Source organism: Aquabacterium olei (genome assembly GCF_003100395.1).
Lineage (GTDB): Bacteria > Pseudomonadota > Gammaproteobacteria > Burkholderiales > Burkholderiaceae_C > Aquabacterium > Aquabacterium olei.
This window is the reverse complement of record NZ_CP029210.1, coordinates 3,344,349-3,397,773: the sequence shown is the minus strand read 5'-3', so window position 1 is coordinate 3,397,773 and position 53,425 is coordinate 3,344,349. Positions and strand designations below refer to the sequence as shown.

59 protein-coding genes and 2 tRNA genes (2 of these 61 only partly in view) are annotated in these 53,425 nt (G+C 67.2%); 40 read left to right on the top strand and 21 right to left on the bottom strand.

Features of this window, described 5'->3' with window-relative positions:
- The 3 genes from DEH84_RS15330 to DEH84_RS15320 form a co-directional block, all read right to left on the bottom strand.
- Positions 1-210: the 5' portion of an energy transducer TonB gene (locus tag DEH84_RS15330; RefSeq protein ID WP_109037632.1), read on the bottom strand. 696 nt of this gene lie to the left of the window's left edge; 210 of the gene's 906 nt are visible here — the first part of the coding sequence; it begins with the start codon at positions 208-210; its stop codon lies beyond the left edge, outside the window.
- A 36-nt stretch (positions 211-246) separates the two neighbouring features.
- The gene (locus tag DEH84_RS15325) at positions 247-2,307 is read right to left on the bottom strand and encodes a ribonuclease catalytic domain-containing protein (protein WP_109037631.1); all 2,061 of its coding nucleotides are present in this window, start codon (positions 2,305-2,307) and stop codon (positions 247-249) included.
- A 72-nt stretch (positions 2,308-2,379) separates the two neighbouring features.
- Positions 2,380-2,994, bottom strand: coding sequence for a YqiA/YcfP family alpha/beta fold hydrolase (locus DEH84_RS15320; protein ID WP_109037630.1), 615 nt, complete (start codon positions 2,992-2,994; stop codon positions 2,380-2,382).
- Positions 2,995-3,060: 66 nt separating this feature from the next.
- Here DEH84_RS15320 and DEH84_RS15315 point away from each other — a divergent pair, with 66 nt between their 5' ends.
- Both DEH84_RS15315 and DEH84_RS15310 read left to right on the top strand, forming a co-directional pair.
- A complete protein-coding gene (locus DEH84_RS15315; protein ID WP_109037629.1) occupies positions 3,061-3,375 on the top strand; it encodes a DUF1840 domain-containing protein in 315 nt (104 codons plus the stop codon).
- Between the two features lie 75 nt (positions 3,376-3,450).
- A complete protein-coding gene (locus DEH84_RS15310; protein WP_109038430.1) occupies positions 3,451-4,119 on the top strand; it encodes a histidine phosphatase family protein in 669 nt (222 codons plus the stop codon).
- Positions 4,120-4,143: 24 nt separating this feature from the next.
- Here DEH84_RS15310 and DEH84_RS19640 read toward each other — a convergent pair whose 3' ends face one another.
- Positions 4,144-4,773 carry a TetR family transcriptional regulator gene (locus tag DEH84_RS19640; RefSeq protein WP_109037628.1) on the bottom strand — a complete coding sequence of 210 codons (630 nt, stop codon included), beginning with the start codon at positions 4,771-4,773 and terminating at the stop codon, positions 4,144-4,146.
- Between the two features lie 128 nt (positions 4,774-4,901).
- Between DEH84_RS19640 and DEH84_RS15300 the strand changes: the two genes are divergently transcribed.
- The 4 genes from DEH84_RS15300 (at position 4,902) to ubiA (ending at position 11,762) form a co-directional block, all read left to right on the top strand.
- Positions 4,902-6,155, top strand: a complete 1,254-nt coding sequence (locus DEH84_RS15300) for an efflux RND transporter periplasmic adaptor subunit (protein WP_109037627.1) — start codon at positions 4,902-4,904, stop codon at positions 6,153-6,155.
- A 13-nt stretch (positions 6,156-6,168) separates the two neighbouring features.
- Complete coding sequence (locus DEH84_RS15295; protein WP_109037626.1) at positions 6,169-9,294, top strand: efflux RND transporter permease subunit; 3,126 nt, start codon at positions 6,169-6,171, stop codon at positions 9,292-9,294.
- A complete protein-coding gene (locus tag DEH84_RS15290; protein ID WP_109037625.1) occupies positions 9,287-10,807 on the top strand; it encodes a TolC family protein in 1,521 nt (506 codons plus the stop codon). The genes DEH84_RS15295 and DEH84_RS15290 overlap by 8 nt, the downstream gene beginning before the upstream one ends.
- 70 nt (positions 10,808-10,877) lie before the next feature.
- A complete protein-coding gene (gene ubiA, locus DEH84_RS15285; RefSeq protein ID WP_245932610.1) occupies positions 10,878-11,762 on the top strand; it encodes a 4-hydroxybenzoate octaprenyltransferase in 885 nt (294 codons plus the stop codon).
- A gap of 4 nt (positions 11,763-11,766) precedes the next feature.
- On the opposite strand, the gene proC is transcribed toward ubiA, so the two are convergent.
- Genes proC through DEH84_RS15265 form a run of 4 tightly spaced genes read right to left on the bottom strand, consistent with a single transcriptional unit; the run spans position 11,767 to position 15,911 of the window.
- Positions 11,767-12,588, bottom strand: coding sequence for a pyrroline-5-carboxylate reductase (gene proC / locus DEH84_RS15280; RefSeq protein WP_109037624.1), 822 nt, complete (start codon positions 12,586-12,588; stop codon positions 11,767-11,769).
- Positions 12,589-12,596: 8 nt separating this feature from the next.
- Positions 12,597-14,471 (bottom strand): ATP-binding response regulator, encoded by a 1,875-nt coding sequence (locus tag DEH84_RS15275; RefSeq protein WP_109037623.1) that lies wholly within the window; start codon positions 14,469-14,471, stop codon positions 12,597-12,599.
- The gene (locus tag DEH84_RS15270) at positions 14,468-15,187 is read right to left on the bottom strand and encodes a LuxR C-terminal-related transcriptional regulator (RefSeq protein WP_109037622.1); all 720 of its coding nucleotides are present in this window, start codon (positions 15,185-15,187) and stop codon (positions 14,468-14,470) included. Before DEH84_RS15270 ends, DEH84_RS15275 begins: the two co-directional genes overlap by 4 nt.
- A gap of 37 nt (positions 15,188-15,224) precedes the next feature.
- The gene (locus DEH84_RS15265; protein ID WP_109037621.1) at positions 15,225-15,911 is read right to left on the bottom strand and encodes a YggS family pyridoxal phosphate-dependent enzyme; all 687 of its coding nucleotides are present in this window, start codon (positions 15,909-15,911) and stop codon (positions 15,225-15,227) included.
- A 37-nt stretch (positions 15,912-15,948) separates the two neighbouring features.
- On the opposite strand from DEH84_RS15265, the gene DEH84_RS15260 reads away from it, so the two are divergent.
- From DEH84_RS15260 to DEH84_RS15245, 4 genes are read left to right on the top strand one after another with little or no spacing between them, the layout of a single operon-like run.
- Positions 15,949-16,992 carry a type IV pilus twitching motility protein PilT gene (locus DEH84_RS15260; protein ID WP_109037620.1) on the top strand — a complete coding sequence of 348 codons (1,044 nt, stop codon included), beginning with the start codon at positions 15,949-15,951 and terminating at the stop codon, positions 16,990-16,992.
- Positions 16,993-17,000: 8 nt separating this feature from the next.
- Positions 17,001-17,678 carry a Crp/Fnr family transcriptional regulator gene (locus DEH84_RS15255; protein ID WP_109037619.1) on the top strand — a complete coding sequence of 226 codons (678 nt, stop codon included), beginning with the start codon at positions 17,001-17,003 and terminating at the stop codon, positions 17,676-17,678.
- A 21-nt stretch (positions 17,679-17,699) separates the two neighbouring features.
- Positions 17,700-18,836, top strand: coding sequence for a PilT/PilU family type 4a pilus ATPase (locus DEH84_RS15250; protein WP_109037618.1), 1,137 nt, complete (start codon positions 17,700-17,702; stop codon positions 18,834-18,836).
- A 13-nt stretch (positions 18,837-18,849) separates the two neighbouring features.
- The gene (locus DEH84_RS15245; protein WP_109037617.1) at positions 18,850-19,752 is read left to right on the top strand and encodes an NAD(P)-dependent oxidoreductase; all 903 of its coding nucleotides are present in this window, start codon (positions 18,850-18,852) and stop codon (positions 19,750-19,752) included.
- Positions 19,753-19,791: 39 nt separating this feature from the next.
- On the opposite strand, the gene DEH84_RS15240 is transcribed toward DEH84_RS15245, so the two are convergent.
- Genes DEH84_RS15240 through DEH84_RS15230 form a run of 3 tightly spaced genes read right to left on the bottom strand, consistent with a single transcriptional unit; the run spans position 19,792 to position 21,463 of the window.
- A complete protein-coding gene (locus tag DEH84_RS15240) occupies positions 19,792-20,460 on the bottom strand; it encodes a BON domain-containing protein (RefSeq protein ID WP_109037616.1) in 669 nt (222 codons plus the stop codon).
- Positions 20,457-21,038 carry an SIS domain-containing protein gene (locus DEH84_RS15235; protein WP_159098989.1) on the bottom strand — a complete coding sequence of 194 codons (582 nt, stop codon included), beginning with the start codon at positions 21,036-21,038 and terminating at the stop codon, positions 20,457-20,459. Before DEH84_RS15235 ends, DEH84_RS15240 begins: the two co-directional genes overlap by 4 nt.
- A 44-nt stretch (positions 21,039-21,082) precedes the next feature.
- Complete coding sequence (locus tag DEH84_RS15230; RefSeq protein WP_109037614.1) at positions 21,083-21,463, bottom strand: YraN family protein; 381 nt, start codon at positions 21,461-21,463, stop codon at positions 21,083-21,085.
- Between DEH84_RS15230 and rsmI the strand changes: the two genes are divergently transcribed.
- From rsmI to DEH84_RS15115, 23 genes are all read left to right on the top strand, one after another.
- On the top strand, positions 21,444-22,367 hold the full coding sequence (gene rsmI / locus DEH84_RS15225; protein WP_425428966.1) for a 16S rRNA (cytidine(1402)-2'-O)-methyltransferase: 924 nt from the start codon (positions 21,444-21,446) through the stop codon (positions 22,365-22,367). The two genes, DEH84_RS15230 and rsmI, sit on opposite strands and share 20 nt — an antisense overlap.
- 172 nt (positions 22,368-22,539) lie before the next feature.
- Positions 22,540-23,490 carry an esterase/lipase family protein gene (locus DEH84_RS15220; protein WP_109038428.1) on the top strand — a complete coding sequence of 317 codons (951 nt, stop codon included), beginning with the start codon at positions 22,540-22,542 and terminating at the stop codon, positions 23,488-23,490.
- 147 nt (positions 23,491-23,637) lie between these two features.
- Positions 23,638-24,585: an esterase/lipase family protein gene (locus DEH84_RS15215; RefSeq protein WP_109037612.1), complete on the top strand. Its 948-nt coding sequence runs from the start codon at positions 23,638-23,640 to the stop codon at positions 24,583-24,585.
- 77 nt (positions 24,586-24,662) lie between these two features.
- On the top strand, positions 24,663-25,595 hold the full coding sequence (locus DEH84_RS15210) for a lipase secretion chaperone (protein WP_109037611.1): 933 nt from the start codon (positions 24,663-24,665) through the stop codon (positions 25,593-25,595).
- Between the two features lie 64 nt (positions 25,596-25,659).
- Positions 25,660-27,120: a metalloprotease TldD gene (gene tldD / locus DEH84_RS15205; RefSeq protein WP_109037610.1), complete on the top strand. Its 1,461-nt coding sequence runs from the start codon at positions 25,660-25,662 to the stop codon at positions 27,118-27,120.
- A gap of 278 nt (positions 27,121-27,398) precedes the next feature.
- Positions 27,399-27,767 (top strand): 50S ribosomal protein L14, encoded by a 369-nt coding sequence (gene rplN, locus DEH84_RS15200; RefSeq protein WP_088286487.1) that lies wholly within the window; start codon positions 27,399-27,401, stop codon positions 27,765-27,767.
- Positions 27,768-27,797: 30 nt separating this feature from the next.
- Complete coding sequence (gene rplX / locus DEH84_RS15195) at positions 27,798-28,115, top strand: 50S ribosomal protein L24 (protein WP_109037609.1); 318 nt, start codon at positions 27,798-27,800, stop codon at positions 28,113-28,115.
- 11 nt (positions 28,116-28,126) lie between these two features.
- On the top strand, positions 28,127-28,678 hold the full coding sequence (gene rplE, locus DEH84_RS15190) for a 50S ribosomal protein L5 (RefSeq protein WP_109037608.1): 552 nt from the start codon (positions 28,127-28,129) through the stop codon (positions 28,676-28,678).
- 8 nt (positions 28,679-28,686) lie between these two features.
- On the top strand, positions 28,687-28,992 hold the full coding sequence (rpsN, locus tag DEH84_RS15185) for a 30S ribosomal protein S14 (protein ID WP_109037607.1): 306 nt from the start codon (positions 28,687-28,689) through the stop codon (positions 28,990-28,992).
- Positions 28,993-29,022: 30 nt separating this feature from the next.
- A complete protein-coding gene (gene rpsH / locus DEH84_RS15180; protein ID WP_109037606.1) occupies positions 29,023-29,418 on the top strand; it encodes a 30S ribosomal protein S8 in 396 nt (131 codons plus the stop codon).
- A 19-nt stretch (positions 29,419-29,437) separates the two neighbouring features.
- Positions 29,438-29,971, top strand: coding sequence for a 50S ribosomal protein L6 (rplF, locus tag DEH84_RS15175; protein WP_109037605.1), 534 nt, complete (start codon positions 29,438-29,440; stop codon positions 29,969-29,971).
- Between the two features lie 14 nt (positions 29,972-29,985).
- The gene (rplR, locus tag DEH84_RS15170; protein WP_109037604.1) at positions 29,986-30,345 is read left to right on the top strand and encodes a 50S ribosomal protein L18; all 360 of its coding nucleotides are present in this window, start codon (positions 29,986-29,988) and stop codon (positions 30,343-30,345) included.
- Positions 30,346-30,374: 29 nt separating this feature from the next.
- Positions 30,375-30,893, top strand: coding sequence for a 30S ribosomal protein S5 (gene rpsE, locus DEH84_RS15165; RefSeq protein ID WP_109037603.1), 519 nt, complete (start codon positions 30,375-30,377; stop codon positions 30,891-30,893).
- Between the two features lie 16 nt (positions 30,894-30,909).
- Positions 30,910-31,092, top strand: a complete 183-nt coding sequence (gene rpmD, locus DEH84_RS15160) for a 50S ribosomal protein L30 (protein ID WP_109037602.1) — start codon at positions 30,910-30,912, stop codon at positions 31,090-31,092.
- A gap of 24 nt (positions 31,093-31,116) precedes the next feature.
- A complete protein-coding gene (gene rplO / locus DEH84_RS15155; protein WP_109037601.1) occupies positions 31,117-31,551 on the top strand; it encodes a 50S ribosomal protein L15 in 435 nt (144 codons plus the stop codon).
- A gap of 58 nt (positions 31,552-31,609) precedes the next feature.
- Complete coding sequence (secY, locus tag DEH84_RS15150) at positions 31,610-32,920, top strand: preprotein translocase subunit SecY (protein ID WP_109037600.1); 1,311 nt, start codon at positions 31,610-31,612, stop codon at positions 32,918-32,920.
- 265 nt (positions 32,921-33,185) lie between these two features.
- Positions 33,186-33,299: a 50S ribosomal protein L36 gene (rpmJ, locus tag DEH84_RS15145; RefSeq protein ID WP_035036301.1), complete on the top strand. Its 114-nt coding sequence runs from the start codon at positions 33,186-33,188 to the stop codon at positions 33,297-33,299.
- A 38-nt stretch (positions 33,300-33,337) separates the two neighbouring features.
- Positions 33,338-33,700 carry a 30S ribosomal protein S13 gene (rpsM, locus tag DEH84_RS15140; RefSeq protein ID WP_109037599.1) on the top strand — a complete coding sequence of 121 codons (363 nt, stop codon included), beginning with the start codon at positions 33,338-33,340 and terminating at the stop codon, positions 33,698-33,700.
- Positions 33,701-33,729: 29 nt separating this feature from the next.
- A complete protein-coding gene (gene rpsK, locus DEH84_RS15135; protein ID WP_035036296.1) occupies positions 33,730-34,134 on the top strand; it encodes a 30S ribosomal protein S11 in 405 nt (134 codons plus the stop codon).
- A 306-nt stretch (positions 34,135-34,440) separates the two neighbouring features.
- The gene (gene rpsD, locus DEH84_RS15130; protein WP_109037598.1) at positions 34,441-35,064 is read left to right on the top strand and encodes a 30S ribosomal protein S4; all 624 of its coding nucleotides are present in this window, start codon (positions 34,441-34,443) and stop codon (positions 35,062-35,064) included.
- 142 nt (positions 35,065-35,206) lie between these two features.
- Positions 35,207-36,196: a DNA-directed RNA polymerase subunit alpha gene (locus DEH84_RS15125; RefSeq protein ID WP_109037597.1), complete on the top strand. Its 990-nt coding sequence runs from the start codon at positions 35,207-35,209 to the stop codon at positions 36,194-36,196.
- A 91-nt stretch (positions 36,197-36,287) separates the two neighbouring features.
- On the top strand, positions 36,288-36,680 hold the full coding sequence (gene rplQ / locus DEH84_RS15120) for a 50S ribosomal protein L17 (RefSeq protein ID WP_109037596.1): 393 nt from the start codon (positions 36,288-36,290) through the stop codon (positions 36,678-36,680).
- A 160-nt stretch (positions 36,681-36,840) separates the two neighbouring features.
- Positions 36,841-36,917: transfer RNA gene (locus DEH84_RS15115), tRNA-Met, on the top strand.
- Positions 36,918-36,995: 78 nt separating this feature from the next.
- Here the strand turns inward: DEH84_RS15115 and DEH84_RS15110 are convergent.
- A complete protein-coding gene (locus tag DEH84_RS15110; RefSeq protein WP_109038427.1) occupies positions 36,996-37,799 on the bottom strand; it encodes an IclR family transcriptional regulator domain-containing protein in 804 nt (267 codons plus the stop codon).
- Positions 37,800-37,994: 195 nt separating this feature from the next.
- On the opposite strand from DEH84_RS15110, the gene DEH84_RS15105 reads away from it, so the two are divergent.
- Positions 37,995-38,071, top strand: a tRNA-Met gene (locus DEH84_RS15105).
- Positions 38,072-38,212: 141 nt separating this feature from the next.
- On the opposite strand, the gene DEH84_RS15100 is transcribed toward DEH84_RS15105, so the two are convergent.
- Positions 38,213-39,472 carry a sugar MFS transporter gene (locus DEH84_RS15100; RefSeq protein ID WP_109037595.1) on the bottom strand — a complete coding sequence of 420 codons (1,260 nt, stop codon included), beginning with the start codon at positions 39,470-39,472 and terminating at the stop codon, positions 38,213-38,215.
- A 125-nt stretch (positions 39,473-39,597) separates the two neighbouring features.
- On the opposite strand from DEH84_RS15100, the gene DEH84_RS15095 reads away from it, so the two are divergent.
- Together DEH84_RS15095 and DEH84_RS15090 are read left to right on the top strand one after the other, a co-directional pair.
- Positions 39,598-40,581, top strand: a complete 984-nt coding sequence (locus DEH84_RS15095; protein ID WP_109037594.1) for an LLM class flavin-dependent oxidoreductase — start codon at positions 39,598-39,600, stop codon at positions 40,579-40,581.
- 87 nt (positions 40,582-40,668) lie between these two features.
- A complete protein-coding gene (locus tag DEH84_RS15090) occupies positions 40,669-41,055 on the top strand; it encodes an HU family DNA-binding protein (RefSeq protein WP_109037593.1) in 387 nt (128 codons plus the stop codon).
- A gap of 72 nt (positions 41,056-41,127) precedes the next feature.
- On the opposite strand, the gene DEH84_RS15085 is transcribed toward DEH84_RS15090, so the two are convergent.
- The 7 genes from DEH84_RS15085 to catA form a co-directional block, all read right to left on the bottom strand.
- The gene (locus DEH84_RS15085) at positions 41,128-42,270 is read right to left on the bottom strand and encodes a porin (protein ID WP_109037592.1); all 1,143 of its coding nucleotides are present in this window, start codon (positions 42,268-42,270) and stop codon (positions 41,128-41,130) included.
- Positions 42,271-42,417: 147 nt separating this feature from the next.
- Positions 42,418-43,758, bottom strand: coding sequence for an aromatic acid/H+ symport family MFS transporter (locus tag DEH84_RS15080; protein WP_109037591.1), 1,341 nt, complete (start codon positions 43,756-43,758; stop codon positions 42,418-42,420).
- A 133-nt stretch (positions 43,759-43,891) separates the two neighbouring features.
- Positions 43,892-44,668, bottom strand: a complete 777-nt coding sequence (locus tag DEH84_RS15075; protein ID WP_109037590.1) for a 1,6-dihydroxycyclohexa-2,4-diene-1-carboxylate dehydrogenase — start codon at positions 44,666-44,668, stop codon at positions 43,892-43,894.
- 15 nt (positions 44,669-44,683) lie between these two features.
- Entirely contained in the window at positions 44,684-45,691 is a 1,008-nt protein-coding gene (gene benC / locus DEH84_RS15070; protein ID WP_109037589.1) for a benzoate 1,2-dioxygenase electron transfer component BenC, read from the bottom strand.
- 61 nt (positions 45,692-45,752) lie between these two features.
- A complete protein-coding gene (benB, locus tag DEH84_RS15065; RefSeq protein ID WP_109037588.1) occupies positions 45,753-46,241 on the bottom strand; it encodes a benzoate 1,2-dioxygenase small subunit in 489 nt (162 codons plus the stop codon).
- Between the two features lie 8 nt (positions 46,242-46,249).
- The gene (benA, locus tag DEH84_RS15060; RefSeq protein WP_109037587.1) at positions 46,250-47,620 is read right to left on the bottom strand and encodes a benzoate 1,2-dioxygenase large subunit; all 1,371 of its coding nucleotides are present in this window, start codon (positions 47,618-47,620) and stop codon (positions 46,250-46,252) included.
- A gap of 21 nt (positions 47,621-47,641) precedes the next feature.
- Entirely contained in the window at positions 47,642-48,556 is a 915-nt protein-coding gene (gene catA, locus DEH84_RS15055; RefSeq protein ID WP_109037586.1) for a catechol 1,2-dioxygenase, read from the bottom strand.
- Between the two features lie 145 nt (positions 48,557-48,701).
- On the opposite strand from catA, the gene DEH84_RS15050 reads away from it, so the two are divergent.
- Positions 48,702-49,667: a LysR family transcriptional regulator gene (locus tag DEH84_RS15050; RefSeq protein ID WP_109037585.1), complete on the top strand. Its 966-nt coding sequence runs from the start codon at positions 48,702-48,704 to the stop codon at positions 49,665-49,667.
- 19 nt (positions 49,668-49,686) lie between these two features.
- On the opposite strand, the gene DEH84_RS15045 is transcribed toward DEH84_RS15050, so the two are convergent.
- Positions 49,687-50,862, bottom strand: coding sequence for a benzoate/H(+) symporter BenE family transporter (locus tag DEH84_RS15045; protein ID WP_109037584.1), 1,176 nt, complete (start codon positions 50,860-50,862; stop codon positions 49,687-49,689).
- Between the two features lie 106 nt (positions 50,863-50,968).
- Between DEH84_RS15045 and DEH84_RS15040 the strand changes: the two genes are divergently transcribed.
- From DEH84_RS15040 to DEH84_RS15030, 3 genes are all read left to right on the top strand, one after another.
- Positions 50,969-51,883: a LysR family transcriptional regulator gene (locus DEH84_RS15040; protein ID WP_109037583.1), complete on the top strand. Its 915-nt coding sequence runs from the start codon at positions 50,969-50,971 to the stop codon at positions 51,881-51,883.
- Positions 51,884-51,967: 84 nt separating this feature from the next.
- Positions 51,968-53,359 carry a bifunctional enoyl-CoA hydratase/phosphate acetyltransferase gene (locus tag DEH84_RS15035; RefSeq protein ID WP_109037582.1) on the top strand — a complete coding sequence of 464 codons (1,392 nt, stop codon included), beginning with the start codon at positions 51,968-51,970 and terminating at the stop codon, positions 53,357-53,359.
- A gap of 38 nt (positions 53,360-53,397) precedes the next feature.
- A protein-coding gene (locus tag DEH84_RS15030) for an acetate/propionate family kinase (protein WP_109037581.1) crosses the window boundary here: on the top strand, positions 53,398-53,425 show its beginning. 1,199 nt of this gene lie beyond the right edge of the window; 28 of the gene's 1,227 nt are visible here — the first part of the coding sequence; it begins with the start codon at positions 53,398-53,400; its stop codon lies off the right edge, out of view.

The following is a 53,425-nucleotide window of genomic DNA, read 5'->3' as shown; positions in this document are numbered from 1 at the left end:
CTGGGCCAGTGCCTGCGCCTTGGTGGGGGCCTCGTTGCTGGCCGCGTTCACCAGCACCACCTCCAGCGGCGTGTCCTTGAAGACGCGGTTGAAGCCTTCCGGGTCGACCAGACGGAAGCTGAACAGCGCTGCATGCACCAGCACCGACACGCCCAGACAGACCTGGAGCAGGCTCAGCGAGGTCCACAGGGCTTTCAGGCGGTTCAGCATGCGCGTCAGGTGGCGAGGTGCGGGGGGCCGGGCCCGTCAGGCAGCCGGGGCGTCGCCAGCAGGCGCGTCCGCGTCGCTCACGTCGATGGCCAGGGTCAGGGCCCCGGCATTGTCGACCAGCTCGTCTTCCGCGTCGGCCTCGGCATCACCCGCATCGGCGGGGGCACTGTCGTCCAGACGCGCCACCACGCTGGCGTGCACGTCCAGCGTCAGCGCGTCCAGCCCGGTGATGCGCACGCGCACGCGGGCGTGGCGCGGCAGGCCGTCGGCGCCGATGGCCTTGAACACCAGCGGCAGCGTGTCGGCGCGCACGAGGCCGTTGACCATCACGGCCGCATCCAGCTCGGTGATCTGCTGTTGCTGCAGGTATTGCAGCGTCCAGTAGCGTTCCATGCTGGACTGGAAGCCGTTGTAGGCGCTGTAGGCGCCGTCGAAGCCTGAGATCACGGCAAACAGCTCGGCATCCTTGGGCTTGAAGGGCGCGACCAGCGCGGCGGTGCGGCCATGCTTGGCGCACGCCACGATCTGCCACTGGTTGACCAGGTCGACGTAGCGGCGCAGCGGCGAGGTGGCCCAGGTGTACTGCGCCACGCCCATGCCGGCGTGCGGCAGCGCCTTGGTGCCCATGCGCACTTTGATGCCGGGCGCCAGGCTGGCCTGGCTGCGGTAGATGCCGGGCACGCCCAGCTCGGCCAGCCAGCCGCCCCAGGTGCTATTGGCCAGGATCATGGCCTCGGCCACGATCAGGTCGAGTGCCGAGCCCCGCTGGCGCGTGCCGATGGCCACCTGTTCGGTGCCGGTGGGCTCGATGCCGTCACTCATGGTGTTGACGCCGTTGGCGCCGATGAGCTTGAAGGTGTAGTCGGGGCGGTTGAAGTTCTCGGGCTTGCCACGCACCACTTCGCGCTGCGCCTTCAGGTGCTTGGCCAGGCGGAAGGCAAAGGCCAGCTCGGGGGCGAAGGCGTAGTCGGCCGGGGCCTCGCCCGTCAGCGTGGCGTCGGTGATGACGCTGTCGAGCTGGTCGTGGCGCAGGTTGGCGGCAATGGGCACGCGCTCCAGCTTGGTCTCGCTGCCCTGGACGGCCAGCGTGGCCTCGTCGAACGTGACGTACAGCGACACGGCCGGGCAGTCGCGCCCTTCGATCAGCGTGTAGGTCTGCACGACGTCGTCGGGCAGCATGGTGATCTTGTGGCCGGGCATGTAGACGGTCGACATGCGGCCGCGCGCGAGCGCGTCGACCGGCGAGCCCGGGGCGATGGCCAGGCCCGGCGCCGCGATGTGGATGCCGTAGACCACGGTGCCCGTGCCCAGGCCCTGCACCGACAGCGCGTCGTCGATCTCGGTGGTCATCGAGTCGTCGATCGAGAAGGCCTGCACGGCGGCCAGCGGCAGCGTGTCGGTGATCGGCGGCGCTTCGAGCGCCGGGAAGCCCGTGCCCTTGGGGAAGTGCTCGAACAGGAAGCGCTTGAAGTGGAACTGGTAGGGGCTGTCGATGGCGCCCGCGTCCTTCAGCAGGTCGAGCGGGGCGCGCTGCGCGGCCTTCGCGGCCTCGACCACGGCCTTGTACTCGGCGCCGTTCTTGTCGGGCTTGAAGAGGATCTTGTAGAGCTGGTCCTTGATCGGCTGCGGGCAGCTGCCGGCGGCCAGCGCCTCGGCCCACTGCGCGATCTGCAAAGCCTGCTGCTTCTTGCGCTCGATGGCGGCCAGCGCCTGCTTGAGGATGTCTTCCGGCGCCTTCTTGAAGCGGCCCTTGCCGCGGCGGTGGAAGTAGTGCGGTGTTTCGAACAGGCGCATCAGCATGGCGGCCTGCTGCACGGCGTCGGCCGAGGCACTGAAGTACTCGCGCGCCAGATCGTCGAAGCCGAAGTCCTCTTCGGGCGCCACTTCCCACACCAGATCGACGTCGATGTCGGCCGACTGGGCGGCGGCCTGGGCCAGCAGCTCGGCGGGCGCCGGCTTGGCGAACTTGATCAGGACGTTGGCGGCTTTCACCTTCACGCGCTTGCCGCTGTCCAGCTCGATCTGCATCGAGCTGTCGGCTTCGGACATCACGCGGCCGGCCTGGAATTTTCCGGCGTCGTCAAACAGGGCAAACATGCGGCGGGGTTCTCGGGTGAGCGGGCAAAGCGCGATTGTCCCATTTTGCTGCCGTGGCCCGGCAGCCGGGGTTCAGTCCAGGCCCAGCCAGTGCATCAGGGCGGGCAGGTGGTCGGCAAAGTCGCTCACGGCGTGGTCGCTGCCGGGCAGCACGGTCAGGGCGGTGCCCTGCAGTTGGGCCACCATTTCCCGCCAGTCCAGCACCTCGTCGCCCTGGGCCACCAGCGCCCAGTGGTGCTCGGGGTGCGTCAGGGGCCAGGGCGACAGCGCCTGCAGCTCTCCGATGAATTCAGGGCGGAAGAAGAAGCGGTCGGCCGGGTTGTGGAAGGCCGTCTGCTCGCCGATGTAGCGGGCCAGATCGCGGTCAGGCGCCACGGCCGGGTTGATGAAGGCTGCGCGGCAGCCCAGACGCTCGGCCGTGACGGCCGCGTAGAAGCCGCCCAAGGACGAGCCGACCACGGCCATCGTGTCGCGCGGCCAGTCGGCCGTCAGCGCCGCAATGTCGGCCCAGGCCTGGGCGGGCGAGGGCGGCAGTTGCGGACACGCCCACACCGGCGTGGGGTGCCCCGCCGACCGGCGCGCATCGAGGGCCGCCGCCAGCATCCGAGCCTTGAACGAGCCGGGCGAGGAGCGAAAGCCGTGCAGGTACAGCAGGTGCGTGGGCGAAGAAGTGGGAGAGGCGACCATGGGTTCAGAGTATGCCGCCCGGGGCCGGCGCCATAATCGTTTCGAATCCGTTCGAGGGGAGCCCGCATGTTCACTTTCAAGTCCCAGGCCACAGACAACCTGGTGATGCTGCAGTCCACCGCCGAGGCGCTGCTCAAGCTGGTCGGCAAGAGCGCCGCCGAGCCCGGCATCATCGAGGTGGCCGACATGCCGCGCGTGCTCGAAGCACTGCGCGGCGCCCCGGCCTTCGTGCCGCCGCCGCCGGTCAACCCGGAAACCAACGAGCCGATCGAGCTGCCGTTTGCCGACCAGCCCGTGTCGCTGCACCAGCGCGCCGCACCGCTCGTGCGCATGGTCGAGCAGGCGCAGGCCGAAGGCAAGCCCATCGTCTGGGGCGTCTGACGCTGTGCCTGCGGGGAGGCAGGGACATGCGGATGCGGCATGGTGCGCTGCCGCATGCTGAGGCATGATGACGCGATGCCCGACAACCTCACCCGACTGGTGGTCGTTCGCCATGGCGAAACCGACTGGAATACCGAAACCCGCATCCAGGGCCACACCGACATCCCGCTGAACGCGCGGGGCCGGTGGCAGGCCGAGCGTGTGGGTCAGGCGCTGGCCGACGAGGGCATTCACGCCATCTACAGCAGCGACCTGCAGCGCGCCCGCGACACGGCGGCCGCCATCGCCCGCCACGCCGGGCTGCCGTTGCACGTGGATCCGGCCTTGCGCGAACGCCACTTTGGCTGCCTGGAAGGGCGGACGCAGGCCGAGGTGGCCGAACACCACCCGGAAGACATGCGCCGCTGGCGCGCCCGTGAGCCCGGCTACGGCCCGGCGGGGGGCGAAACGCTGCAGGCCTTCTACGACCGCACCGTGGGCGCCGCCGCCCGGCTGGCCGCGCTGCACCCCGGGCAGACCATTGCCCTGATTGCGCACGGGGGCGTGCTCGATTGCTTCTACCGCGCGGCCAACCGGGTCGCGATCGAAGCCCCGCGCAGCTGGAAGGTCACGAACGCCAGCATCAACCGCCTGCTGTATTCGCCGGAGGGGTTCAGTCTGGTGGGCTGGGCGGACGACCGCCATCTCGACGAGGACGGCCTGGACGAGACCACCGACGGTCTCGTGCTGCGCTCCGTGGGCTGAACCGGGCCCGGCGGCGTGCGACGCTCAGCGTGCCACGCCCGCCTGCGGCCGGATGCCGTCCAGGAACAGCGTCAGGCTGCTGCGGCCGGTCTCGCACAGGTCGAACCGACCGGGCTCGAGCATCCAGTTCTGGATCAGGCCGTTGACGATGGCCAGCAGGGTGAGCGTCAGCATGGCCGGGTCGAGGTCGGGGCGCACCCGCCCCGCCGCCTGGGCACGCGTCAGGCAGTGGCCGATGTGCTGCGCGCAGTTTTCCTGCACCTCGATGTGACGGCGCCGCACGCCGTCCAGCTCGGCCACCAGTTCGATCTTCAGCGTCGCAATGTCGAAGACCCTTCGGGTTCGAGGGTCGTGCACGATCTGGTGAAACACATTCATCGAAGACTGCAGGACGTCGGCCAGCGGATCGGTGCGGCCCGGTGCGTCGAGTTGGGCAAGCCCGTCCTCCATCGGCAGCGTGGTGCGCGCCATCATCGCGTTGAAGAGGTCGGCCTTGTCCTTGAAGTGCCAGTAGATGGCCCCGCGCGTGCAACCCGCGGCGCGGGCGATGTCCTGGAGCGACGTGCGCGACACACCCTGCTGCGCGAACAGGGTTTCGGCGGCGTCGAGCAGGGATTCGCGGGTCTGAAGGGCGTCAGCCTTGGTGCGTCGCATGTGAATTTCGGAAAAGACCGTCGGCGGCCATGGGGAATTGTCTCCGATCCCGCTGCATACGTGCGTGAATGTATGTATAGTGCCATGGTTAATTGACCAGGCAAGAATTCAAATCCGAGGTGTCCCTTATGGTCTCCCCCTCCTTCCCGACGCTCCCGACGCGGTTTTCCGCCCAGCTGGCCGTGTGTGCGCTGGCCGCCCTCATCCTGACCGCCTGTGGCGGTGACGACAAGTCCAAGGGCGCCGGTGCGCCGGCGGCCGGTGCGGGTGCGGCGCCGCCCCCGGTGCCCGTGGGTGTCGTGACCGTGAAGCCTGGCTCCGTCCCGGTCATGGCCGAACTGCCTGGCCGCCTTGAAGCTTCCCGCGTCGCCCAGGTTCGGGCGCGCGCGGCCGGCATCCTGCAGAAGCGGCTGTTCACGGAAGGCAGCGACGTGCGTGCCGGCCAGCCCCTCTTCCAGATTGATCCGGCCCCCTACCAGGCCGCGCTGCAGAGCGCCCAGGCCACACAGGCCAAGGCCGAAGCCAACCTGGCGCAGGCCACGGCCCTGGTCGAGCGCTACCAGCCGCTGCAGGCCGCCAAGGCCATCAGCCCCCAGGAGTTCCTGAATGCCCAGGTGGCGCAGCGCCAGGCGCAGGCCGACGTGGCCGCCGCCAAGGCCGCCGTGGCGACCGCCCAGCTCAACCTCGGCTATGCCGCGGTGACCTCGCCGATTGCCGGCCGCGTGGGCCGCGCGCTGGTGACCGAGGGTGCGCTGGTGGGGCAGGGCGAGGTCACCCAGCTGGCCGTGGTGCAGCAGATCAACCCGCTGTACGTGAACTTCACGCAGTCGGCCAACGAGGTGATGCGCCTGCGCCAGGCCCTGGCCGCCGGTCAGCTGCAGCGCGCCGGCGAGAACGCCGCACGCGTGAAGGTCGTGCTGGACGACGGGCGTGAGTATCCGGTCGCCGGGCGCCTGCTGTTTGCCGACCTGACGGTGGACGCCGCCTCGGGCCAGGTCACGCTGCGCGCCGAGCTGCCCAACCCGAAGGCCGAGCTGCTGCCCGGCATGTACGTGCGCGTGCGGCTGGAGCAGGCCCAGGTGGGTGGCGGCGTGCTGCTGCCCCAACAGGCCGTGACGCGCACCGCCCAGGGGGACTTCGTCACCGTGGTCGAGGGCGGCAACAAGGCTGGCCGCCGGCCGGTCAAGCTGGGCGGTGCCACCGGAACCAACTGGGTGGTGCTCGGCGGTCTGAAGGAAGGCGACCAGGTGGTGGTCGACGGCTTCCAGAAGATGATGATGAGCCCGGCGTCGCCGCTCCAGCCGGTGCCCTGGGCGCCGCTGGGTGCCTCGGCGCCGACCGCTGCTTCGGCCCCGGCGTCGTCGGCTTCGGCCGCCCAGTGAAAGGCGGTCGCGCATGTCACGTTTCTTCATCGAGCGGCCCATCTTTGCGTGGGTGATCGCCCTGTTCATCCTGGTCTTCGGCGGCGTGGCGATCACGCAGCTGCCGATCTCCCAGTACCCGACGGTCGCCCCCCCGGCCATCGTCATCAACGCGACCTACCCGGGCGCTTCCGCACAGACGCTGGATGAAACCGTCATCAGCGTCATCGAGCAGGAGCTCAACGGCGCGCCCGGTCTGGCCTACATGGAGTCGGTCAGCCAGGCCAACGGCACCGGCCAGATCACTGTCACCTTCGAAACGGGCACCAACATCGAGCTGGCCCAGGTGGAGGTGCAGAACCGCCTGTCTCGCGCCACACCGCGGCTGCCGTCTGCGGTCACGCAGCAGGGCGTGCGGGTCGACAAGTCACGCAACAACTTCCTGATGTTCGTGATGCTGTCGTCCAGCAACCCGGCCTATGACCCGATCGCGCTGGGCGACTACGCCGCCCGCAACATCGTGCCCGAGCTGCAGCGTGTGCCCGGCATTGGTCAGGTGCAGCTGTTCGGCACCGAGCGCGCCATGCGCATCTGGGTCGACCCCACCAGGCTGGTGGCCTACGGCCTGTCGATGGCCGACGTCAACGCAGCCATCCGCGCGCAGAACGCGCTGGTGCCCGCCGGTGGCATCGGCGACCGCCCCAACATCGGCGAGCAGACCATCTCGGCCACCGTGGTGGTCAATGGCCAGCTGGTCAACGAGAAGCAGTTTGGCGACATCGTGCTGCGCGCCAAGGCCGATGGCTCGACCGTGCGCCTGCGCGACGTGGCCCGCATCGAGCTGGGCGCCCAGACCTACGGCACCTACGCCCGCCTGAACGGCAAGCCGGCCACGGGCATGGGCATCCAGCTGTCGCCCACCGGCAATGCGCTGGCGGCGGCCGAAGCGGTCAAGGTCCGTCTGGGCGAGCTCAAGAAGTTCTTCCCGCAAGGCATGGACTTCAGCGTGCCGTACGACACATCGGGCTTCGTGCAGCTGTCGATCAGCCAGGTCGTCGAGACCCTGATCGAGGCCGTCGTGCTGGTGTTCATCGTGATGTTCCTGTTCCTGCAGAACATCCGCTACACGCTGATCCCGACGCTGGTGGTGCCCGTGGCCCTGCTGGGCACCTTCGGCGTCATGCTGACGCTGGGCTTCTCGATCAACGTGCTGACGATGTTCGGCATGGTGCTGGCCATCGGCATCCTGGTGGACGACGCCATCGTGGTGGTGGAGAACGTCGAGCGCCTGATGGTGCAGGAGGGGCTGAGCCCCGTGCAGGCCACGCGCAAGGCCATGAGCCAGATCAGCGGCGCCATCATCGGCATCACCGTGGTGCTGGTGTCGGTGTTCATTCCGATGGCCTTCTTTGCCGGCTCGGTGGGCAACATCTATCGCCAGTTCTCGCTGTCGATGGTGGCCTCGATGCTGTTCTCGGCCTTCCTGGCCCTGTCGCTGACGCCGGCGCTGTGCGCCACGCTGCTCAAGCCCGTGCCGCACGGTCACCACGAAAAGAAGGGCTTCTTCGGCTGGTTCAACCGCGCCTTCACGTCGACCACGCACGGCTACGAAAGCTGGGCGGCGAAGCTCGTGCGCCGTGGCGGCCGCGTGCTCATCGTCTACGCCGTGATCGTGGGCGTGGTGGGCTGGCTGTATGTGCGCATGCCGTCGTCCTTCCTGCCCAACGAAGACCAGGGCAACCTGATCGTCAACGTGCAGCTGCCGCCGGGCGCCACGTCCAACCGCACCGAGGCCGTGATCTCGCAGGTGGAGCAGTTCTTCCTCAAGCAGCCCGAGGTGCAGTCCATCGTGGGTGTGGTGGGCTTCAGCTTCTCGGGCTCCGGCCAGAACGCGGCCCTGGGCTTCGTCACGCTGAAGGACTGGGATGAGCGCAAGGGCGAGGGCCAGTCGGCGCAGGCGCTGGCCGGTCGTGCTTTCGGCGCGCTGATGGGCATCCGCGATGCCTTCATCTTCCCGCTGAACCCGCCCGCCATCCGCGAACTGGGCAACGGCACCGGTTTCTCCGTGCGGCTGCAGGACCGCGGCGGCGTGGGCCACGACGCGCTGCTGGCCGCCCGCAACCAGATGCTCGGCATGGCGATGCAGAACCCGATGCTCGCGGGCGTGCGGCCCGAGGGCCTGGAAGACGCACCGCAGCTGCAGGTCGACATCGACCGCGAGAAGGCGCTGGCGCTGGGGGTAGGGGTCGATGCGATCAGCACGACGCTGTCGACGGCGCTCGGCTCCAGCTACATCAACGATTTCCCGAACCGCAGCCGCATGCAGCGCGTGATCGTGCAGGCCGACGCCGACAAGCGCATGCAGCCCGACCAGATCCTGCAGCTCAACGTGTTGAACAGCCAGGGCCAGAACGTGCCGCTCTCGGCGTTCGCCACCACGCGCTGGGTCACCGGCCAGATGCAGGCCGTGCGCTACAACGGTTACCCCGCCATGCGCATTTCCGGTGACGCGGCCCCGGGCTACAGCACGGGCCAGGCCATGGACGAGATCGAGCGCATGGCCGCCCGCCTGCCGACCGGCATCGGCATCGAGTGGACCGGGCTGTCGCGCGAGGAAAAGCTCTCGGGCTCGCAGGCCACGCTGCTGCTGGCGTTCTCGCTGCTGGCCGTGTTCCTGTGCCTGGCTGCGCTGTATGAAAGCTGGTCCATCCCGTTGGCCGTGCTGCTCGTGGTGCCGCTCGGCATCCTGGGCTCGCTCCTGGGCGCCAACGTGCGCGACCTGCCCAACGACGTCTACTTCAAGGTCGGCCTGATCACCATCATGGGCCTGTCCGCGAAGAACGCCATCCTGATCATCGAGTTCGCCAAGGAGCTCCAGGAGAAGGGCATGGGGCTGATGGAAGCCACGCTGCAGGCCTGTCACCTGCGGTTCCGGCCGATCATCATGACCTCGCTGGCCTTCATCCTCGGGGTGATGCCGCTGGTGCTGGCCAACGGCGCCGGTGCGGCAGCCCAGCGCGCCATCGGCACCGGCGTGATGAGCGGCATGATCGCGGCCACCGTGCTGGCCGTGTTCTTCGTGCCCGTGTTCTTCGTGGTGGTGCGCCGGTTCTTCCCGGCCCGCGCCACCCAGCCCGAAGTGGAGACCGACCATGACTGACAAGGCCCTGTTCCTGCGGCCGGCCACGATGCTGGCCGCCGTGCTGGCCCTGGCCGGCTGTTCGCTGACACCCGAGTACCAGCGCCCGCCGCTGGCCGTGCCCGCCACCCTGCCTGCCGCCGCGACGGCTTCGGCGCCGGCGGCCGCTCCGGCAACCGCCGTGGCCGACCTGCCCTGGCAGCGCTATTTTCCTGACACGCGCCTGCAGCAGCTGATCGGTCTGGCGCTGGACGGCAACCGTGATCTGCGCGTGGCGGCGCTCAACATCGAGGCCCTGCGCGCGGCCTACGCCATCCAGGATGCCGACCGTTTCCCGAGCGTCAATGGCGTGGCGAACGCCGCCCGCCAGCGCGCCACCAGCCGGCCGTTTGCCTATGGCAACTCGGTGCAGGCCGGCGTCAGCATCTCGGCCTTCGAACTCGATCTGTTCGGCCGCGTGCGGGCGCTCAGCGAAGCCGCCGGTGCCCAATTGATGGCGTCCGAATCGGCCCGCCGCGCCACGCACATCAGCCTGGTCGCCTCGGTGGCCAGCACCTGGTACACGCTGTGGGCCGACCGCTGGCAGCTGGCGCTGGCCGAACAGACGCTGGCCACGCGCGAGTCCTCGCTGAAGTTGCAGCAGCTGAAATTCGACAACGGCGTTCTGAACGAGCTGGATCTCCGCACGGCGCAATCGCTGGTCGAAGCCGCCCGTGTCACGCGCGCCCAGGCGCAGCGCCAGTGGGCCCAGGATCTGAGCGCACTGGAAGTGCTGCTGGGCCGTTCGGCGCCGGCCGACCTGCTGCCACCACCCGTCGACGTCGGCATCCCGGCGGCGCAGGCCGGTGGGCAGACCACGGCCCAGGCCGATGCACTGGCTCAGACCGTGAGCCGGTCGCTGTGGCCGGAGCTGGCCGAGCTGCCGGTGGGGCTCTCGTCGGATGTGTTGCTGCAGCGCCCCGACATCGTCCAGGCCGAGCAGAACCTGGTGGCGGCCAACGCCAACGTGGGCGCCGCCCGTGCCGCGCGCTTCCCGCGCATCAGCCTGACGGCCTCGCTCGGCGTGGCGAGCACCTCGCTGGCGGGCCTGTTCAACGACGGCCTGCTGGGCGCCGCGATCGCCCCGGGCGTGACGGTGCCCTTGCTGGACTGGGGCCGCACCGCAGCCGGCGTGAACAGTGCGGTGGCCCGCCGCGACATCGCGCTGGCGCAGTACGACCGCACCGTGCAGTCCGCTTTCAAGGATGTGGCCGATGCGCTGGTGGCACGTCAGACCTGGACCGAGCAGGCCCAGGCCCAGCGCGCCCAGACCGAGGCCGAGGCCACCCGTCTGCGCCTGTCGACGTTGCGCTATGAGAGCGGCGTGGCCAGCCAGCTCGATCTGCTGGACGCCCAGCGCGCGCTGTTTGCCTCGCAGCAGAACCTGATCACCGCGCAGCTGGCGCGGCAGCAGGCCCACATTGCCGTCTACCGTTCGCTGGGTGGGGGCTGGGAAACCACGGCCAGCCAGCAGGCGGCCACCAGCGCACGCTGACCACGTCGCACACTCGCCCAAGCTGGGCCGGTCACCGGGTTCACCGGGGCCGGCCCTTTATCATAGCGGGGTGAGCACAAGCCCCGTCCTGACCCTGCGCGACCGCTGGTCGCTCTACCTCGATCTGATCCGCTGGAACCGGCCGCAGGGCTGGTTGCTGTGTCTGTGGCCGGTGCTGGCCGCGCTGTGGCTGGCCTCGGGCCGCCTGCCTGCGGTCGACCTGCTGCTGATCTTCACGCTGGGCACCTTCCTGATGCGCAGCGCCGGCTGTGCCGTCAACGACATTGCCGACCGCGAGTTCGACCGGCACGTCAAGCGCACCGCGCAGCGCCCCATCACCAGCGGCCGCCTGTCGGTGCAGGAAGCGATTGCCGTCGGCGTGGTGCTGGCGCTGATCTCGTTCGTGCTGGTGCTGTTCACCAACCCACTCACGATCGGCCTGTCCTTCGGGGCGCTCGGCGTGGCCATCCTCTACCCCTTCACCAAGCGCTTCTTCGCGATGCCGCAGGCCGTACTCGGCATCGCCTTCAGCTTTGGCATCCCGATGGCCTATGCGGCCGTGCAGGATCAGGTGCCCGCGCAGGCGTGGTGGCTGGTGCTGGGCAACATCGCCTGGGTGCTGGCCTACGACACCGAGTACGCCATGGTCGACCGCGACGACGACCTGCGCATCGGCATGCGCACCTCGGCCATCACGCTCGGGCGCTTCGATGTGATCGGCATCGCGCTGTTCTACGCGCTGTGCCTGGCCTGCTGGTGGTGGGTCGGCCAGCAGGCCGGCCGGGGGCTGTTCTACCAGCTGGGCCTGGTTGCCGCCGCAGCCCAGGCGGTGTGGCACGTGGTGCTCATCCGCCACCGCGACCGCGAGGGCTGCTTCCGTGCCTTCCGCGCCAACCACTGGCTCGGCATGAGCGTGTGGCTGGGCGTGGTGCTCGACGTCGCCCTGCCGGGCTGACGCGTCAGCGGCCGAACTCGTCGCCCAATTCGCCGGCGCGTTGCTGGGCCGCGCGCATGGCGGCCACGAAGGCCGCCTTCACCCCAGCGGCCTCCAGGTGCGTCAGGGCCGCATAGGTCGTGCCGCCCTTGGACGTCACCCGCTCGCGCAGCACGGCCGGACTGTCCGGCGACTGGGTGGCCAGGGCCGTGGCGCCCGCAAACGTGGCCTGGGCCAGCAGACGACCCTGCTCTGCACTCAGGCCCATGTCCTGCGCGGCCGCCATCATGGCCTCGATGAAATAGAACACGTAGGCCGGGCCCGAGCCCGACAGTGCCGTCACGGCATCCAGGTCGGCCTCGCGGTCCACCCACAGGTGCTGGCCGGTCGGCTCCACCATGGCCTGCACGGCGGCGCGCTCGGCCGCGTTGACTTCGGGGCGGGCGAACAGGCCGGTCATGCCCTGGCCCACCAGCGCCGGGGTGTTGGGCATGGCCCGCACGATGCGCGGGGTGCCCAGCAGGCGTGCCATGTCGTCGGTGCGCAGCCCGGCCATCACGCTGTAGTGCAGCGCGCCGTGCGTCAGCGGGGCGCTGGTGCTGGCCGCGTCCTTGAACTGCTGCGGCTTGACGGCCCACACGATGGTGGCCGCCTGGCTCACGGTGGCGTCCGCGGCAGCGGCCGTCTGCACGCCGAGGGTGTCGTGCAGACGCTGGCGTTGCTCGGCCACGGGATCGATCACGAGGATGCGCTGGGCGGCGCGGCCCTGGCGCAGCAGGCCGCCGATGATGGCGGTGGCCATGTTGCCGCCGCCGATGAAGGCAATGTCGATGGTGGAGGTGCTCATGGGGGAGATCATGCCGCATCCGGCCGCTCGGGCGCGCCGGTGGCCTCGGCCAGCAGGCGCAGCAGGCGGTCGGCCTGCAGGGGTTTGTGCAGCAGGTGCACCTGGGCGGCGCGTGCCGCCCCGGCCAGCCCGGGCGTGGCTTCCCCGGTGAGCAGAAAGGCCGGCAGGGCCTCGCCGAACTCGTAGCGCAACTGCGCAATCGCCTGCAGGCCGTTGATCGACAGCCCCAGCCGATGGTCACTCACCACCGCCGACGGCATGCTGCCCTCGGGCATGCGGCCTTCGGCCTGCAAGGCCACCAGCGCCGCGATGGCGCCATCCGGTGTCGAGCCGGCCGCCGTGCGCCAGCCGTGCTGGTGCAGCAGCATGGCCGTGCCCTCGCGCACATCGGGGTCGTCCTCGATCAGCAGGATCACGCCGGGTGGGGCGAGGGGTGACGCAGCCGGGGCAGCAGGCTTGCCGGCGCGCGTCGAGGGCCGGCGGGCTGCACGGGTCTCGGCCTGTTGCGGGGGCACGGCTGCGGGCACCAGCCGAGGCAGGCGCACGCTGAAGCAGGAACCCTGGCCCGGGCGCGAGCGCAGGCTCACCGGTGTGGGGCCGAGCAGGCTCAGGCGGCGCACCACGGCCAGCCCAAGCCCCAGGCCTTCGCTGCTGCGCCGGCCGTCGTTGTGTGCCTGGAAGTAGTCTTCGAAGATGCGGTGGCGATGCTCCCGCGCGATGCCGGTGCCCGTGTCCCACACCTGGCAGACGATCCACGGCCCGCGCGCCCGGGCACGCAGGCGCACGGTGCCCCGCTCGGTGTAGCGCACTGCGTTGTTCAACAGGTTGCGCAGGATGCGCTCCAGCACATGCGGGTCGGCCTGCACCCAGGCCTCGGTGGGGTCGAGTTGCCACTGCAGCCCCTGATGGGCGCACACCACCGCGAACTCGCTGTCCAGCCGTCGCCACAGTGCGGACAGGGCACAGGCCTGGGCGCGGTAGTCGATGCGCTGCGCGTCGATGCGGGCCACGTCGAACATGCGCTCGAACATCGTGCTCAGCGAGCCCAGCGCCGTCTGCATGCGGTCGAGCAGGCCGTGCCCTTCGGCCGCAGGAACGTGGGGGCGCAGCGCACTGCTCAGCAGCATCAGCACGTGCAGGGGCTGGCGCAGGTCGTGGCTGGCCGAGGCAAAGAACTCGCCCTTCTGCCGGTCGGCGATCTCGGCGCGGGCCTTCTCCCGCGTCACGTTGTTGACCTCTTCGCGCAATTGCAACACCAGGTCGGCGTTTTCGTTGCGCAGCAGGGTGCCCTCACGCAGCCGTCGGCTGATCTGCCGCGTCACGGCCAGACTGGTCACCATGGAGACCCCCATCACCAGCGCCAGGAACGACGAACTGGGCTGACCGTCCACCAGCAGGCGCACGCCGGCCAGCGTCAAGAGCGGCGTGCTGCCGGCCACCGCCACGCCCCAGTCGTGCACGCTCACCAGCATCACCGTGTAGGCGTACACCAGCGAGGCCGCCACCAGCGCGAGCTGCCAGTCGTTGTCGGCCACCCCCAGCAGCGCCACTGCGAACAGCCCCCACAGCGTGCCCTGCGAGAGGTGCCACCCCAGCAGGCTGCGGCGCCAGCGCTGGTAGCCCGAGGCCGGGATGCCGAAGCGCCGGAAGTGCCGGGTCATCGCGATCACGACACCCCAGACGCCCAGCAGGCCGAGCGTGGGAAGCACCCATTGCCACGCCGGCAGCGGCCAGCCGCGGATCAGCCACAGCAGCGCCATCAGCGACAGCGCCTGGCCAAGAATGGTGTGCGGGGTGGTGCGCCACGCGTCCTGCAGCATCTGCAGGTCGACGCGGGTCTGCATGGGGCTGATGCCGCGCATGCCGCGGTCTGCGCGGTTCACGCCAGGCTTTCCCGGCGTCCTTCCTGGCTCGCTTCTTCCGGCGGAGGTGGGGCCCAGGCCGCGGGGGCCTGCCGCGAGCACAGCAACACGAGTTGCGTGCGGCTGTGCACCCCATACGCGCGGAAGATGGCGCTCACGTGCAGCTTCACGGTCTCGGCGCTGATGCCGAGTGCATCGGCAATGGCCTGGTTGGTGCAGCCCTTGAGGATCCAGGTCAGCACGTCCTTCTGGCGCGGGGTCAGGCGCACGCTCTGCGCCGGCGTCGCCTCATCGGCGGATTCGGGCTGGTCGGCGGGCGACAGCAGCTCCGACGGGAAGTGCAGCCGCCCCTCGACCAGCGCCCGCAGGGCCATGGTGAAGCCGTCGATCTCGGCCAGTTTGGGAATGAAGCACGACGCGCCGTGGTGGATGCACTCCAGCGCCACCTGCACGTCGTTCTGCCCGGTGATGATGCCGATGCGCTGGGTGGGCGCCGCCTGGCGCACGGCCTGCAAGGTGGCGGTGCCGCGGCTGTCGGGCAGACCGAGGTCGAGCAACACGACGTCGATCGGGTCGGCATCCGGCCCGTGGGCCAGCCGCTCGAGCGTGGCCTGCAGCGAGTTGGCCTGCGAGAAGCGCGCTTTCGGTTCGAGGGCGCGGATGGCCTGCATCATCCCTTCTCGGATCAGGCTGTGGTCATCGACCAGCAGGTAGTGGGGCGGACGCAGAACTTCCATACCGTTTACGTAAGCGATCCCGCATGGTAGCGGGCGGTCAGCGTCGGCCGAATAGGGCTGTGCCCACCCTGACCAGGGTGGAGCCCTCGCCGATTGCGGCCGCCAGGTCGCCGCTCATTCCCATCGAAAGCGTGTCCACGGGAAGACCCTGAGCCTTCAGGTGCTCGAACACGCTACGCACGCGGGCCAGTTCCGCGTGCTGCACGGCGGGGTCCTCGCTGGGCGCGGGCAGCGCCATCACGCCGCGCAGCGTGAGGCGGGGCAGGGCGGCCACCGCGCGGGCCAGGCTTTCAGCCTCTTCGGGCGCAATGCCGCTCTTGCTGGCTTCGCCGCTGGTATTGACCTGGATGCAGACCTGCAGGGGGGGCAGCCCTTCAGGGCGTTGCTCCGACAGGCGCTGCGCGACCTTCAGCCGGTCGACCGTGTGCACCCAGTCGAACGATTCGGCCACCACGCGCGTCTTGTTGCTCTGCAGCGGCCCGATCATGTGCCATTCGATCTGGCTGCGCAGGTCGGCCAGCTCCGCGATCTTGACGAGGGCCTCCTGCACGTAGTTTTCGCCAAACCGACGCTGTCCTGCGTCAAATGCTTCTCGCACCGTTACAGCTGGAAACGTCTTGCTGACGGCCAGCAAGGTGACACTCTCGGGTGGGCGCCCAGCGAGAGAACAGGCTTGTTGTATCCGGTTTCTCACGCTTTGCAGGTTGTTTGCGATCGTCGACATAATGGGTCTGTAACCAAAAGCCAGGCCCACATCATCCATGGATATCACCCAGCTCCTTGCGTTCTCCGTCAAGAACAAGGCATCCGACCTTCACCTGTCGGCAGGGTTGCCCCCCATGATCCGGGTCCACGGCGATGTGCGCCGCATCAACGTCGACGCGCTGGACCACAAGCAGGTCCACGACATGGTGTACGACATCATGAACGACGCCCAGCGCAAGACCTATGAAGAAACGCTGGAGTGCGACTTCTCGTTCGAGATCCAGGGGCTGGCGCGTTTCCGCGTCAACGCCTTCAACCAGAACCGCGGTGCCGGCGCCGTGTTCCGGACGATTCCGTCCAAGATCCTGACGCTCGAGCAGCTCAACGCACCCAAGGTGTTTGCCGACCTGGCCTTGAGGCCGCGCGGGCTGGTGCTCGTCACGGGGCCCACCGGCTCGGGCAAGTCGACCACGCTGGCGGCGATGGTGAACCACCTCAACGAGACCGAGTACGGCCACATCCTGACGGTCGAGGACCCGATCGAGTTCGTGCACGACTCCAAGAAGTGCCTGATCAACCAGCGCGAAGTCGGCCCGCACACCATGAGCTTTGCCAACGCGCTGCGCTCGGCCCTGCGCGAGGACCCGGATGCGATTCTGGTGGGTGAAATGCGCGACCTGGAAACCATCCGCCTCGCGCTGACCGCCGCGGAAACCGGCCACCTGGTGTTCGGCACGCTGCACACCTCGTCGGCCGCCAAGACCATCGACCGCGTGGTCGATGTCTTCCCCGCCGCCGAGAAGGAAATGGTGCGCGCCATGCTGTCCGAGTCGCTGCAGGCGGTGATCTCCCAGACGCTGTGCAAGACGAAGGACGGCTCGGGCCGGGTGGCCGCGCACGAAATCATGATCGGCACCCCCGCGATCCGCAACCTGATCCGCGAGAACAAGATCGCGCAGATGTACTCGTCGATCCAGACCGGCAACAGCATGGGCATGCAGACGCTGGATCAGAACCTGACCGAACTGGTGCGACGCAACGTCATCTCGCCCGCCGAGGCCCGCGCCAAGGCCAAGATTCCCGAGAACTTCCCCGGCTGAGCCAGTTCATGAAACGCCTGCTGGACCGTTTTGTCAGTGGCGCAACCGGGGGCGCACGCACCACCTCGGCCGATGCGGCCGAGGCCGACGACGAGGGCTTCTTCGCCACCCAGTTCATGGAGCGGCCCGAGTCCGTGCGGGGCAGTTCCGCCTGGTCGGCGCGCGCGCTGGCCGTGGGCGCGCAGCCGCTGGACCCGGAAGCCGGCCTGTCCCTGCTGATGCGCGCCTGGGGCCAGGACGCCCTGATGGCCGCACTCGGCGAGGAGGGGCAGCGCAAGCTCCTGCCGCATCTGCAGTTCGTGAAGGTGCCCGCAGGCCGGGAGCTGATCGTGCAGGGCGAGCGCGGCGACTACGCGCTCATCGTGCTCGACGGCGTGGTCGCCGTGGACCGCGTGCCCCCCGCGGGTGGCCGCGTGCGCCTGGCCGAGGCCCGCGAAGGCGAGGTGATCGGCGAGATGTCGCTGCTCGACGCCAGCGCCCGCTTTGCCTCCTGCCTCACACTCAGCGCCTGCGCGCTGGCGGTGCTCACCAGCGAGGCGCTGGACGAGCTGGCCATCGAGGAACCCCGCCTCGGCATGGCCCTGATGACCTGCACCGCGCGCCGTTTGTCGCTGCGCATGCGCCAGCTCGGCGCACGGCTGGGCGCGCTGCTGGACGCCAGCCGCGCCGGCCCCCACCCCGTTTGAAGACCCCGACAGGACCGCACCATGGAACGCGATCAGGCCTCCAAATTCATCAACGACCTGCTGAAGCTCATGGTCGCCCGGGGGGGCTCCGACCTGTTCCTCACGTCGGACTTCCCGCCCGCCATCAAGGTCGACGGCAAGGTCACCAAGGTCTCGCCGCAGGCCCTCACGTCGCAGCACACCGTGTCGCTGGCCCGCGCGATCATGAACGACAAGCAGGCGGCCGAGTTCGAGCGCACAAAGGAGTGCAACTTCGCGATCTCGCCCGGCGGCATCGGCCGCTTCCGCGTCAATGCCTTCATCCAGCAGGGCAATGTGGGCCTGGTGCTGCGGACCATCCCGCAGAACCTGCCCACCGTCGACGGCATGGGCCTGCCCCAGATCCTCAAGGAGGTCGTGCTGACCAAGCGCGGACTGGTGATCCTGGTGGGTGGCACGGGCTCTGGCAAGTCGACCACGCTGGCGGCCATGGTCGACCATCGCAACGAGAACACGCACGGCCACATCATCACGCTGGAAGACCCGGTGGAGTTCGTGCACCCGCACAAGAACTGCATCATCACCCAGCGTGAGATCGGCATCGACACCGACGGCTGGGAGATGGCGCTGAAGAACACCCTGCGCCAGGCGCCCGATGTGATCCTGATGGGCGAAATCCGCGACCGCGAGACCATGGAGCACGCCGTGCAGTTTGCCGAAACCGGCCACCTGTGCATGGCCACGCTGCACGCCAACAGCGCCAATCAGGCGCTGGACCGCATCATCAACTTCTTCCCCGAAGAGCGCCGGCCGCAGCTGCTGATGGACCTGTCGCTCAACCTGAAGGCACTGGTCTCGCAACGCCTGCTGCCGCGTCAGGAAGGCAAGGGCCGCGTGGCCGCGGTCGAGATCCTGCTCAACACGCCGCTGATCGGCGACCTCATCTTCAAGGGCGAGGTGGGCGAGATCAAGGAGATCATGAAGAAGTCGCGCGAGCTGGGCATGCAGACCTTCGACCAGGCGCTGTACGACCTCTACGAGAGCAACTACGTGACCTACGAAGATGCGCTGCGCAACGCCGACTCGGTCAACGACCTGCGCCTGCAGATCAAGCTCAACAGCACCCGCGCGCGCACCAGCGACCTGGCCGCCGGCACCGAACACCTGAAGATTGTCTGAACCCTGTCACCCCATGAGCGCCGCTGCCCCCAAGACCTACGACCCCACCCCGAGCCGCCGCGTGGCCTTTCTGGGCCTGGGCACGATGGGCGCGCCCATGGCCGCCCACCTGGCTGCTGCCGGCCACACGGTGACGGTCTACAACCGCACCACCGCCAAGGCCGACGCCTGGGTGGCGGACCATGGCGGCCGCGCAGCCGCCACGCCGCAACAAGCGGCCGAGGGCGCCGACATCGTCTTCAGCTGTGTCGGCAACGACGGTGACCTTCGTCAGGTCACCGTGGGCCCCGATGGCGCCTTTCACGGCATGGCGCCGGGCGCGCTTTTCGTCGACCACACCACCACCTCGGCCGAGGTCGCGCGCGAGCTGGCCGTGGCGGCGCAGGCGCGCGGGCTGGCCTTCATCGACGCCCCCGTCTCCGGCGGCAACCTGGGCGCGATCAATGGCGTGCTCACGGTGATGTGCGGGGGGGCACCCGAGGCCTTTGCCCGCGCCGAGCCCGTCATCCGCGCCTTTGCCCGTGCCGTCACCCTGATGGGCGACAGCGGTGCCGGCCAGCTCACCAAGATGGTCAACCAGATCTGCATCGGCGGTCTGCTGCAGGGGCTGTCCGAGGCGCTGGCCTTCGGGCAGAAAGCCGGGCTCGACATGGCCCAGGTCATCGGCGTGATCTCACAGGGCGCGGCCGGCAGCTGGCAGCTCGCCAACCGCGGGCCGACCATGGCGCAGGATCAGTTCGATTTCGGCTTTGCCGTCGACTGGATGCGCAAGGATTTCGGCCTGGTGCTCGACGAGGCCCGCCGGTTGGGTGCACGCCTGCCCGTCACGGCCCTGGTCGACCAGTTCTACGCCGATCTGCAGGCGCAGGGCGGTGGGCGCCTGGACACCTCCAGCCTCATCCGTCGGCTGCGCTGAGGAGCCAGGCGGCACGCACCGCGCTGCCGTCCCGCCGCTTCACTGCGGCTGAGCCGAGCCGGCGTTGCTGCCGGTGTTGGGGTTGGTGGCCGGCGAAGGCAGGCGGCGCGCCAGTTCGTCTTCACTGATGACCTGGAAGGCTTTCACGACCTTGCGCACACCGCTGATCGTGGCCGTCAGCTCGGCAGCGCGGTTGGCCTCGCGCTCGGTCACCACACCCATCAGGTAGACCTCGCCACGCTCGACCACCACCTTGAAGGCATTGGCCATCAGGTCGCGGGCGTCGATCAGCGTGGCCTTCACCTTGCCTTGTATCAGCACGTCATTCGAACGCGCCGACAGGCTGCTGTTGGGGGCCACCACCAGCTCGTTCATCACGTTCACCACGTTCTCGACCTGGCTGGCCGCGCGGGCCGCCGATTCGCGGGCGTGGTCGTCCTGCACCTCGCCGGTCAACAGCACGTGGCGGTTGTACGAAGTGACGTTCACATGGGCCTGGTTGCCGATCGTGTCGCGGATGCGGTTGGCCGCCTTCAACTCGATCGACTGGTCTTCAAGCAGCGCGCCCGACGTGCGGCGGTCTGCCGCGACAAAGGCGCCGCCCACGGCCGTGCCCACCAGCAGCGGGGCGCAGGCACTCAGCGAGGCGGCGGCCAGCAGGGCCAGCGCGGTCCCGCGCAGCGAGCGGGTGATCGGGGTGCGGTTCATGGGTGTTCCTCTCCAAGCAGGTGGTTGTCGACCGCGGCACACAGGCCGCTCAGGGCCAGCCAGGCGGTCGCGAACATGGTGTCGGCGCGCGTGCCGGGCAGCGGCACCCACACGTCCGTGTCGCGCAGCATGGGGCCCAGCGTGCGGGCCGCTTCGCCGGTGAAGGCGACGAGCGTCATGTCCAGCTCGCGCGCGGCGTCCGTGGCGGCCAGCAGATCGGGGTCCTCGCGCTCCAGCGAGAAGGCGAGCCACACGTCGCCCGGATGGCCCAGCGCACGCACCTGCTGCGCCAGCGTCGGTTGCTGCGGCGAGCCCGAAGGCGTCAGCGCCACCGCGGCCAGGGGCGGACGTTCGCGACCCTGGCCCTGCACCAGCAGCATGGCCGCACGGCGCGCCAGGTGGGCCCCTTCGTCTTCACCCGCGCACAGCACCGTGCCGCCCGAGGTCAGCGTGTGCATCAGCGCCTGCGCGGCGTAGTTCAGTTGTTGAGCCAGTCGCTCGGACGACTGGTACAGCCAGTCGGCGGTCTCCAGCAGCGGTTGCTGCAGATAGGCGGGCTGAAAATGGGAATCCGGCATGGCGCGGATCATAAGTCAGGGGCATTCCCCCTTGTGTCAAGGCGTCAGGATGCGTCGAAGGCCGCCGGAATCCACGTCAGATCGTCGCCGTCGATCGCCACCACGTCGAAGCGGCAGGGTGGCCAGTCCCGCAGGCCCATCAGGTAGGTCTGGGCTCCCCGGATGCAGCGCCGCTGCTTGCCCCGGCTGATCGAGGCGGCCGCGCCGCCGTGGTCGCGCCCGGTGCGCTGTCGCACCTCGACGAACACCAGCGTGCCGTCGCGGTCCCGCAGAATCAGATCCACCTCGGCGCCAGGCGCACCCGGGCCGCGCGCCACCCGATAATTGCGCTCCACCAGCGTCAGCCCCTGCGCCAGCAGATGCTGCAGCGCGCGCTCCTCCGCCTCGTCTCCCCGGGATTTTGTCGTGACCTTCGATGCCAACATGCTGCTCCAGGCAGCCCGCCACGTGGCCGCCGGCCAGCAGTATCCCAAAGGCGCGCTTTACCTGGTGCCCACGCCCATCGGCAACCTGGCCGACATCAGCCTGCGCGCCGTGCATGTGCTCGATCTGGTCGATGCCGTCGCCTGCGAAGACACGCGTGTCTCCGGCCAGCTGTTGCGTCACCTGGGCATTGACAAACCGCTGATGGCCGTGCACCAGCACAACGAGGTCGGCGCGGCCCAGCGCGTCCTGGCCCTGCTGCAGGACGGCCAGCGCGTGGCCTACGTCAGCGACGCGGGCACGCCGGCCGTTTCCGATCCCGGCGCGCACCTCGTCGCCGCTGTGCAGGCCGCCGGCCTGCCGGTCGTGCCCCTGGCCGGGCCCAGTGCCGTCACCACGGCGCTCAGTGCCGCCGGCGACGTCCATGCCCAGGGCTTCCGTTTTCTCGGCTTTCTGCCCGCCAAAGGCGCGGCCCGCCAGACGGCCCTGCGCGAGGCGCTGTCGTCACAAGCCAGCCTCGTTCTGTTCGAGGCACCCCACCGCATCGCCGACCTGGCTGCCGACCTGGGTGCCGTGTGCCCGGCTGGCACCATCACGCTGTGCCGCGAACTGAGCAAGCAGTTCGAAGAGATCGCCACCCTGCCTGTCGGGGGCCTGGCCGCCTGGCTGGATGCGGGCCCGCACCGCCAGCGTGGTGAGTTCGTGCTCGTCGTCCACGCCTCTGGCGCGGCGCCCGACGACGCCGAGCTGTCCCCGGCGGCGCGGGCGCTGCTTGCCGAACTGGTCTGCCACATGCCGGTGAAGAAGGCCGCTGGCCTGGTGGCCGACCTGACTGGCCTGCCGCGCAAGGCGCTGTACGACGCGGCCCAGCGTTGCCGCAACGAAGCCGACGCGCAGCCCGACTGAGGCAGACACGGCCACCCGCACGGGTTAGAACAGGCCCCGTTTGACGGCTTATAGCTTGTCTGCGGGGGCGGGCAAACCCGTGTTCTGCGGAGTTACCCTCAAACGACCGTTTTATTGCCCTCCAACAATGGGCTCCAACGGCAGCAGACGCTGCGCCATCAAGGAGCCCCACATGATCCAGTCACTCATCCGTCGCCCCCTGTTGACAGCCTGCGCCCTGGCCGCGGCCGTCATGGCTGCCGCCCCCGCGGCCCACGCCACCACCACCGCCTCGAAGACGAAGCACCCCATCGTGCTGGTGCATGGCTTCATCGGGTTCGACAACATCCTGGGCATCCAGTACTTCTACGACATTCCCAAGCAGCTGCGCGCCGATGGCGCCACCGTCTACATCGCGTCCGTCAATCCGTCGCAGACCACCGAGTTCCGGGGTGAAGAGCTGATCCAGCAGATGAAGCAATGGGCGGCCAAGGACGGGGTCACCCGCTTCAACCTGATCGGCCACAGCCATGGCGGCCCGACCGTGCGTTACGCCGCCGGCACCGTGCCCGCCATGGTCGCCAGCGTCACCACCGTCGCGGCCACGCACTTCGGCAGCAAGGTGGCCGACGACATCCTGGCCAACACCACGCCCGATGGCGGCTTCGACAAGCTGGCCACCGCCGGCCTGCAACTCATCGGCTGGCTGAGCGGCAACAGCACGGCCAAGCAGGCCGACCTGCTCACGGCCCTCAACGCCCTTTCTTCGGAAGGCTCGGCCGCCTTCAACGCCAAGTTCCCGGTCGGCGCGCCCACCACGCCGTGCGGCAACGGCCCCGAGGTGGCGAGCGTCGCGGGCCACCCCATCCGCTGGTACTCCGTGTCCGGCACCGCCGTGAAGACCAACGGCTGGGACATCTCCGACGCCATCCTGGGCGCCACTGCCAAGTACTTCGGCGACGAGCCGAACGACGGCCTGGTCTCGAAGTGCTCCAGCCACTGGGGCAAGGTGCTCAAGGACGATTACGCCTGGAACCACCTCGATGAAGTCAACCAGGTCCTGGGCATCGTCGGGCGCACGGCGCCGGACCCGGTTGCCTTCTACAAGGCGCAGGCGAGCCGCCTGAAGCTGGCCGGCCTCTGATCCCCTGCCCCTGGCGACAGGGGCTGTCTGGCGGCCTCCGTTCGGCGCCACCCTCGGTTCCCGGCCTCGGTCGTGGGCCGAGATTTCTCACGCCCCCGACCATAACAACATCCAGTTAACAAGCAACGTCATCCCAAAGGAGCAAACATGACCCGTTCAACCGTCTGGCGCGCCGTTTCCCTGGCCGCCGCCGTGGCCGTTTCCACCCTGGCTGCCGCCCCCGCCGCCCATGCTGGCACCTATGCCAAGACCAAACACCCGATCGTGCTCGTGCACGGCTTCATCGGGTTCGACAACATTCTGGGCATCCAGTACTTCTACGACATCCCCAACAAGCTGCGCGACGAGGGCGCGACCGTCTACATCGCCTCCGTCAACCCCTCGCAGACCACCGAATTCCGTGGCGAAGAGCTGGTCCAGCAGATGAAGCAGTGGGCGGCCAAGGACGGCGTCACCAAGTTCAACCTGATCGGCCACAGCCATGGCGGCCCGACCGTGCGTTACGCCGCCGGCACCCTGCCCACGATGGTGGCCAGCGTCTCGACGGTGGCGGGCACCCACTTCGGCAGCAAGGTGGCCGATGACATCCTGGCCGGCACCACCCCGGGCGGCGGCTTCGACCAGACGGCCACGGCCGGCCTGAAGCTCATTGCCTGGCTCAGCGGCAACAAGACGACCAGCGATGCCGACCTGCTGACCGCGCTCAAGGCCCTCAGCGCCCCGGGCTCGGCCGCCTTCAACGCCAAGTTCCCGGTTGGCGCCCCCACCACGACGTGCGGCACCGGCCCCGAGAAGGCCAGCATCAATGGCAACAGCATGCGCTGGTACTCGTTCTCCGGCACCTCGGTCAAGACCAACGGCTGGGACATTTCGGACGCCATCCTGGCGGAAACCGCCAAGTACTTCGGCACCGAACCCAACGACGGGCTGGTCTCGAAGTGCTCGAGCCACTGGGGCCGCGTCGTGAAGGACAACTACACCTGGAACCACCTCGACGAGATCAACCAGGTGCTCGGCACCATCGGCGCGAACTCGCCCGACCCGGTGTCCTTCTACAAGCAGCACGCCAACCGCCTGAAGTGGGCGGGCCTCTGATGAGGGTCTGACCGGAGGCGCCGCGTGGCGTCTTCCGGTCAGCATGCCGAACTCAACATCTGGACAGGAGCGCGCGGATGGACATGCGCCTCAAACTCACCGCTGGCGTGGTCGCTGTGGCCGCGCTGGCTGCAGCCGCTTTCTCCCTGCGCCCCGCCGCGCCGGGTGCGGACCCTGACGGGCGCCCCGCGTCGTCGTCAGACGGCTGGGCCATGATCAAGCCAGGCGGCCAGGTCGAGGAGGGCGCGCGGCCCGCCCCGGGCGCCGCTGCGATGACCCCCGAGCAGGTGCGCCAGCGCCTCTTCAGGCAAGGCTCTTTCGCCGGCACCGAGCCTTCGGGCGACTGGTGCGTGGCCCAGGGCAAGCTCAGCGCCTGTGCGGCCCTGCGGCACCGCTTCGAGTACTACATCCTGGGCCTTGGCGAAGTCACCGTCGACGACCTGCGGGTGCTCGTGCTCGACGAGGCCAACCGCGCGCATGGCCACGCCCTGGCGCAACAGATCATCGCCGTGTGGGACAAGTACTGGCAACTGCGTGGCCACGCCTGGCGCAACCGTTTCGACCAGAGCGACCGCCGCACGTGGCTGCCCGTCTTCGAAGAGCAGCGCATGGTGCGCCGGCAGATCCTCGGCACCGACTGGGCTCACGCCTTCTACGCCGACGACGAAGCCAAGTTCCAGGCCCACTACGCCCAGCTGGAATCCGGCCTGCCGCCGCCGCCCGACCCCGGCGAGCCCGTGCCCCAGATGGCGCCCGGCAAGGACCCGGCCGCCGTCCACGCCGAGCGCGTCGCCCGCTACGGCGAGGCCGCCGCCACGCGCCTGGCCAAGGCCGACGACGAGTGGGCCGACTGGCAGCGCCGCCTCGCCGCGGCTCGCCAGGAATGGCAGCGACTGCAGGGCGCCAGCCACCTTTCCGACACCCAGCGCCGGCAGGACATGGCCGATTACGTCAGCGCGCACTTCAAGCCCGACGAGCACCTGCGCGTCCAGGCCCTGCTCAAGCTCTGACACGCGCATCCGGACATACGCCCATCCCCGTGCGGCGCCATCCTGCCGTGCCTACAATGGCCCCATGATCGCTGTCGACGCCACCATTGCCCGCCTCCAGACCGCTCGCGAGCTCCTGCTCGCCCCATTCGGTCTGGATGAATCCACGCTGCTCAAGGCCCTCAAGGTCATCACCGAGCACCGGGTCGACGACGCCGACCTCTACTTCCAGTACACCCGCAGCGAAGGCTGGAGCCTGGAAGAGGGCATTGTCAAATCGGGCAGCTTCGGCATCGACCAGGGCGTCGGCGTGCGCGCCATCGCCGGCGAGAAAACCGCCTTCGCCTACTCCGACGACATCTCCGAAGCCGCGCTGCTCGACGCCGCCCGCACCGTGCGCACCATCGCCTCGGCCGGCCAGAGCCGCCGCGTCAAGGTCGGTGGCCACACCATCGCCCCGAGCCGCACGCTCTACGGCGGCTTCGACCCCATCGCCTCGCTCGACAGCGCCGCCAAGGTCGCCCTGCTCGAAGACGTCGAACAGCGCGCCCGCGCCAAGGACCCGCGCGTGGTGCAGGTCATGGCCGGCCTGGGCTGCGAGTACGACGTCGTGCTGATTGCCCGCGCCGACGGCACCCTGGCCGCTGACGTGCGCCCGCTGATCCGCCTGTCGCTCACCGTGATCGCCGAGCAGGCTGGTCGCCGCGAGGTCGGCTCCTCCGGGGGCGGCGGCCGCTACGACCTGTCCTACTTCACTCCGGCCGTCACGCAGGCCTACGTCGACCAGGCCGTGCACGCTGCGCTGGTCAACCTGGAAGCCCGCCCGGCGCCCGCCGGCGAGATGACCGTCGTCCTCGGCAACGGCTGGCCCGGCATCCTGCTGCACGAAGCCGTGGGCCATGGCCTCGAGGGCGATTTCAACCGCAAGGGTTCCAGCGTCTTCTCCGGCCGCGTCGGCCAGCGCGTGGCCGCCAAAGGCGTCACCGTGCTCGATGACGGTACGCTGCCCGACCGCCGTGGCTCGCTCAACATCGACGACGAAGGCCAGCCCACCCAGCGCACCGTCCTCATCGAAGACGGCATCCTGCGCGGCTACATGCAGGACGCCACCAACGCCCGCCTCATGAAGACCGCGCCCACGGGCAACGGCCGCCGCGAAAGCTACGCCCACCTGCCCATGCCGCGCATGACGAACACCTACATGCTCGCCGGCGACAAGGATCCCAAGGAGATCGTCGCCTCCATCGACCGCGGCCTGTACGCCGTCAACTTCGGCGGCGGGCAGGTTGACATCACGTCGGGCAAATTCGTGTTCTCGGCCTCGGAGGCCTACTGGGTCGAGAAGGGCCAGATCCAGTACCCCGTCAAGGGCGCCACCCTGATCGGCAACGGCCCGGACGCCATGACGCGCGTCAGCATGATCGGCAACGACCTGGCGCTGGATTCCGGCGTGGGCACCTGCGGCAAGGAAGGCCAGTCCGTGCCGGTGGGCGTCGGCCAGCCGACCCTGCGCATCGACGGCCTCACGGTGGGCGGCACCGCCTGACGCCGTCGCACACCCAATCGCTTGCAAACAGCGCTTGACCGCGTTTCGCGTTCTCGTGCATAATGCAAGGCTTCGCTGAACAAGCGGCAATGGCTTTGGCCTGGCATCCCTCGCGGGTGCTTCGAGTTCCCGGAACGAATTCGAAGCACACGTGCTGCGGCAGGTGATCTACGAAGTCTGTTGCTTGTTCAGATCCGCCCGTTCTACGGGCCCAAGACTGACCGTCCGTCGTTGCGCAAGTGGTTTGCGCAGCCGGCCGGGCCAAGTTGGGGTACACCATGATCCAAATGCAATCGCGACTGGACGTCGCTGACAACACGGGTGCTAAGAGCGTCATGTGCATCAAGGTGCTCGGTGGCTCTAAGCGTCGTTACGCCGGTATCGGCGACATCATCAAGGTGAGCATCAAGGAAGCTGCACCGCGTGGCCGCGTCAAGAAGGGCGAGGTTTACAGCGCTGTGGTCGTGCGCACCGCCAAGGGCGTCCGTCGTCAGGACGGCTCCCTGGTCAAGTTCGATGGCAACGCCGCTGTGCTGCTCAACGCCAAGCTGGAGCCGATCGGCACCCGCATCTTCGGCCCGGTCACGCGTGAACTGCGTACCGAGCGCTTCATGAAGATCGTGTCGCTCGCTCCCGAGGTTCTGTAATCCCTCGGTGCAACGCAAAGGACCGCTCACATGAACAAGATTCGCAAAGGCGACCAGGTCATCGTTCTGACCGGCCGTGACAAAGGCAAGCGTGGCACCGTGGCCGCTCGCGTCGACGCCGACCACCTGCTGGTCGACGGCGTGAACGTGGCCAAGAAGCACGTCAAGCCGAACCCCCTGAAGGGCACCACCGGCGGCATCGTCGACAAGACCATGCCCATCCACCAGTCCAACGTGGCGATCTTCAACCCTGCCTCCGGCAAGGCTGACCGCGTCGGCATCAAGCTCCTGGAAGACGGCAAGAAAGTGCGCGTCTACAAGTCCAGCGGCGAAGAAATCAAGGCTTGACGAGGTTCCACATGGCTCAACAACAAGCTCGCCTGCAGAAGCTGTATCGCGAAAAGATCGTCCCCGAACTGATGACCAAGTTCGGCTACAAGTCGATCATGGAAGTGCCGCGCGTGACCAAGATCACCCTGAACATGGGTGTCTCGGAAGCCGTGTCGGACAAGAAGGTCATGGAACACGCCGTCGGCGATCTGACCAAGATCGCTGGCCAGAAGCCGGTCGTCACGATGTCGCGCAAGCCCATCGCCGGTTTCAAGATCCGCGAGAACATGCCCATCGGTTGCATGGTCACGCTGCGTGGCGCCACGATGTTCGAATTCCTGGACCGCTTCGTCACCATCTCGCTGCCCCGCGTGCGTGACTTCCGTGGTATCTCGGGTCGTTCGTTCGACGGTCGCGGCAACTACAACGTCGGCGTCAAGGAACAGATCATCTTCCCGGAAATCGAGTACGACAAGATCGACGCCATCCGTGGTCTGAACATCAGCATCACGACGACGGCCAAGACCGACGACGAAGCCAAGGCGCTGCTGCAGGCTTTCAAGTTCCCGTTCAAGAACTGAGGTTCACCGTGGCAAAAGTTTCCCTGAAGCAACGCGAAGAAAAGCGCGAAAAGCTGGTTGCCAAGTACGCGCAGAAGTACGCCGAACTGAAGGCCATCATCGATGACGCCAAGAAGTCGGAAGAAGAGCGCTACGCCGCCCGTCTTGAACTGCAAAAGCTGCCCCGCAACGCCAACCCGACCCGTCTGCGCGCTCGCTGCAATCTGACCGGTCGCCCCCGTGGCACGTTCCGTCAGTTCGGTCTGGGTCGCACCAAGATCCGTGAATTGGCATTCGCTGGCGACATCCCCGGTGTCACCAAGGCGAGCTGGTAATCCCAGCAGGGCACGAACAGGAGTTATCCCATGAGCATGAGTGATCCCATCGCCGACATGCTGACCCGTATCCGTAACGCACAAATGGTCGACAAGACCAGCGTTTCGGTGCCGTCGTCGAAGCTGAAAGTCGCGATCGCCCAGGTCCTGAAGGACGAAGGCTACATTGACGGGTTTGCCGTCACCGGTGAGGCTGCAAAGCCTGTGCTGGAAATTGCATTGAAGTACTACGCAGGTCGCCCGGTCATCGAGCGCATCGAGCGTGTGTCCCGCCCCGGTCTCCGCATCTACAAGGGCCGCCACAGCATTCCTCAGGTCATGAACGGCCTGGGCGTTGCCATCGTGACGACCCCGCAAGGTGTGATGACCGACCGCAAGGCTCGCGCTGCCGGCATCGGCGGCGAAGTGCTCTGCTACGTCGCCTGATACTTGAGGAGCAATCGCAATGTCCCGCGTTGGAAAAATGCCGATCGCCGTCCCTCAAGGTGTGGACGTGAAGATCACTGCCGAAGGCGTCACCATCAAAGGTGGCCTCGGTACCCTGACCCTGCCGGCCAATAGCCTGGTCGCTGTCTCGCAAGACGGCGCCACGCTGAAGGTCGCACCGGCCAATGATTCTGCTGAAGCCAATGCCATGTCCGGCACCTTCCGCGCCCTGCTCAACAACACCGTCAACGGTGTGAGCAAGGGCTTCGAGAAGAAGCTGACCCTGGTGGGCGTGGGCTTCCGTGCCCAGGCTCAAGGCCAGAAGCTGAACCTGCAGATCGGGTTCTCTCACCCTGTGGTGAAGGACATGCCGGCTGGCATCAAGGTCGAGACCCCGTCTCAGACCGAGATCGTGATCAAGGGCGCCGACCGCCAGGTCGTCGGCCAGATCGCAGCCGAAGTGCGTGCGTTCCGTCCGCCCGAGCCCTACAAGGGCAAGGGCATCCGCTATGCGGAAGAGCGCGTGGTCCTGAAAGAGACGAAGAAGAAGTAAGGAGCTGATTCATCATGGCAATGAGCAAGAAGGAACAGCGCCTGCGTCGTGCACGTCAAACCCGTGCCCGTATCGCTCTCCAAGGCGCCGTGCGTCTGACGGTCACCCGTTCGAACCTGCACATCTACGCGTCCGTGATTTCTGGCGACGGCACCAAGGTCATCGCGACCGCGTCGACCGCCGAGAAGGAAGTGCGCGAACAGGTCAAGAACGGTGGCAACACTGCCGCTGCAGCCCTGATCGGCAAGCGCATCGCCGAGAAGGCGAAGGCCGCTGGCGTCGAGAAGGTCGCATTCGACCGCGCTGGCTTCCAATACCACGGTCGCATCAAGGCCCTGGCTGAAGCCGCGCGTGAAGCCGGCCTGCAGTTCTAAGCCGCGTCGGCAACCGGAAGGAATTTCAAATGGCTAAGTTTCAACCCAAGGTGGCAGACGAAGGTCGCGACGACGGTCTGCGCGAAAAGATGATCCAGGTGAACCGCGTGACCAAAGTGGTCAAGGGCGGTCGGATCATGGGTTTCGCAGCCCTGACCGTGGTCGGTGATGGCGATGGCCGCATCGGCATGGGCAAGGGCAAGGCGCGTGAAGTGCCGCTGGCCGTGCAGAAGGCGATGGACCAAGCCCGTCGCAACATGCTGAAGGTCTCGCTGAAGAACGGCACCGTTCACCACAACGTGACCGGCGAACACGGCGCAGCCAAGGTGCTGCTGGCTCCGGCTCCCGCCGGTACCGGCATCATCGCAGGCGGCCCGATGCGCGCTGTCTTCGAAGTGATGGGCATCACCGACATCGTCGCCAAGAGCCTGGGTTCTTCGAACCCCTACAACATGGTTCGCGCCACGTTCGACGCTCTGGCCAAGGCCACGACGCCGTCGGAAGTCGCTGCCAAGCGCGGTCTGACCGTTGAACAAGTGTTCAACTGATCGCTGGAGAGCTGACATGAGCGAAAAGAAAACCGTCACCGTCAAGCTGGTGCGCAGCGTGATCGGCACCAAGGCCGACCACCGCGCCACCGTGAAGGGCCTGGGTCTGCGTCGGATGAACAGCACCGCTGTCCTGGAAGACACGCCCGCCGTGCGCGGCATGATCAACAAGGTCCGCTACATGGTCGTGGTGCTCTAAGCGCCTGACCTTTCGGGGAATACCATGGAACTCAATAGCATCAAGCCCGCCTCGGGTGCCAAGCATGCCAAGCGCCGTGTCGGCCGCGGCATCGGCTCCGGCCTGGGCAAGACCGCAGGTCGCGGTCACAAGGGTCAGAAGTCGCGTTCGGGTGGCTACCACAAGGTCGGTTTCGAAGGCGGTCAGATGCCGCTGCAGCGCCGCCTGCCGAAGCGTGGTTTCAAGTCGCACCTGCTGAAGTACAACGCCGAAGTCACCCTGGGTGAACTGCAGGCTCTGGGCGCCGCCGAAGTCGACGTCCTGGTGCTGAAGCAAGCTGGCCTGATCCCCCAACTGGCCAAGGTGGTCAAGGTGATCAAGTCGGGCGAACTGACCAGCAAGGTCGTGCTCAAGGGCATCGGCGCCACCGTTGGCGCCAAGGCCGTGATCGAAGCTGCCGGCGGCTCGCTGGCTGAATAAGTCGACACCGATCGGCATTGCGCAAGCATTGAACGTCAAAGCCTGAACAGGACTCAGCGTGGCAACCTCTCCCACTCAACTGGCACAAAGCGGCAAGTTCGGCGACCTGCAGCGTCGTCTGGTCTTTCTGCTGCTGGCGCTGGTCGTCTACCGAATCGGCGCGCACATTCCCGTGCCCGGTATCGACCCGAACCAGCTGCAACAGTTGTTCAAGGGCCAGCAGGGCGGCATCCTGAGCCTGTTCAACATGTTCTCGGGCGGGGCGCTGTCGCGCTTCACCGTGTTTGCGCTGGGCATCATGCCCTACATTTCCGCGTCCATCATCATGCAGATGATGGGCTACGTGGTGCCCACCCTCGAGTCCTTGAAGAAGGAAGGCGAGGCAGGGCGTCGCAAGATCACGCAGTACACCCGTTACGCAACCCTGGGCCTGGCGTTGTTCCAGTCCTTTGGCATCGCGGTGGCCCTCGAAGGCACGGCGGGGCTGGTGGTCAATCCTGGTTTCGGCTTCCGCATGACCACGATGGTCAGCCTGACGGCCGGCACCATGTTCCTCATGTGGCTGGGTGAGCAGATCACCGAGCGGGGCCTGGGTAACGGCATCTCGATCCTCATCTTCGGCGGCATCGCAGCGGGTCTGCCTGGTGCACTCGCAGGTCTGTTCGAGCTGATCCGCACGGGTTCGATGAGCATTCCGGCCGCCATCTTCATCGTGGCCCTGGTGTTTGCCGTCACCTACCTGGTGGTGTTCGTCGAGCGCGGTCAGCGCAAGATTCTGGTGAACTACGCCAAGCGCCAGGTCGGCAACCGTGTGTACGGTGGTCAGTCTTCGCACCTGCCGCTGAAGATCAACATGGCCGGTGTGATCCCGCCTATCTTCGCGTCGTCGATCATTCTGCTGCCGACCACCGCTGTGGGCTGGTTTGCCACGGGTGACAGCATGCGCTGGCTGAAGGACATCGCTTCGATGCTCTCGCCTGGCCAGCCGATCTACGTGATTCTGTATTCCGTTGCCATCGTCTTCTTCTGCTTCTTCTACACCGCACTGGTGTTCAACAGCCGCGAGACGTCGGACAACCTCAAGAAGAGCGGCGCGTTCATCCCCGGCATCCGTCCCGGTGACCAGACCGCACGCTACATCGACAAGATCCTGGCCCGCCTGACCCTGGTCGGCGCGGTCTACATCACGGCCGTGTGCCTGCTGCCCGAGTTCCTCGTGCTCAAGTACAACGTGCCTTTCTATTTCGGCGGTACCTCGCTGCTGATCATCGTGGTCGTCACGATGGACTTCTGGGCGCAGGTGCAGTCTTACGTCATGTCTCAGCAGTATGACTCGCTGCTGAAGAAGGCGAACTTCAAGGCGAATTGAGACGGCTTCGGCCCCTCGACTTGCCAAGAGCCCCTTCACAGACGGGCTGGTTTTGCGGCACAATGCTAGGTTTCGCATTCGCCGCGGCCAGGTTGTCGTGTCGGGCGTCCTGATCGATCGGTGATGAGCCGTGCGACCAGGCCGTCTGGCGGGGCTGTACAAGCGTCGTGCTCGCCTCGTGTTCCGGGCGAAGTGAGCTGGAGTTTGGTGACCCCGGAAACGTGGGCGAATTTCCGCTGAGCATTCAGCGGTTCAGGAGAAGACCATGAAAGTCTCGGCATCCGTCAAGAAGATGTGCCGTAATTGCAAAATCATCCGCCGCAAGGGCGTGGTTCGTGTGATCTGCACCGACCCGCGTCACAAGCAGCGTCAAGGCTGATCGCCTGACCGGGCGACACACGCGTTCAGAGGACAGTTATGGCACGTATTGCTGGCATCAACATTCCGCCGCACAAGCACACCGAAATCGGTCTGACTTCGATCTACGGCATTGGTCGCACCACCGCGCAGAAAATCTGCTCGGCTGCAGGCATTCCCTTCGACAAGAAGATCAAGGAACTGACCGACGGCGACCTCGAGAAGATTCGTGAAGAAGTGGGCAAGCTCACCATCGAAGGTGACCTGCGCCGCGAGCTCTCGATGAACATCAAGCGCCTGATGGACCTGGGTTGCTACCGTGGCTTCCGCCATCGTCGTGGCCTGCCCTGCCGTGGCCAGCGCACTCGCACCAATGCCCGCACCCGCAAGGGTCCGCGCAAGGCGATCGCCGGTAAGAAGTAATCGGGCTTCGATTTCGAAAGAAAGTATCTATGGCTAAAGCACCTGCGAACAGCGCTGCCCGTCGTGTGAGCAAGAAGGTCCGCAAGAACATTGCGGACGGCATCGCCCACGTGCACGCTTCGTTCAACAACACCATCATCACCATCACCGACCGCCAGGGCAACGCGCTGTCCTGGGCTTCGTCGGGTGGTCAGGGTTTCAAGGGCTCGCGCAAGTCCACGCCGTTCGCTGCCCAGGTGGCCGCTGAAGTGGCTGGCCGCGCTGCTCAAGAACAAGGCATCAAGAACCTGGACGTCGAGATCAAGGGCCCCGGCCCGGGTCGCGAGTCGTCGGTGCGCGCCCTGGCTTCGCTGGGCATCCGCATCAACTCGATCTCCGATGTGACGCCCGTGCCGCACAACGGCTGCCGTCCGCAGAAGCGTCGCCGCATCTGATCCGGTTCTGACTGGCTCGGGCTTCTCCGCCGAGCCAAGTTCGCCCACCTCGCTCGGCTTGCTCGCAGGCTGCGCGAGGTTTGTGCGTTGCGCGATGCTGACAAAGTCACTCGACTCCGTCGGTGCTGCGTGACGCTGCTTGCTATAATGGCAAGTTCTCTGCAGTGGTGGCTGGCCGTGTGTCGGCCCCCTCTGATCTGAAGCCCACCGTCTTCTGGCCATGATCGCCGGGAGACTCGCGCCGGTCAACGCCCTCGCTGCAGCAGGGGCGAGGCTGGCGTCAGATACATCACAAGGACACGACAAGTGGCACGTTACCTCGGACCCAAGGCCAAGCTGGCCCGCCGCGAAGGCACCGACCTTTTCCTCAAGAGCGCCCGCCGCCCCATCAGCGACAAGGCCAAGTTCGACACCAAGCCGGGTCAGCATGGCCGCACCTCCGGCTCGCGCACCTCGGACTTCGGTCTGCAGCTCCGCGAAAAGCAGAAGGTCAAGCGCATGTACGGCGTGCTGGAAAAGCAGTTCCGTCGCTACTTCGCTGAAGCCGAGCGCCGCAAGGGCAACACCGGCGGCAACCTGCTGTCGCTGCTGGAATCGCGCCTGGACAACGTCGTCTACCGCATGGGCTTCGCCTCGACGCGCGCTGAAGCCCGTCAGCTGGTGGGCCACAAGGGCGTGGTCGTGAACGGCCAGGTCGTGAACATTCCGTCGTACATGGTCAAGGCCGGTGACGTGGTCGCCGTGCGCGAAAAGGCCAAGAAGCAGGTCCGCGTGCAGGAAGCCTTCAAGCTGGCCGAGTCGATTGGCATGCCGGGTTGGGTTCAAGTGGACGGCGCCAAGCTGGAAGGCGTGTTCAAGAAGACCCCGGATCGCGACGAGTTCGGCTCCGACATCAACGAATCGCTGATCGTCGAACTGTATTCGCGTTGATGCGTCGCAGGGCTGCGCCGCACGGTCGTCCGATCGTGTCGCGTGGCCTTGTGCATTTGTATTTCAGGGCCGGGGCATGTGCTCCGGTTGGTCCAGCAGCCTTATCGGTGTAACGAGCCGAGGGTATTGACAGGAAGACCTCATGCAAACGAATTTGCTGAAACCCAAAGCCATCCAGGTGGAACCGCTCGGCGGTCACCGTGCCAAGGTTACGCTCGAACCGTTCGAGCGCGGCTATGGCCACACCCTCGGCAACGCGCTGCGTCGCGTGCTGCTGTCGTCGATGGTCGGTTTCGCACCCACGGAAGTCACGATCGCTGGCGTGCTCCACGAGTACTCGGCCATCGATGGCGTGCAGGAAGACGTGGTCCACATCATGCTGAACCTCAAGGGCGTGGTGTTCCGTCTGCACAACCGTGACGAAGTCACCCTGGTGCTGCGCAAGGACGGCGAAGGTCCCGTGACGGCGGCAGACATCCAGACCCCGCACGACGTCGAAATCGTCAACCCGGGTCACGTGATCGCCCACCTGTCGGCTGGCGGCAAGCTGGACATGCAGATCAAGGTGGAAAAGGGCCGCGGCTACGTGCCGGGCAACATCCGCCGCTATGGCGAAGAGTCGAGCAAGGCCATCGGCCGCATCGTGCTGGACGCTTCGTTCTCGCCGGTCCGCCGCGTGAGCTACACGGTCGAAAGCGCCCGTGTGGAACAGCGCACCGACCTGGACAAGCTGGTCATGGAGATCGAGACCAACGGCGCCATCTCGCCGGAAGACGCGATCCGTGCCTCGGCCAAGATCCTGGTGGAACAGCTGGCGGTCTTCGCCCAGCTGGAAGGCCCGGATGCCGCCGGCATCTTCGAAGCCCCGGGCAAGCCTGGCGCGACGTTCGACCCGATCCTGCTGCGTCCGGTCGACGAGTTGGAGCTGACCGTGCGTTCGGCCAACTGCCTCAAGGCCGAGAACATCTATTACATCGGCGACCTGATCCAGCGTACCGAGACCGAGCTGCTCAAGACCCCGAACCTGGGTCGCAAGTCGCTCAACGAGATCAAGGAAGTGCTGGCTTCCCGTGGTCTGGCCCTGGGCTCGCGCCTGGAAGCCTGGCCGCCCCAAGGTCTCGACAAGCGTTGATTTTTTGAAAGTGGGCGGCTCTGAAGGGCCGCCCGGTGCACCCGGCGGTACCTTGAAACGGCCGTCGGTTTGATAAGGAAAGGAAAGCACCATGCGTCACGGAAATGGACTCCGTAAACTGAACCGCACTTCGTCGCACCGCGCTGCGATGCTGCGCAACATGGCCAACTCGCTGATCGAGCACGAAGCCATCAAGACCACCGTGCCGAAGGCCAAGGAACTGCGTCGCGTCGTCGAGCCGCTGATCACCCTGGCCAAGGAACCCACGCTGGCCAACAAGCGTCTGGCGTTCGACCGCCTGCGCAACCGCGACAACGTGGTCAAGCTGTTCAACGTGCTGGGCCCGCGCTTCGCCAAGCGCCCGGGCGGCTACACCCGCATCCTGAAGATGGGCTTCCGCGTGGGCGACAACGCCCCGATGGCCTACATGGAGCTGGTTGAGCGCACCGAAGAAACGGCTGCCCCGGAAGCCGCCGCTGAGTAAGTCCTGAGCGCAGAGCCTCTTCGGGGCTCTGGCGATACAAAGAAGCCCGCGTGGTTCGCTCCTCGCGGGTTTTTTTATGGGGCCGTTCTGGCCCGCACATGAAAAACCGGGTGAGGGCTTGCTGCCCGCGCTGTCTTCATGTCATAATCTCTTTCTCAGTCGCGGGGTGGAGCAGTCTGGTAGCTCGTTGGGCTCATAACCCAAAGGTCGTTGGTTCAAATCCAGCCCCCGCAACCACATTCAGGGCTCAGGCCCTCGCAAAAAGCCACCCTTGGGTGGCTTTTTTGTTGGCCGCTTCGTTTTGGGGCCTGGCGATCAGAGCAGCGCGCGCAGCTCGCTCTGGGCCTGGCGCAGCAGGGGCAGGCCACGGGCGACGAGGTCGTCCAGGGAACGTCGGGCGGCGCTGGCGCCCAGGTTGACGGCCGCGACGAGTTGGCTGCGGTTGTTGTGCAGCGGCACGGCGAGGGTCCGGAGATCGAGGTCGAGTTCCTGGTCCACCAGCGCGTACCCTTGCTGGCGGGTGCGCTCCAGTTCACGGAGGAGCTGACCTGCGTCCGTGATGGTCCGGCTGGTTCGTGGAAGCAGGCGTTGTCGCTCGATCCACGGGCCCCACTCGGATTCCGGCCGGAAGGCCATCAACACGCGGCCGTTCGCGCTGCAGTACGCGGGAACCCGCGTGGCTGGCTGCAGTCGCGCGGAGGGGGGCAGGCCGCCGCCACAGGCCGCAATCGACAGAACGTCGTCGCCGTCGAGGACGCCAGCGGCACTGGCATCGCCCGTGTGCGCCACCAGCTGGTTCAATCGGGGTTGGATCATGCGGGGCAGGCGCGCGGAGTGCAGGTAGCTCTGGCCGAGGCGCAGCACCCGTGGTGTGAGCGAGAAGCAGCGTCCGTCGTGGTGGGCGTAGCCGATCTGCGTCAGGGTCAGGAGATAGCGCCGGGCGGCCGCGCGGCTCAGTCCGGCCCGGTTCGCCACTTCGGTGATGGTCAGTCGGGGTTTGTCGAGGTCGAAGGCGGAGATGACCGCCAGGCCCTTCTCGAGGCCACCGACCAGGTCGCGGGGATTGAAGGCCGCCGGCGGGGCGGCGGGGGCGAGGAGGAGCGAGGACGAGAGTGACATGTCGAGGAGCGCCGGTGAGCGAAATGGCAGAGCCATTCGCGGTGTTTGCATATCGAACATATGTACGTAATACGTACGCTCGGATTGTGACGGGTGCGCGACAAAGCGGTATAGGGGTTGTCCGAATGTCCCTGGTCCTCAGTGCGCACAATTTCCGTTCATCCCTGTAAACGTGCTACACTTGCATTCTTCAGTCGCGGGGTGGAGCAGTCTGGTAGCTCGTTGGGCTCATAACCCAAAGGTCGTTGGTTCAAATCCGGCCCCCGCAACCAAATCAAAAAAGGCCTTCACGTTCGTGAAGGCCTTTTGCGTTGGGGGCCCGCGTTTCCGTGCGCGCCCGCGATCATCCATCCCGTTGAGCCCCGCGGAGTGCGCCAGGCTCGACGGGGCCGAACAGCACTGCTCACGCAGGATCAGGCGTCGGAAAGCGGCGCGTGTCGGAGCGGCTGTTGGAGAGCGGGGGGCATGGGGCGGTAGCCACGCAGTCCATACCAGCCGATGTACAGGTAGCACACCAGCGGCACGGAGAACGACATCAGGAGGCCGATGCCATCGGCCAGCACCGCCTGGAGCAGGGGCACGATGGCACCGCCGACGATGGCCATGCACAGCAGCCCGGAACCCCGACTCGTGAGTTCACCGAGTCCTTCAAGGGCCAGCGAAAAGATCGTTGGGAACATGATGGAATTGAACACCCCGACGGCGAGCAGCAGCCACATCGCAGCCGGGCCGCCCAGCCCCATCGCAGAGCCGATCAGGATGACGTTGGCGAGTCCTGCCGTCATCAGCACGCGGCTGGCGCGAACCCGCTGCATCAGGGCACTGCCGGCCAGTCGGCCGACCATGGCGGCGCCCCAGTAGAGCGCAAGGTACTGGCCGGCGGCTTCGTGGCTGAGTCCGGCGATCTCCGGATCGCTCATGAGGCTGACCAGCAGGCTGCCGATGCCGACCTCGGCACCCACGTAGGCAAAGATGCCGACGGTCCCGAGTACGAGGTGCCGATGCGCCCACAAGCGGTGGCTGCCTGCCTGAGGCAGCGTGTCGCGGCGGTGGCCGCTGCGCTCGATGACGCGTGCGTCGGGCAGGCGGAATGAGGCCACGATGCCGGCCAGGATGAACAGGGCGGTGGCCAGCAGCAGATAGGGCCCTTGCACGGTCTCGGCCCGGCTTTGCGCTGCGGCATGGTCTGCCGAGGCCAGGATGGTGGCGGCGCCGACCAGCGGCCCGAGTGTGGCGCCCAGCGAGTTGAAGGCCTGGGTCAGGTTCAGTCGCGAGGAGGCTGTCTGTGGCGCGCCCAGCAAGGTCACGTAGGGATTGGCGGCGACCTGAAGCAAGGTGATGCCGCTGGCGAGAACAAACAGCGCACCCAGGAAGAGCGGGTAGGCATGCAGTTCGGCCGCCGGGTAGAACAACAGGCAGCCGATGCCGACCGTGCACAGACCGACGATGAGGCCGCGCTGATAGCCGATGCGCTGCAGCAGGCGGCCGGCGGGCAGCGACACGATGAAGTACGCCACGAAGAAGCAGAACTGCACCAGCATCGCCTGCACGTAGTTGAGCGAGAACAGGGCCTTGAGGTGGGGGATGAGGATGTCGTTCAGCGAGGTGATGAGGCCCCACATGAAGAACAGCGAGGTGAGCACCGCAAGCGGGCCCGTATGGCGGGTGTTCATGGCAGACGAGGCGGGCCCGGCCCGCAAGACAAAACGCCAAGTTTAACGATTCGTTAATTTCGAGGCGAGGGTGGTGCTTAACCCCTGCTGGGTGTGCGTCTGGCGCGCCGCGGCATGATGGGCGCATGTCTTCTTTGTCTGTTCTGGATCTTTCGCCCATCACGCAAGGCAGCGATGCGGCCACCTCGTTTGCGCGCTCGCTCGACCTGGCCCGGCACGCCGAGCAACTGGGTTACCAGCGCTACTGGCTGGCCGAGCACCACGGCATGCCGGGCATTGCCAGTGCGGCCACGGCCGTGCTGATCGGGCACATTGCAGGGGGCACCCGCCACATCCGGGTGGGGGCCGGCGGCATCATGCTGCCCAACCACGCACCGCTGCAGGTGGCCGAGCAGTTCGGGACGCTGGCGGCGTTGCATCCGGGGCGCATCGACCTGGGACTGGGGCGTGCGCCCGGCTCCGACCCGGCCACGGCCCGGGCGCTGAGGCGGCATCTGCAAACCGACCCCGAAGCCTTCGACCGCGACGTGCTGGAGCTGCAGGCCTACTTTGCGGGTCGACGCCCGTTTGGCGTGCGGGCGGTGCCGGGCGAGGGCGCCGACGTGCCGCTCTGGATTCTGGGCTCGAGCCTGTACGGTGCACAGATGGCCGCACGGTTCGGCCTGCCCTATGCGTTTGCGTCGCACTTCGCCCCGGCGCAGATGCTCGACGCCATCGCGCTGTATCGGCGGTTGTTTCAGCCCTCGGCGGTGCTGGCCAAGCCGCGGGTCATGCTGGGCGTGAACGCCTTCGTGGCGGACACGGAGGCGGAGGCGCGCCTGCTGATGACCTCGCTGGAGCAGGCCTTTGTGGCCTTGCGATCCGGGCAGCCCATGCCACTGCCGCCGCCTCAGGCAGGCTTCACCGACAGCCTTCCGCCGTCTGCGCGGCACACGCTGGAGGACGTGCTCGCGTGCAGCGTGGTCGGGACGCCGGATCAGGCCGCAAGCCAGCTGCGCGCGCTGGCTGAGCGCACCGGGGCCGATGAGTTCATGGTGACCGCGCAGATCTTCGACCACGAAGCGCGCTGCCGCTCGTTCGCGCTGCTGATGCAGGCGTGGACGGCCTGACGGGGCCTTTCCCTCGGCAAAAGACCCTGCTGAATACGGCACAATAGACCGCCCGGTTTGTGCGGGTGCCATTCATCAAACGTCACAATGAACAAGACCGATCTGATCCAACGTCTGGCCGACCAGCACGAGCTGTCGAAGGCTGAAGCCGGCCGCATCCTGGAGACCCTGCTCGACACCGTGGTCGGTGCCGTCAAGAAGGGTGAAGCTGTCACGATCCCGGGTTTCGGTTCGTTCAAGCAGCATGCCCGCCCCGCCCGCAACGGCGTGAACCCCAGCACCGGCGCGAAGATCAAGATCGCTGCCGCCAAGCTGCCGAAGTTCACCCCGGGTGCCTCGTTCAAGGCTGCCGTGGACCCGAAGGCCGCCGCCCGCAAGGCTGGCGCCAAGGCCGAAGCCAAGCCGGCCGCCAAGAAGGCCGTCGCCAAGAAGGCTGCGGCCAAGCCGGCAGCCAAGAAGGCCGCCAAGAAGTAAGACGCTCTGCGCCTGAATGGCAAAACGGCTCCCCGCGGGGAGCCGTTTTGCTTGAGGGCCTGCCGGTGTGGATCAGAAGCGGTGGAGGATGCCGAGCTGCATGGCCTTCAGGCGCTGGCCATTGACGTCGGCAGCCTCGAAGTTGGGCAGCACGGCGGCCGAACCGGACAGCACGAAGCCGCCGTTGCGGTCGTTGCTCAACACCTCGCCCATCGCGTACAGCGTGGTCCGCTTCGACAGGTCATAGAACGCCCCGAGCGACGCGCCGGTGGCCCCTTCCTTGGCGTTCGATGTGTCGTAGATGCGGCCGACCATGCCACCCACGCGCAGCGCGCTGGAGACACGGTAGTCGGCCGAGAGCTGCACGACGTTGTGGAAACGGTTTGCGTCGGTTGCGGTGCCGGCGGCCCCGGATACCAGCGTGCCCGTGGCGCCCAGCAGCAGTCCGGCATTGTTGCCCTGGAGCGGGCCGCTGGCCGAGTCGGTGGTGGCGTTGCTGCGGATCACCGATGCGTACACCTTGCCCTGCCCGTAGTCGTAGTTGGCATACAGGTTGTCGAACACGATGGTGCGGCCCACAGCCGAGTTGGCTGCCGGTCGGGCACGCACGCCGGTGTAGCCTGCGCGCACCGGGCCGTTGGCGTAGTCGACGGCGAACTGCCACACAGCCTTGCTGGAGGGGCTGCCGGTGCTTTGTTCGCCGGGCGCGAAGTGGGCCTCGAACACAAAGCCGCTCACGCGTGGCGAGATGTACGTCAGGTCGTTGTCGTAACGCGCGGTGAGGGCGTACCAGTTGGCCAGGGAGCCCAGCGTGCGGCCGCTGTAATCGACGTCGGCGCTGCGGACGAAGGCAACCGAGTTCTGCCGACCGGCGCGGAATTCGCCGTAAGGCGTGGCCAGCCCGACCCACGCCTGGCGGTCGAAGAAGCGGGTGCTGTCGTTCTGCTTGCCGGAGTCGGCATACAGACCGTGCTCGAGGTTGAACTTCACGGCCAGGCCACCACCGAGGTCTTCGGTGCCGCGAAAGCCCAGGCGGCTGCGCATCAGGGCGCCGTCGTTCAGCGAAGTCAGGCTCTTGCCCGAGCTGCTCTTCATGTAGTTGAGGTACTGGTCCAGCGTGCCGTACAGCGTCACGTTGCTGGTCTGCGCTTGGGTGGCTGCGGCGCTCAGGGCCAGGGCCGCGGTCAAGACGGTGCGAGAGAAGGGCTTGTTCATGGGGTGTCTCCTGGTGTGGGGCGCAGGCGCGCCCTGCCGGGTGCAGCGGGTGACCCGGATCGGTGTGGTGAGGGGAACGGGGGGCGACCCTCTTGGGGTTGCCCGGGCGCCGGGGGAGCGTCATCGCCCCCGCACGGCGCAGGCCGATCAGGCGGCCGAGGTGACGAGCTTGGGCTCGCTGGCGCGGCGCGTCTGCTGGCGCAGCGCGAACACGATCATCGCGACGGTGGCGACGGCGCCGGGGATGGCGAAGGCCAGGAAGTTGGCCTGCAGCGGCAGCTCGGCGGCCATGAGGGCCCCGCCCAGGATCGGGCCGACGATGGCGCCATTGCGGCCGATGCCCGACGCCCAGCCGAGACCGGTGGACCGGATGCTCATCTCGTAGAACTGCGCGCCCAGTGCATACAGCAGGATCTGCGTGCCGATGGTGGTGGCGCCGGCAATGGCGATCAGGATGTAGAGCAGTTCGGTCGAGCTCTTGTAGCCCAGCAGGCTGATGGAGGTGGCGGCGATGGCGAAGAACACGGCCAGCACGCGTGGCATGTTCATCTTGTCGCTCAGCCAGCCGCCGCCGATTGCGCCGAAGATGGCACCGAGGTTGAGGACCAGCAGGAAGCTCAGCGAGGAGCCGAGACCGTAGCCGGCCTTGGTCATCAGCTTGGGCAGCCAGGAGGCGAGCGCGTAGACCATCAGCAGGCAGCAGAAGAAGGCGACCCACAGCATCAGCGTCTGCAGGGCACGGCCGTCACCGAAGAGCTGCAGCACGTTTCCACCCTTCGCCTTGCCGGCCGGGGCTGCGAGCTGGTCGCCGGCCTTCATCCTGAAAGTCGGCTCGACGCGCGACAGCACGGCGGCGGCTTCTTCCGTGCGGCCTTCCTTGACCATGAAGCCGACCGACTCGGGCAGGAACTTCATGATGAGCGGCAGCAGCAGCAGGGGCAGCCCGGCGACGTAGAAGACCGACTGCCAGCCATAGCTGGGCAGCAGCACCATGCCGAGGCCGGCCGACAGCATGCCGCCGACCGAGTAGCCACTGAACATGATGGCCACCAGCGTGCTGCGGATCTTCTGCGGTGCGTACTCGCTCATCAGCGCGACCACGTTGGGCATGACGCCGCCGATGCCGAGACCGGCAATGAAGCGACAGATGCCGAATTCGGTCGGGTTGGTGGTGAAGCCGTTCAGCATGGTGAAGCCGCTGAAGAGGATCACGCAGATCGTGATGGCCTTCTTGCGGCCGATGCGGTCGGACAGGGGGCCGAAGATCAACGCACCGGCCATCATGCCGAAGAGCGCGTAGCTGCCCAGCGCACCGGCCTGCAGCGGGGTGAGATTCCACTCCTTCATCAGCATGGGCAGGGCCACGCCATAGATGACGAGGTCGTAGCCGTCGAAGATGATGATGAGGGCGCACCAGAAGAGCACCGTCCAGTGAAAGCGGTTGAACCGCGCCTGGTCGATGACCTTGGATACATCGATGTTGTTCATTTTGTCTCCACCATGAGGGGTAGGGGGTTGCTCGAGGGCGCCAGGCGCGGGGAGGACCACGCCTGGCAGAGGGGAAAGAGCGGGTGGCTCGTGGACCGAGCCTGTGGTTCTTGTGAGCGATGTGGGGCTGGGTTCAGCCCATGTCGCCACCACCGATCGGCAGCACGACGCCGGTGATGTACGAGGCCTCATCCGAGGCGAGGAAGAGAATGGCGCCGACCTGTTCGTCGATCGTGCCGTAGCGCTTCATCAGGCTCGACGACTTGGTCTGGTCGACGATTTGCTGATACCAGACCTTCTCCTGCTCGGTCTGTTCGGCCGTGTTGCGCGGGATGCGGCGCGGCGGGGCTTCGGTGCCGCCGGGGGCGGTGGCGTTCACACGCACACCGCGCTCGGCGGTTTCGAAAGCCAGGCAGGCCGTGAGTGCGTTGACGCCGCCCTTGGCTGCGCCATAGGGCACGCGGTTGACGCCGCGCGTGGCGATCGACGAGACGTTGACGATGGCGCCCCGGCCCTGCTCGAGCATGATCGGCAGCGCCGCGTGGCAGCACCACAGCGTCGGGAACAGCGAACGGCGCACTTCGGCTTCGATCTCGTGTTCGGCGTAGTGCTCGAAGGGCTTGGCCCAGATCGTGCCGCCGACGTTGTTGACGAGGATGTCGATGCGACCGAAGTGGCGCACGGCCTCGGCCATCACGCGCTCGCAATCGGCGTTGCGTTCGAGGTCGGCGGTGAGGGTGAGGATGCGGTCGGCCGCGCCGGGCAGCTCGCGCAGCTCGTGCACGATCTCGGCACGGTCGACGGCCACGATGCGGCCGCCTTCAGCCAGCATGCGCTCGACCACGCCGCGGCCGATGCCCTGTGCCGAGCCGGTGACGACGGCCACCTTGCCTTGGAAGCGGGGTGTCATGGTGGGGCTCCCGGATCAGGCGCTGGCCGCGAACTTCTCGTAATAGAAGTTGGCCGGCTGGATGCCGCGTTCGCGGATGAAGTGGCTCACGGCTTCGACCATCGGAGGCGGGCCGCACAGGTAGATGTCGACCTCGCCTTCGTTGAGGTGCTTGGGCTCGATGTGCTGGGTGACGTAGCCCTTGTGGGGATACGGGCTGTCGGCATTCGCCACGCACGCGGTGAACGTGAAATTGGGGATGCGGGCAGCAAAGGCTTCGAGCTTGTCCATCTCGACCAGGTCGGCGTCGTGGGTCACGCCGTAGATCAGGTGCAGCGGGTGGGCGCTGCCTTCGTCGGCGATCTTCTCGAGCATGGCGGTGAAGGGCGCCAGGCCGGTGCCGCCGGCCAGCAGCAGCAGCGGGCGCTTGATCTCGCGCAGGTAGAAGCTGCCCAGCGGGCCAGCCAGGGACATGGCATCGCCCTGCCTGGCCAGGCTGGTGAGGAAGGAGCTCATCAGCCCGCCCGGCACGTTGCGGATCAGGAAGGAGACCTCGCCGTTGCGCGGCAGCGAGCTGAAGGAGTAGGCGCGGGTCTGGTCGCTGCCGGGCACCTTCAGGTTGACGTACTGGCCGGGCAGGAAGGCCAGCTTGTTGAGCGCGTCACCCTGCAGGCTCAGCGAGATGGTGCTGGGCGAGAGCTGGCGCACTTCCTTGATGGCGGCGTTGAACTCGGCCTGCTGCGTGCGGCACACCGCCGACGAGGCGGGCACGCGCACCACGCAGTCGCTCTGGGCGCGCATCTGGCAGGTCAGCACGTAGCCTTGCTTGGCTTCGTCGTCGCTGAGGGCGTCGTCGATGTACTCGCCCATCGTGTACTGGCCCGATTCGGCAAAGCACTTGCAGGTGCCGCAGGCGCCGTCACGGCAATCGAGGGGGATGTTCACGCCCTGGCGGTAGGCCGCATCGGCGACCGTCTCGGTGGCGTTGGCTTCGATGAAACGGGTGAGACCGTCTTCGAACTGGAGGGCAATCTGGTGAGGCATGAGGGGGACCTCCGTGATGAGTGAGGCCCCTGGCGCGCGGTGCACGGCAGGGGCAGCAGACTCAGATGTGGTAGACGTCGACGACGTGGCGGATGTAGTCGTTCTTCAGCACGACCACCTTGCGCTTGATCAGCGGCTGGCCGCTGGTCAGGTCGATCGTGTAGTGCGAGGTGCCGAAGTAGCTGTCCGTGGTGTGGTAGCGGTAGCTCAGGGTGTGCCAGTTGAAGCGCACCTCGAGTTGCTCGCCCTGCTGGGACACGATCTCCACGTTGTGGAGGTTGTGGCCGGTGCGGGGCTCGGGCGTGCTGGCCGCCGAGCGCTCGGTCTTGATGCGGAAGACACGGTCTTCCAGGCCGCCGCGGTTCGCGTAGTAGATCAGCGAGATCTCGGACTGCGGGTCACGCGTCAGCTCGCCGTCGTCGTCCCACGAGGGCATCCAGAACTCGGCCTGGGGGTGGTAGCAGGTGAGCCACTCGTCCCACTGCTTGTCGTCCAGCAGACGGGCTTCGCGGTACAGAAAGGCCTGGACTTGTTCGATGGTCATGCTCATGGTGGGCCTCACGCTTTCTTGGCTTGTTCGGCTTCCGCCGCGATGGCACGCTGCATGGTCTCCATCCAGTAGCGGTGCTGCTCGGTGTAGAGGCCTTCGTCTTCGGTCTTCACGCCGCTGAGCAGCGGCTTGAGGTCGATCTGCTGGGCTGCTGCATCGGGGCCGTGAACCCAGTGCGTGGCGCCGCGGCACATGTCGTTCCACTCCAGCGCGATGCCGGCGTAGCCCTGCTGGCACGCGCGGAACTCTTCCAGGTCGTCCGGCGTGGCCATGCCGGTGGCGTTGAAGAAGTCTTCGTACTGGCGGATGCGGCGGGCGCGGGCCTCGGGGGCTTCACCCTTGGGCGCGATGCAGTAGATGGTGACTTCCGTCTTGTCGACCGAGATGGGGCGCAGCACGCGGATCTGCGAGCTGAACTGGTCCATCAGATAGACGTTGGGATACAGACACAGGTTGCGCGAGTGGTTGATCATCCAGTCGGCACGGGCTTCGCCGCAGCGCTGCACCAGCTCGTCACGCACCTTGAAGTTGGGGCGGTCTTCGGGGTTGGCCCACTTCGTCCACAGCAGCATGTGGCCGTTCTCGAACGAGTAGAAGCCGCCACCGTTCTTGGCCCAGCTGCCTGCGTCCATCGCCTTGATGGTGTCGCCGGCTTCGGACTGCTTGCGGTGGTTGGTGGTGGCCGCGTAGTTCCAGTGCACCGAGGTGACGTGGTAGCCGTCGGCGCCGTTCTCGGCCTGGATCTTCCAGTTGGCATCGAACGTGTAGGTCGACGAGCCGCGCAGCACTTCCAGGCCTTCCGGCGACTGGTCCACGATCATGTCGATGATCTTGGTCGACTCGCCGAGGAACTCGGTCAGCGGGGCCACGTCCGGGTTCAGGCTGCCGAACAGGAAACCGCGGTAGCTCTCGAAACGCGCCACCTTCTTCAGATCGTGGCTGCAGTCCTTGTTGAAGGACTCCGGATAGCCGGCGTCGGTGCCGTCCTTGACCTTCAGCAGCTTGCCGCTGTTGTTGAACGTCCAGCCGTGGAAGGTGCAGGTGAAGTTGGCCTTGTTGCCCTTCTTCAGGCGGGCCAGGGTGGCGCCACGGTGCGAACAGGCGTTGATGATGGCGTTGAGCTCACCGGCCTTGTTGCGCGTGATCATGATCGGCTGGCGGCCGATGTAGGTCGTGAGGTAGTCGTTCGGGTTCGGGATCTGGCTTTCGTGGGCCAGGTAGATCCAGTTGCCCTCGAAGATGTGTTTCATCTCGAGGTCGAACAGTTCCTGGTCGGTGAACGCGCTGCGGTGCAGTTTGTAGACGTGCTGGTCCTTGTCCTCGACCAGCATGCCGTCGAGGCGCTCGCGAACCGCGTCCAGCGGGGTGGGGTTGCTCATGGTGGGCTCCGGTCGAAGGGATCAGGCGGCAGCGCGGGGACGGGCGAAGTCGGTGGCCGGCACGGCGGCGGCTTCGGCGTGCACCGTGAAGTCGAAGTCGATCTGCAGGAAGGGGCCGGTCAGGTCGTACTTGGCGGCCGCAGCGGCGTCGTCCACCTTCTTGACGGCAGGCACCAGGCCTTCACGCGTGCCGAAGGCGAAGTCGTCCCACAGGTGCGGGTCGTTCTCGATGTTGATCTGCGTGGTCAGCTTGCGGCAGCCCGGCGCGGTCACGAAGAAGTGGATGTGGGCCGGGCGATGGCCATGGCGGCCCAGGGCCTGCAGCAGGCGGTCGGTCGAGCCACCGGGGGGGCAGCTGTAGCCGACCGGCAGGATGCTGCGGAAGGTGTAGCGGCCTTCGGCATCGGTGATGATGGTGCGGCGCAGGTTGAAGTCGCTCTGCGTCTTGTCGAAGTACGAGTAGTTGCCCAGGTGGTTGGCGTGCCAGACCTCGACCTTGGCACCGGCCACGGGCTTGCCGTCGGCGGTGCGCACCACGCCCTGCATGATCACGGTCTCGCCAGGGGTGGCGCCGTCATCCAGGCGGGCAAAGCCCTGGGCCACCGGGGCGCCGGCCACGTACAGCGGGCCTTCGATGGTGCGGGGGGTGCCGCCGACCAGACCGGCCTTGGCTTCGGCCTCGTCCATGCGCAGGTCCAGGAAGTGCTCGATGCCGATGCCCGGGGCGATCAGACCCAGTTCGCCGTTGCGGCCGGCCTCGCTCAGGAAGTTCAGGCCCGCCCAGAACTCCTCGGGCTGGATGTCCAGTTCGTCGATCTGGATCATCAGGTCACGGATCATGCGCGTCACGATGGTCTTGACGCGGGCGTTGCCGGGGCCGGTGACGCCGGTGGTGCTGATGCGTTCGATGAGGGCGTCGATGGTCTTCTTGTCCATGATGGTCTCCTGAAGGACGGCGGGGGGTGAGGATTCAGTCCGGATTTCCGATGTGAAACCGACTGCAAGTGGCGCGATCTTAGGAAGAGACCTTGTCGGGTGTCCAAGATGGTTTTAGACTCGTTCCATATCCGAAAGGTATGGAATGGAATTGCGCCATCTTCGGTACTTTGTCGCTGTCGCGGATGAGCAGAACTTCACGCGCGCGGCCGAAAAACTGCACATCTCCCAGCCGCCGCTGAGCCGGCAGATTCAGGATCTGGAGGACGAGTTGGGCTTGCCGCTGTTCGAGCGGGGCTCCAGGCCGCTGAAGCTCACCGAGGCCGGCCGGTTCTTCTACACGCACGCGACCCGGATGCTGGAGCAGGCGCGCGAGGCGATCCAGACCACGCGGCGCGTGGCGCACGCAGACAAACGCCTGGTGATCGGCTTTGTTTCGTCGACGATTTACGGGGCCTTGCCGCGGCTGGTGCGGCTCTTCCGGGCCGAGCGGCCGGGTACCGAGGTGTCGCTGGTCGAAATGTCGACGGTGGACCAGATCGATGCCCTGAAGGCGGGGCGGATCGATGTGGGCTACGGGCGGATCCGGCTGGAGGATCCGGCCATCAAGCGCGAGGTGCTGCGTGAGGAACAGCTCGTGCTTGCGATACCTTGCGGGCATGAGCTGGCCAAAATCGGCGAACCTGTCAGTCTTGCACAGGCAGCTCGTTTTCCCAATCTCGTTTACCCTAGGAAGCCGCGCCCCAGCTTCGCGGACCACGTTTTGTCCATGTTTCGCGACCGAGGTGTCGAGCCGGTGGCGGTGCACGAAGTTCAGGAAATCCAGACTGCGCTGGGCCTGGTCGCCTCCGGCATGGGGCTGTGCGTGGTGCCGACCGGCGTGCAGCGACTCCGGCCGGACGAGGTGATCTACCGGCCGTTTTCCGAGCCGGGCATGGTCTCGCCCATCATCATGAACACCCGCCTGCATGACCAGTCCGATGACATCCTGCTGCTGCGCAGGCTGATCGATGACATCTACCGGGCGCAAGCCGAAGAGCGGCGCCGTGCGGAAGAGCTGGCCCTCCAGGCACGCCTCGGCATCGAGGGCGACCCGGCTGCCTTGATCTGAGCGTCGGGCTGCTGCGGCGTCAGGCCGGTTTGGGCTGGGTGCGCCGGTGGTTCACCCAGCAGGCGAGCGAACCCAGCACCACGCCCCAGAACGCCGAGCCCAGGCCCAGAAAGCTCACACCGGATGCGGTGGCCAGAAAGGTGAGGATGGCCGCTTCCCGGTGGGGTTCGTCGGTGACGGCGCCCAGCACGTTGCTGGTGATGGCGCCGGTGAGGGCCAACCCCGCCAGCACCGCAACGAAGGGCCCCGGCAGCACCGCAAACAGCCAGACGATGAGGCCGCCGAAGGTGCCGCCGATCAGGTAGAACAGGCCGTTGGCCAGGCCGGCCACGTAGCGGCGCCGCGGATCTTCGTGCGCATCGCGCCCGGTGCACAGCGCGGCCGTGATGGCAGCCAGCACGGTGGTGATGCCGCCGAAGAACGCGGTGAAGACCGACACGGCGCTGGTGGCTGCAATGATGGGCCGGGCATCGAGCCGGTAACCCGCCGCGTGCAGGATGGCCATGCCGGGCATGAACTGGCCGGACAGACTCACCAGCACGAGCGGAATCGCCAGACTGAAAGTGGCCGACCACGACCAGGCGGGCGTGGTGAACACCGGCAGCGTGGGCCGCAGATCGAGCGTCGGCCAGGGCGCGTGGGGCTGCAGCACCGTGAGTGCCAGGCCCAGCGCCAGCACCAGCACCATGTGATAGCGCGGCCAGTGCCGCTTGAACACGAGGTAGCCGATCACCATGGCGGCCGTCAGCAGGGGCAGCGCCTCCATGGACTTGAAGGCGCGCAGCCCGAACTGGAAGAGGATGCCGGCCATCATCCCGTAGGCCACCCCCTTGGGGATCAGGCGCATCAGGCGGTCGAACATGCCGGTGATGCCGATCAGCCCGGTCAGCACGGCGGCAATCAGGTAGGCGCCCACCACCTCGTCGAGCGGCATGGCGGGAAACAGCGTGACCAGCAACGCCGTGCCGGGCGCCGACCACGCCGTGATGACCGGCGCCTTGAACCACCAGCTCAACGCGATGCCCGAGACCGCGGCGCCGATCGAGATGGCCCAGACCCACGAGGCGACGATGTCGGGCGGCACCATGCCGACCTGTGCCGCCTGAAAGAGGATGAGCAACGGGCCGGCGTAGGACACCAGCACGGCGAGAAAGCCCGCAGCGAGGGCGGAGAAGGACCAGTCTTTGCGGAGCATGGGTGCACGTCACAGGTGATCGCGCGATTCTCCGGGTCGGGCCGGCTTGATCAAGCCGCCGGTGGTGAGCACACTGTTTACCTGACGCAAACAATCCAAAAAAGGCATGGACCGATTTCAGGCAATGCAGCTGTTCGTGCGCATCGTGAACCTGGGCAGCTTCACGAAGGCCGCCGCCGAGCTCGACATCCCCCGCGCGACGGCCACGCAGACCATCAAGCAACTCGAAGCGCGCCTGGGCGTGCGCCTGCTGGCCCGCACGACCCGGCATGTGGCCGCCACCGAAGAGGGCGTGGCGTATCACCAGCGCTGCACGGCCATCCTGGCCGACCTCGAACGTGCGGAGCACGCCTTCACCGAGTCGGCGCTCAAGCCTCAGGGAAAGCTGCGCATCGACCTGTCGGGCACCTTGTGGCGGCACGTGCTGGCCCCGATGCTGCCCGAGTTCTGCGAGCGGCATCCCCGCATCACGGTCGATGTGAGCGTGCAGGACCGCCGCGTCGACCTGGTGAAGGAGGGCGTGGACTGCGCCCTGCGCATCGGCACCCTGCAGGACTCGTCGCTGGTGGGGCGGCGGCTGACCGACCTACCGCAGCTGACGTGTGCCAGCGCCGGCTATGTCGCACGGCATGGTCGACCTGGCTCACCCGATGAGCTGGCGGCACACCGCATGGTGGCCTATGTGTCGGCCAGTTCAGGCAAGGCCCTGCCGCTCGAGTTCCAGGTCGAGGGGCGGCTGGCGTCGCTCACCCTGGCTTCGACCGTGGCGGTGCGCAACGGTGACGCCTATGTGGCCGCCGGCGAAGCGGGGTTCGGGCTGATCCAGGTGCCGTACTACCACGTGCAGCGGCAGCTCGAGGCCGGCACGCTGGTCGAGCTGCTGCCGCGGTTCCGCCCGCCCAGCCTGCCGCTGTCGGTGCTGTATCCGGCCCAGCGCCATCTGCCCCTGCGGGTGCGGGTGTTTGTCGACTGGCTGTCGGCTCGCATGGCAGTGACACCGGGTGCCTCCACCTGCACGTGATGAGGCCCCCCTGCCCGCAGGGGCACTGACCCGGCGCAAGCCGACTGACGTGCGCCCGTCATCGGGGGTGGCTATGCTTGCGGCATGAATGCCTTCACCAGCCAGACTTTCGATCAGATCGCCATGGGCGCCAGCCTGACCCAGCGGCACACCGTCACGCGCGACGAGGTGTCGCTGCTCGCGCTGGTGTCCGGCGAGGTCAACGCCTTCGGCCCCCAGCGTGACGAGGCCAATCCCACTGCGCCTGTGTGCGAGGGCGTCAGCGCCGAGGCCCTGGTGCACGCGTTGCTCAAGCGCCGCCTGCCGGGGCCGGGCACCGTCATCGTCTCGCATGATCTGCGCTTCAGCGGGCACGTCGAGGTGGGCGACGAACTGGAGGCGCAACTCTCCGTGGTGGACAAACGCCCGCCCGACGAACTGGTGATCGCCTGCGCGGTGCGCCGGGGCAACGACACGGTGCTCGAGGGGCATATGACCGTGCGCGCCCCGGCCGAGGCCATCACGGTCGACCAGCGCGACACGCCCTCGGTCATCCTGCGCCGCAACGACGTCTTTGCCCGACTGATCCACGCCTGCGCGGGTCTGCCGCCGGCCCGCTGCGCCGTGGTGCACCCCTGTGATGCCGGCTCGCTGGGCGGCGCGATCGAATCGGCCCGGCTGGGCCTGATCGAGCCCGTGCTGGTCGGCCCGCGTGCGCGCATCGAGGCCGTGGCCCAGGCCGAGAACCTCGACATCACGCCCTACCGCCTCATCGATGTGGCCCACAGCCACGCCGCAGCGGACACGGCGGTGACGCTGGCCCGCGACGGCGAGGTGCAATCGCTGATGAAGGGCAGTCTGCACACCGACGAGCTCATGGGCGCCGTGGTGGCCGGCCTGCGCACCGAGCGCCGCATCAGCCACGTCTTCGTGCTCGACGTGCCCGCCTACCCGCGCATGCTGCTGGTGACGGATGCGGCCATCAACATCGCGCCCACCATCCAGGAAAAGGTCCACATCGTGCAGAGCGCGATCGACCTGGCCCAGGTCCTCGGTGTGCCGACGCCCAAGGTCGCGATCCTGGCGGCGGTCGAGACCGTCAACCCCGCCATGCCCGCCACGGTGGATGCCGCCATGCTGTGCAAGATGGCCGACCGCGGTCAGATCACCGGCGGGCTGGTGGACGGCCCGCTGGCCTTCGACAACGCCGTGAGTGTGGAAGCGGCGCGCACCAAGGGCATCGTCTCGCCGGTGGCGGGGCAGGCCGACATCCTCGTCGTGCCCAACCTCGAGGCTGGCAACATGGTGGCCAAGCAGCTGCAGTACCTGGCGGGCGCGGACAGCGCCGGCATCGTGCTGGGCGCGCGCGTGCCGATCGTGCTGACCAGCCGGGCCGATTCCGTGCGCACGCGCCTGGCCTCGGCCGCGGTGATGCAGTTGCTGGCGCAGGCGCAGGCGCGCGCCCGCAGCGTCAGTGGCAAGGCGCCTGCCGCCTGATTTCCCCTCACCCATCAGATCCCCCCGGAGCGCAAACGATGTCCGATGCCATCGCCGTCTTCAACG

What these genes read in the sequence shown, in the direction of transcription:
- DEH84_RS15325 (WP_109037631.1), bottom strand. Translation starts at nt 2,307, where the DNA reads ATGTTTGCCCTGTTTGACGACGCCGGAAAATTCCAGGCCGGCCGCGTG.
- DEH84_RS15320 (WP_109037630.1), bottom strand. Translation starts at nt 2,994, where the DNA reads ATGGTCGCCTCTCCCACTTCTTCGCCCACGCACCTGCTGTACCTGCAC.
- DEH84_RS15315 (WP_109037629.1), top strand. Translation starts at nt 3,061, where the DNA reads ATGTTCACTTTCAAGTCCCAGGCCACAGACAACCTGGTGATGCTGCAG.
- DEH84_RS15310 (WP_109038430.1), top strand. Translation starts at nt 3,451, where the DNA reads ATGCCCGACAACCTCACCCGACTGGTGGTCGTTCGCCATGGCGAAACC.
- DEH84_RS19640 (WP_109037628.1), bottom strand. Translation starts at nt 4,773, where the DNA reads ATGCGACGCACCAAGGCTGACGCCCTTCAGACCCGCGAATCCCTGCTC.
- DEH84_RS15300 (WP_109037627.1), top strand. Translation starts at nt 4,902, where the DNA reads ATGGTCTCCCCCTCCTTCCCGACGCTCCCGACGCGGTTTTCCGCCCAG.
- DEH84_RS15295 (WP_109037626.1), top strand. Translation starts at nt 6,169, where the DNA reads ATGTCACGTTTCTTCATCGAGCGGCCCATCTTTGCGTGGGTGATCGCC.
- DEH84_RS15290 (WP_109037625.1), top strand. Translation starts at nt 9,287, where the DNA reads ATGACTGACAAGGCCCTGTTCCTGCGGCCGGCCACGATGCTGGCCGCC.
- proC (WP_109037624.1), bottom strand. Translation starts at nt 12,588, where the DNA reads ATGAGCACCTCCACCATCGACATTGCCTTCATCGGCGGCGGCAACATG.
- DEH84_RS15270 (WP_109037622.1), bottom strand. Translation starts at nt 15,187, where the DNA reads ATGGAAGTTCTGCGTCCGCCCCACTACCTGCTGGTCGATGACCACAGC.
- DEH84_RS15265 (WP_109037621.1), bottom strand. Translation starts at nt 15,911, where the DNA reads ATGTCGACGATCGCAAACAACCTGCAAAGCGTGAGAAACCGGATACAA.
- DEH84_RS15260 (WP_109037620.1), top strand. Translation starts at nt 15,949, where the DNA reads ATGGATATCACCCAGCTCCTTGCGTTCTCCGTCAAGAACAAGGCATCC.
- DEH84_RS15255 (WP_109037619.1), top strand. Translation starts at nt 17,001, where the DNA reads ATGAAACGCCTGCTGGACCGTTTTGTCAGTGGCGCAACCGGGGGCGCA.
- DEH84_RS15250 (WP_109037618.1), top strand. Translation starts at nt 17,700, where the DNA reads ATGGAACGCGATCAGGCCTCCAAATTCATCAACGACCTGCTGAAGCTC.
- DEH84_RS15245 (WP_109037617.1), top strand. Translation starts at nt 18,850, where the DNA reads ATGAGCGCCGCTGCCCCCAAGACCTACGACCCCACCCCGAGCCGCCGC.
- DEH84_RS15240 (WP_109037616.1), bottom strand. Translation starts at nt 20,460, where the DNA reads ATGAACCGCACCCCGATCACCCGCTCGCTGCGCGGGACCGCGCTGGCC.
- DEH84_RS15235 (WP_159098989.1), bottom strand. Translation starts at nt 21,038, where the DNA reads ATGCCGGATTCCCATTTTCAGCCCGCCTATCTGCAGCAACCGCTGCTG.
- DEH84_RS15230 (WP_109037614.1), bottom strand. Translation starts at nt 21,463, where the DNA reads ATGTTGGCATCGAAGGTCACGACAAAATCCCGGGGAGACGAGGCGGAG.
- DEH84_RS15220 (WP_109038428.1), top strand. Translation starts at nt 22,540, where the DNA reads ATGATCCAGTCACTCATCCGTCGCCCCCTGTTGACAGCCTGCGCCCTG.
- DEH84_RS15215 (WP_109037612.1), top strand. Translation starts at nt 23,638, where the DNA reads ATGACCCGTTCAACCGTCTGGCGCGCCGTTTCCCTGGCCGCCGCCGTG.
- DEH84_RS15210 (WP_109037611.1), top strand. Translation starts at nt 24,663, where the DNA reads ATGGACATGCGCCTCAAACTCACCGCTGGCGTGGTCGCTGTGGCCGCG.
- tldD (WP_109037610.1), top strand. Translation starts at nt 25,660, where the DNA reads ATGATCGCTGTCGACGCCACCATTGCCCGCCTCCAGACCGCTCGCGAG.
- rplN (WP_088286487.1), top strand. Translation starts at nt 27,399, where the DNA reads ATGATCCAAATGCAATCGCGACTGGACGTCGCTGACAACACGGGTGCT.
- rplX (WP_109037609.1), top strand. Translation starts at nt 27,798, where the DNA reads ATGAACAAGATTCGCAAAGGCGACCAGGTCATCGTTCTGACCGGCCGT.
- rplE (WP_109037608.1), top strand. Translation starts at nt 28,127, where the DNA reads ATGGCTCAACAACAAGCTCGCCTGCAGAAGCTGTATCGCGAAAAGATC.
- rpsH (WP_109037606.1), top strand. Translation starts at nt 29,023, where the DNA reads ATGAGCATGAGTGATCCCATCGCCGACATGCTGACCCGTATCCGTAAC.
- rplF (WP_109037605.1), top strand. Translation starts at nt 29,438, where the DNA reads ATGTCCCGCGTTGGAAAAATGCCGATCGCCGTCCCTCAAGGTGTGGAC.
- rplR (WP_109037604.1), top strand. Translation starts at nt 29,986, where the DNA reads ATGGCAATGAGCAAGAAGGAACAGCGCCTGCGTCGTGCACGTCAAACC.
- rpsE (WP_109037603.1), top strand. Translation starts at nt 30,375, where the DNA reads ATGGCTAAGTTTCAACCCAAGGTGGCAGACGAAGGTCGCGACGACGGT.
- rpmD (WP_109037602.1), top strand. Translation starts at nt 30,910, where the DNA reads ATGAGCGAAAAGAAAACCGTCACCGTCAAGCTGGTGCGCAGCGTGATC.
- rplO (WP_109037601.1), top strand. Translation starts at nt 31,117, where the DNA reads ATGGAACTCAATAGCATCAAGCCCGCCTCGGGTGCCAAGCATGCCAAG.
- rpmJ (WP_035036301.1), top strand. Translation starts at nt 33,186, where the DNA reads ATGAAAGTCTCGGCATCCGTCAAGAAGATGTGCCGTAATTGCAAAATC.
- rpsM (WP_109037599.1), top strand. Translation starts at nt 33,338, where the DNA reads ATGGCACGTATTGCTGGCATCAACATTCCGCCGCACAAGCACACCGAA.
- rpsK (WP_035036296.1), top strand. Translation starts at nt 33,730, where the DNA reads ATGGCTAAAGCACCTGCGAACAGCGCTGCCCGTCGTGTGAGCAAGAAG.
- DEH84_RS15125 (WP_109037597.1), top strand. Translation starts at nt 35,207, where the DNA reads ATGCAAACGAATTTGCTGAAACCCAAAGCCATCCAGGTGGAACCGCTC.
- rplQ (WP_109037596.1), top strand. Translation starts at nt 36,288, where the DNA reads ATGCGTCACGGAAATGGACTCCGTAAACTGAACCGCACTTCGTCGCAC.
- DEH84_RS15110 (WP_109038427.1), bottom strand. Translation starts at nt 37,799, where the DNA reads ATGTCACTCTCGTCCTCGCTCCTCCTCGCCCCCGCCGCCCCGCCGGCG.
- DEH84_RS15100 (WP_109037595.1), bottom strand. Translation starts at nt 39,472, where the DNA reads ATGAACACCCGCCATACGGGCCCGCTTGCGGTGCTCACCTCGCTGTTC.
- DEH84_RS15095 (WP_109037594.1), top strand. Translation starts at nt 39,598, where the DNA reads ATGTCTTCTTTGTCTGTTCTGGATCTTTCGCCCATCACGCAAGGCAGC.
- DEH84_RS15090 (WP_109037593.1), top strand. Translation starts at nt 40,669, where the DNA reads ATGAACAAGACCGATCTGATCCAACGTCTGGCCGACCAGCACGAGCTG.
- DEH84_RS15085 (WP_109037592.1), bottom strand. Translation starts at nt 42,270, where the DNA reads ATGAACAAGCCCTTCTCTCGCACCGTCTTGACCGCGGCCCTGGCCCTG.
- DEH84_RS15080 (WP_109037591.1), bottom strand. Translation starts at nt 43,758, where the DNA reads ATGAACAACATCGATGTATCCAAGGTCATCGACCAGGCGCGGTTCAAC.
- DEH84_RS15075 (WP_109037590.1), bottom strand. Translation starts at nt 44,668, where the DNA reads ATGACACCCCGCTTCCAAGGCAAGGTGGCCGTCGTCACCGGCTCGGCA.
- benC (WP_109037589.1), bottom strand. Translation starts at nt 45,691, where the DNA reads ATGCCTCACCAGATTGCCCTCCAGTTCGAAGACGGTCTCACCCGTTTC.
- benB (WP_109037588.1), bottom strand. Translation starts at nt 46,241, where the DNA reads ATGAGCATGACCATCGAACAAGTCCAGGCCTTTCTGTACCGCGAAGCC.
- benA (WP_109037587.1), bottom strand. Translation starts at nt 47,620, where the DNA reads ATGAGCAACCCCACCCCGCTGGACGCGGTTCGCGAGCGCCTCGACGGC.
- catA (WP_109037586.1), bottom strand. Translation starts at nt 48,556, where the DNA reads ATGGACAAGAAGACCATCGACGCCCTCATCGAACGCATCAGCACCACC.
- DEH84_RS15050 (WP_109037585.1), top strand. Translation starts at nt 48,702, where the DNA reads ATGGAATTGCGCCATCTTCGGTACTTTGTCGCTGTCGCGGATGAGCAG.
- DEH84_RS15045 (WP_109037584.1), bottom strand. Translation starts at nt 50,862, where the DNA reads ATGCTCCGCAAAGACTGGTCCTTCTCCGCCCTCGCTGCGGGCTTTCTC.
- DEH84_RS15040 (WP_109037583.1), top strand. Translation starts at nt 50,969, where the DNA reads ATGGACCGATTTCAGGCAATGCAGCTGTTCGTGCGCATCGTGAACCTG.
- DEH84_RS15035 (WP_109037582.1), top strand. Translation starts at nt 51,968, where the DNA reads ATGAATGCCTTCACCAGCCAGACTTTCGATCAGATCGCCATGGGCGCC.